Below are 57,215 nucleotides of genomic sequence, written 5' to 3'. Positions count from 1 at the left end.
TCAACGACTCCACCGGCGACGTGGTGGCCAGCCAGCTGATCCTCGCCGCCAGCGGGCGCGGGCAGGCCGGCCTGGCCAAGGCGCTGGACGCCCTCGCCGAGACCGTCGCCGCCGACGTGCGCGCCCGCCGCCAGATCGCCGCCGACCAGGCCAAGCCGCGCACCACCGCCCGCACGGTCACCGTGATCACCCTCGGCGTCCTGGGCATGCTCGCCCTCACCGGCGACTACATCGAGCCGTACGGCAGCCCGCTCGGTCAGGTCATCCTCGCCGTCTTACTGACTGCCTACGTGGCCACGCTGCTGTGGATGCGCCGGATGGCGGTCGCCAAGCCGCTCCCGCGCTTCCTCGACAATTCCGATCGGTTCACGAAAACTGACGGCGTTGTCGCCTCGAACCCAGGGGTGGGGTCGTCGTGATGCGCTCAGTATGGGGCGTCGGTTCGCGAACCGGTTGGCTGGCTGGTGAAGTCGTCGAGCTCGGGGTGGTTGATCGTGCTGGCGTAGTGCTCGGCGGTGGCGATGGTGACGCCGAAGAAGTCGCAGATCTGGCGCAGGTCTCCGCCGGCGTGGACCTCGGCCAGGATCCGGTCTCGGCGCAGCGCGTGGGTGGGCATGCCGAGCTTGTCGGTGAGCCAGGGCACCTGGACCTGCTCCAGGGTGGCGGCAGAGCGGCTGTGGATGAGGAAGTGCGCGTTGATGCTGCCGGGCCACTGCATGCTGCGGTGGGCGAGGTAGGCCTCGAGCCTGGCCTTGGTGGCCGGGGCGAGCAGGATCGTCCGATCGGGCAGCAGGACCCGGCCGTCACGGACGTCGGTCAACATCAGGGCACACGCCTCGCGGGGTCGCAGCCCGTGGATGGCGATGAGCGTGGTGATGGCGGCAGTGGTCGGGTCCGGCGACTCGAAGGCCTCACGGATGCGGGCGGTGTCGATGGGCATGGGGACACGTCGCTCGAGGTTCCCGATCCGCATCCGCGCTATGGGGTTGGTGAACAGCACGCGATGGCGTTTGAGCGTGGTGAAGATCGACCGCAAGGCGTTGCCGAGTTTGACGCGCGGCGTCCCCTGGGCGGGCAGCACGGCGAGGATGTCGTCACGGGTGATCTCTCGCAGGGACTGATGCCCGGCGTCGGCCCAGCCGCGCAGTGTTGGCATGGCCCACATGGTTCGGGTCTTGATGGTGACGTCGTGGCGGGGTCTGCTCCTGGGCGGGGTGGTGCTGCCGTGGTGGAGGACGTCGAACCAGCTCCGCAGCTCACTGGCCATCGGGGCGGGCAGCACCTCGATCTGACGGGCGAACCAGCTCTGCAGTTGTGGAATCCGGTCGTCGACCAACAGGTCGTTGTCGGCCAGGACCGCGAGTGCCAACCGGACGGTGAGACCCAGGTCCTTGAGGCCGAGCACGTCGCTGGCCCTGAGCGGCCCGACTGTGATGCGGTGTCGGGCTTGCAGGACCCGCAGTGTGATTCGGGTCGTGCGGGTCTGCGTGTTGCTCCAGCCGTGCCGTCCTGCGTGGTCGAGGACGTGCTGGTCGAGCATGTCGGCGAAGCGTGCGCTGGGCGGCTCGCCGAACCCGAACCGTCGGGCGGTGGCCTCGACCCGGTCGTAGGCGAACAGGTCGAGCTGGTCGGGATCGCGAACCGGCTGCCTGGCGGGCACCGGGTCGAGCTGCGCGCTCCCGGGCTCGCGGTTGGGGTCGTGGCCGGCTGGATGGATCTGGTCCCGGGGGCTGCGGTAGTCCCGGCGGGGGTGCGGCCGGTAGCCGTTGCGCGAGTTCGCCATGTTCGCCAGCCACAGCTGCTGGCCTCCTCGGTTGGCTGCCAACACGTCACGGGACAGACCGACCTGGGTCTGGTAGAAGAAGGTCTGGAACCAGCACAGCCGGCAGGCCTGATACTCGTTGACGGCCAGGTGGCGCCGGCAGGAGATGCACTCACCGGTTCCGGGATGCAGGTAACGCCAGCTGGTGCAGGCCGCGCACAGCCACTTCAGGGTGCGGGTGGCGCCCCAGGCCAGGCAGTCGCGGCAGGAGTCGGGCAGCTGCGGGGCGAAGAGGTGGCATCGCCGGCACAGGCGTCCGGCCCAGTAGTCGCCGACCGCGCCGCAGCGACGACACGGCAGCGGCCTGCCGTTGGTGCCCGGCTTGCAGTCGTAGCAGAAGCGGCGGGCGTGGTAGGCCTCGGGCTTGAGTCCGCAGGCGTGGCACATCCGGGGTGCGCTCACGCGGGCGGTTTGCTCCGGCTCCGTCCCGGCGCCGCGCGCCGTGCGGTCTTGGCCGCCTGTGACCCAGCCTGTGTCGCCGTCTTCTTCGCAGGCCTGCGGGCCGCGACCGCCTCCGGCTCGCAGATCAGCAGATCGGCGGGCGTGCAGTTGAGCACGAAGCAGATCACGTCGAGGTCCTCGAGCCGGATCGTGGTGGGAGTGCCGGCCCACCAGCCCGACATCTTGCCGGCGCTGATCTCCAGCCCGGCCTCGGCAAACATCCGTCGCAGCTGGGTTGATTTCCAGATCCCTGCCTCGGCGGCCTTCATCCTCATGTTCCAGCGCATCGGCTCAAACCTCCTCCTTCTCGCTCCTGGCTCGGTCGCTCGGCACGTTCGCGGTGGTGCCCAGGCGTGCCAGTGTTCGCTCGGTCGCGGCCGCCCAGGACGTCTCGATGTGGGTGGAGCGGACGTGGATGTACTGCGTGGTCGTGGACAGCCAGCTGTGGCCCAACAGCTCCTGGATCGCCTTGAGCGTCATCCCCTGCTCGTAGAGATGGGAGGCGCAGTAGTGCCGCAGCACGTGCGGCGAGAGCCGACCACTCCACCCGGGCAGCCATCGGCCGACGGCCTCGCCCATGCCGGTTCGCAGCGCTTCGGCGCCGATCCGGGTGCAATGCCCGGTCATCGGATCGCGTCGTTCGCTGGGCAGCAGCGGTGCGTGGGGGTCGTCGTAGTCGTCGCCGTACTGCGGTCGCACGTCGTTGAGCCACCACTCCAGCAGCGCGTCGACCTCGTCGATGGCCGGCACGGTGCGGACCTTCGCGCCGCGGCCGCGGCTGCCCTTGCCGTGGCGCACGTGGAGCTTGCCGTGGGTGCCGAGCTCGGGGTGCCAGTCGCCGATGTCGAGCATCACGGTCTCGTTGATCCGCAGCCCGATCCGTCGCCACAGCGACGCCGCGAGGTAGTCCCGCGCGGCCGGCAGGTACTTGCGGGCCCCGGGCAGCGACTCCGCCCACCCTCCGAACAGGTCACCGACCTCGTCGGCCCGCGGCGGGATCCTCTCCGCCGTTGCCGCAGCGACCGCCCGGGGCCGGTTGAACTCGTCGATGGGCTGGACCACGACCTGGTCGAACAGCGCGTGGATGTCGCCCTGGTAGCGCACGAGGACGAACTCGAAGAACTTCGCCAACGCGCCGGCTTTGCCCGCCACCGTCGACCTCGCCAGGCCCCGCTCGCGGCGTGCCGTCCGCAGATACCGGTCGGCGTCCTCGACCTGCGCAGTCCACAACGGCCGCCCGAGAAAGCGCGCGAACTCGAAGACCACCGAACGATCCGCCGCAGCGGTCTCATCGGTGCTCCCCACCGCGCCAAGCGCCAACGAGTACTGGTCGATCAGCTCCTGCTCGAACTCCTCGACATCGACGCTGCCACGCAGGCTGCGCGCAGAGTCCAACGACCGGACCACGGTGAGAGTCACCGAACCACCGCTTCAGGAGTCGGGATGGACTGTCGTGAAGATAGCAGGGTTGTCACGAATCGCGAAGAACTGTCGCACTTGCTAGATGCCACGAGCGCGCTTCATCACCGCAGGTCACAGCCCCGCCAGGACAAACAGCCCAGAAACGAACTGGATGCAACTGAAGTACTCCAAGCCCGCAACGCGCACCGAGCGGCGCACGGGGAGAAGGAAGGAGCACTCGCATGACCGGCCTCCAGCTCGCGCTCGCCAGCGGCACCCTCCTCGGGCTCGCCGTTGCCCTGCTCGTGTGGCGCCTGGCCCCGTCCGACCCCGACCTCACCGACGCCCTGGACCGGCTCTCGCCCGACCACGTCGTGCCCCGCCGCAGCGGCGGCCCGCTCGACGTCGAGCAGAGCACCGAATCCGGATCGCTCGTCGACCGGATCGGCGTGTGGGCGATCAAGAACCTGCCCGGGGGAGCGTGGGCACACACGCCCCGCAAGGACCTGGCCATCCTCCAGATCAGCGAGACCAGGTTCTACGGCGAGAAGGTCGTCTGGGCGCTACTCGGCCTGGCGATGCCGCCGCTGTTCGCGACGTTCTTCGCGCTGATCGGGCTCCCGCTCCCGTTCGCGATCCCCACCTTCGGGTCGCTCGGGCTCGCCGCACTGTTCTGGTTCATGCCCAACTACAACGCCACTGACGACGCCAAGAAGGCCCGCATCGAGTTCAGCCGGGCACTGGGCGCCTACATCGACATGGTCGCCACCGGAGTCCGCGACGGCTCCAGCGGCCAGCAGGCGCTGCGCTCCGCGGCCGAGGTCGGCGACACCTGGGTGTTCAAGCGGATCGAGAGCGAGCTGCGCCGCGCCCGCTACATGACCCGCGCCCCCTGGGACTCCCTGCACGGGCTCGCCGATGACCTCGGCGTCCCCGAGCTCGACGACCTCGCCGACATCATGCAGCAGTCCGGCCAGGACGGCGCCCAGATCTACAACAACCTCCGCGCCCGAGCCGCCGCACTCCGCTCGGCGATGCTCAGCGCCGAACTCGGAAAGGCCAACGCCGTCTCCGAGCGCATGTACATCCCCGCCAGCCTGCTCGGCATCGTCTTCATGGCGATCCTCGTCACCCCCTCGATGCTCCGATTCGCGACCTAACACCGACGTCAATCCCGGGACACCCCCTACTCCACCACCCAGAAAGGAACAACCCGATGTTGAAGCTCTTCATCACCCTCCAGGTGACGGCCCTCGCCGTGATCGCCAGCATGGAGGACCGCACCGTCAAGCACCGACGCGACGAGCGCGGCTCGGTCACGATCGAGCAGGTCATCTGGGCCGGCGCGGTCATCCTCATCGTCGGCATCGTCGTCGCCGCGATCAGGGCGTTCGTGACCAGCGAGGCCGGAAAGATCAAGTAGGACCCGTCCATGTTCTCCAGCTCTCGCCGCCGACGCCGGGACGAGCGCGGCTCAGTGGCCATCCAGATGGTCTTCCTGATGCCAGCGCTCTTCGCGGTGATGTTCCTCGGTGTCCAGGGCGCGCTGTACTACCACGCCCGCGAAGTAGCGCTCGCGGCCGCGCAGGAGGGCGCACGCGAGGCGGGCAGCGAGAACGGCACCCGCGAGTCCGGAGTGGCGACCGCGAACGGCTTCCTCCAGGACGCCGGCGGCTCCGACGTGATGACGTCGACCAGCGTCTCCGGGTCACGGACCACGACAACGGCCACGATCACCGTCACCGGCAAGTCCATGAGCGTGATCCCCGGCTGGCACGTGACCGTCCGCCAGAGCGCCAGCGTCCCGGTCGAGAGGCTCACCGAATGAGGGGGCAGAGCATCTGGGCACGCGCCTTCAACCGCAGCCGGGACGAGCGCGGATCGGTGGCCATCGAGGCCGCGATCGGCGTCCCGGCCTTCGGGCTGTTCGTGGCGATGATCATCCTCGGCGGCCGCGTCGAGATCGCCAAGCAGTCCGTGGAAGCAGCCGCGTACGAGGCAGCACGGACAGCCTCGATCGAGCGAACCCAGAGCGAGGCGATCGCCGCAGGCAGGTCCTCGGCAGCAAGCAGCCTGCACGACCAGGACGTGAACTGCACCAGCACGAACATCACGGTCAACGCTGCGGCGTTCAACGCACCGATCGGGAACACCGCCCAGGTGAACGTCACGGTGACCTGCACGGTCAACCTGTCGGACCTGAGCATCCCCGGCGTACCCGGCACCCGCACGATCACCGCAACCGCGAGCAGCCCCGTCGACGCCTACCGGGAGCGCCGATGATGAGCCACCCGGTCCGACGACAGCGCGACGAGCGCGGCGCCATCAGCGTCTGGTTCGCCACCGCGTCACTGGTGATGATCATCCTGGTCGGGATGACCGTCGACGTCGGCGGCAAGGTGCACGCCCAGCAGCAGGCCCGCAGTGCCGCGGCCCAGGCCGCCCGCACCGGCGCCCAGGAGGTCCAGGGCTCGACCGCCATCCGCGGCGAGGAGCTCCGCGTCGACATCAACGCCGCCAAGTCCGCCGCACAGGGCTACCTCAACGCCGCCGGCGTGGAGGGCAGCGTCACCGTCGTCAACGGCGACACCCTGATCGTGCGCACCACCGACACCTACGACAGCAAGTTCCTCGGGATCATCGGGCTGGACTCGATGAGGGTCACCGGGGAGGCGTCTGCACGGCTCATCCGCGCCCAAGGAGGCACCGAACGATGACTACGCCCACCCTGCGCCAGCGGCTGACCGGGCTCCTCGCCACGGTCGCCGTCCTCGGCATCATCATCGGCCTTCCGGCCCTCTTCCTCGCAATCGGAGCGAACCCGATCCCCGACCAGGCGCCGAGCTGGGAGAGCGTCAAGGGCGCACTCCTCGCACCCGACGACGGCACCATGATCCTGGGCCTGTTCAAGGTGATTGGCTGGGCCGCGTGGGCCTTCATGACCCTCAGCCTGGTGGTGGAGACCATCGCCCGGCTCCGCAGGGTCGAGGCGCCCAAGCTGCCGGGACTGGGTCGCCCGCAGGCCGCGGCCCACGGACTGATCGGACTCGCTGCCCTGTTGTTCATCGCAGCGCCGATCGCCGCACAGGCCGCCAACGCCGGCCCCGCCGCCGCATCTGAGCCGGCGGCTGTGGGCCATGTCCAGGCCGGGACCGTCGACCAGACGCCCGCCCAGCACGGCGTGAAGGTCGAGGCGAAGCAGGAGCGCGCGACGGTCGATCACTCGGTCAAGCCGGGGGAGAGCCTGTGGTCGATCGCTGAGGACCACTTCGGTGACGGCGCGCGCTACAAGGAGATCGCCGAGCTCAACCGCGACCTCCTCGGCTCCCGACCCAGCTTCCTCGAGCCCGGCTGGGTGCTCAAGCTGCCCGCCGCCCCGGACAGCGGAGCGTCGGCGCACGCCTACACCGTGCAACCCAACGACACACTCAGCGACATCGCCCGCGACGAGCTCGGCGACGCCGACCGGTGGCCGGAGATCTACAAGGCCTCCACCGGCATCACCCAGCCCGGCGGCGCCCGCCTCGCCGACCCCGACGTGATCGACGTCGGCTGGAAGCTCAACATCCCCGGAGCCCAGACACCGGCCGGTCACGACGACCGGCAGCAGCAGCCGCAGCCTCGCGAGGACAAGCCCGAGACCCCCGCCGAGCCCAAGGACGAGCAGCAGCCGATCGACCCGCCGGCCGAGGAGACGCCGCGGGTCCCCGAGACCGAGGCCCCGGAGACCGCCGCGCCCGAGGTCCCGCAGGCCGAGGGGCCGACGGCGCCGGCCGCCGACGTCGACCAGGTCGACGAAGCCGACGACTCGATCCTCGAGGCGCCCTGGGTCCTTGCCGGTCTGACCGGCGGGGGCATGCTGCTGTCCGGGGCACTGCTGATGGCGCTGCGGTCTCGTCGGCGCTCGGCCTACCGGAACCGGCCGCCGGGTCGAGCGATCGCCGCCCCGCCGCCCGAGGTGGCGCCGGTGGAGATGACGCTGAACGCGACCGGTGCCGCCGCGGCCGCCACCGTGGAGTTCGCCGACGAGGCCCTGCGGCGTCTCGCGGCGGCGGTCGGAGCCCAGGGCACCACGATGCCGCCTTTGGCGGCCGTCGAGCTCGCGAAGGGCAAGCTGACGCTGCACCTGAGCGCCCCGGCCGCCGTCCCGGGTCCCTGGGTGGGTAGCCCCGACCAGACCCACTGGCACGTCAGCACGGACATCGCGGTGGAGGACCTCGGTCCCGACACCGGCAACGTCGAGCCGCCTTACCCGCTGCTGGCCACTATCGGCATGAGCGACACCGGCGAGACCTGGCTGCTGAACTGCGAGGAGCTCTCCACGCTGACCATCAGCGGCGACCCCACCTACGGCCGCGACTTCGCCCGGCACCTCGCTGCTCAGCTGGCCGTCAACCCGTGGTCGCGCCGCGTCCAGGTCGACTGCATCGGCGTGGCCGAGGAGACCGTCGCCATGGACGAGCGGATCACCTACTACCCGACCGGTGCGGCCGGGACGCCCGCGACCGCGGAGATCCTCGCCGCCGCGGTGACAACGGTCGACCGAGCGAAGCGACACGACACCGATGTGTCCACGGCCCGCACCGGCAGCGTCGACGACGACACCTGGCCCGCCAGGATGCTGCTCCTCGATGCCGCAGCCGGAGACCCCGACGACCTCGAACGACTGCTGCAGCTGGTCAACGATCACGTCGGACAGTCCGCGACCTCCATCGTCATTGCCGGCGAACGCCCGAACACGCCCGGCGCGGTGCTGCACGTGACCAACACCGGTCGCGTCGTCCTCGAGCACGTCGGCCTCAACCTCATCGCCGTCGGCCTCACCAGCGACGAAGCCCGCGGCTGCGCTCTGGTCTACGCCCAGAGCGAGACCCAGGAGTACGTCGACGCGCCCGTGGACGAGACCGCCACCGACGGCTGGGAGGCCTACACCGACTCCTCCGGAGCTCTGCGTCGCGAGTACACCCTGCCCCGCAACACCCCCGAGGGAGCCGTCGACGAGCCGCTGTCCTCCCTGCTCGAGGGCGAGGACGAGGAGTACATCCGCGAGAGCGCGATCGTGCAGGAGGACCTCGAGGCCCTGGCACCGAAGGTGCCCGCCCACGTCCGCGCCGAGGTCGAGGAGAAGGACCCCACCCTCGACCAGGACATCGCCGACTGGTTCTCGCCCAACTGCGACCGCCCGCGCCTTACCCTGCTGGGCCGGGTCACCGCACGCGCCCACGGCAAGGCACTCGCCAAGCGCAAGCCCTACTTCACCGAGCTCCTGGCGTTCCTCGCCCTGCACCGCAGGCACGGCGCCACCCGCGAGCAGATCCGCGAGGCCTTCTCCATCTCCGACGGCAAGGTGCGCGACTACACCAACATCGTCCGCGACTGGCTCGGTCCTAACCCCCGCACCGGCGAGGACCACCTGCCCTACGCGGACAAGGCGCCGGCCGCCAAGCTCATCGGGGTCAACGTCTACCAGGTCGACGACGGCCTGCTCGTCGACCTGGACCTGTTCATTCGCCTCCGCAAGCGCGGGCAGAGCCGAGGCGGCGCCGAGGGTGTCGCCGACCTCTGCACTGCGCTCGAGCTCGTCGGGGAGGCCCAGCCGTTCAGCCAGCTGCGCGAGGAAGGGTGGGCATGGCTCGCCAACGAGCCTGACCGCGTCGACCTCATGGCGGGCGGGTGGATCGCCGACGTCGCCCTCATAGTCGTCACCGAGGCGCTCGCGGCCGGCGACCTGATCAAGGCCCGCTCCGCCGCCTACGTCGCCAACCGCGCCGACCCCGACGGCGAGAGCACCCGACTGTGCCTTGCCCACGTCATGAAGGCCGAGGGCGACCAGCTCGAGGCCGACCGGATCCTGCGCGAAGAGATCTGCAACCGGTCCGACGACGGTGACGCACCCATGGAATTGTCGGAGCGCACGAAGACCATCATCCGTACACACGGCTGGCTCGCGAGCTGACTCGGGAAGGGAGCACCAGCACATGACAACGTTCGACCAGGAACTCACCGGCCGATACGTCGCGGCCGGCGGCGACCGCCCCGACCTCGACGCCCGCCGCGTTGCGCGGGCCGTGTTCGTGCGCGACACCATCCGCACGCTCTACAACGCCGATAAGAAGTTCGGGATCGACCTCGCCGACAACGGCTCGCTGGCCGAGCTGGTCGACGCAGCCGAAGAACACCTCGAGCACATCGCCAACGACGTCAGCCAGCGGTCAGTCATGGCGTCGCCCACCACAGGAGGAGACACCGCATGAGGAAGCACCACTCCGCACTCGGGGGAGTGGCCCTCGCCCTCGCCCTGACCCTGACGGGCTGCGGCGGCGACGACACCGAGCCCAAGGTCCAGGACACCCCGAGCCCGTCCCCCTCGCCGACACCCACCAGCACGCCGACTCCGAAGACACCGGAGGAGAAGGCGGCGGCCCAGCTGACGAAGTACCTCGAGGTGAGGGACCTGGCCCACCGCAAGCGGACGATCGACTTCAAGACCCTCAACCCGGTCGCGACGGGTGAAGAGTTTCTTGAGCTGCAGGAAGCGGTCGTCGACATGAAGATTGCCGACGTCACGAAGACCGGTAGTTACGTCCACACGCTCGGGGAGCCGCGAAACCGCGGCAACTCGATCGAGATCACGGACTGCGAGGACCGTTCAGGCGTAACCGTGAAGGTGAAGGGCAAGGTGCGGACTCCCGACTACACCACTCCTGACGGCAACCCTCTCCGCAACCCAGCGCCCGTCAAGTACACCCTCGTCAAGGACAAGGGCGCGTGGAAGGTGACCGACTCTGACCTCCTGTGGGAGGAGTCATGCTGAAGCGCATCCTCGCTCTGCTGGCGATGCTCGGCGCATCGTTCGTGGTCGTGGTCGCAGTGGCACCCTCGGCCAACGCTGATGGCTGCGACGTCGACGAGGAGACGGGCGAGGTCGTCTGTGAGGACGAGGGTGGTGGCGGCAACGGCGGTGGCGGGGGCGACACCGGCGGCGGCTCCTCCACCTGCAACTACAACGGGAGAGAGATTCCTTGCACCGGTCCCGGAGGGTCGGTGTGGAGCAGCCTTCACGAGTGCTGGATCGGACCTTCGGCTGGTGAGCTGGGCGAAGATCTCGAGCCGCCCGCGGGCCAGACGAAAGAAGACGGCGCCTGGCACGTCTGCTACTTCCCGCCGCCCGGATCGTCCTGGGAGTACACGTGGGTGCAGACAGGCGAAGAAGTCAGAATTGATCCCGTGGTGCTCGCTCAGCGCGCGATCGCCTCGATGGACCTGGATCCCATCCAGATCGGCATCGTCCCGGAGTCCGGCCCAGACAGGGTTGGGCTAGTGGGGCTGCCGGTGTGGATGTGGGTCGACAGCCCGACGGACGACACGTTCGGTCCGATCACTGCATCGGCCAGCGAGGGGTCGGTGTCGGTCAGTGCCACCGCCAGCGTCTCCAGCATCGTCTGGGACATGGGCGACGGGACCACGGTGACCTGCACAGGCAAGGGCACCCCGTACGCCGACCACTACGGCAAGAAGGACTCGCCGACATGTGGGCACCGCTACGAGAAGATGTCGACGGACCAGCCCGACGGGGCCTACCAGGTCACCGCCACGAGCCATTGGGTCGTCGAGTGGACCGGCGGCGGGCAGTCCGGAACCATCGAGTTCGACCTGACCACCGACGCGCTTCCGATCCGAATCGGTGAGGCCCAAGTGCTGACCCAGTGAGCGATGGGTAGTCACTCAGCGACCACAGGAGACAGGTCCCCGTTCCTCGCAGCAGGACGGGGACCTGTTCTCGTTCTAACGGCCTCGGGTCGAGCCCCGGCCGGCGCGAGCATCCGGCCTGCGCGGGCCACCTGTTGCGAAGGGGAAAGCCCCAGGCGTCTCGGGTCACCTGGGGCTTCAGCGCCCAGTAGAGCACGGCCGATCGAGCAGCGCAGGAGAACCAGAAGCTCAGGGCCGCCCGGTCGGGGAGGAGCTGCGCCTGCGCCGGACCGGCGCCGCGTCGACTGCCGTCCGGGGCCGCTCGCCCGCTCATAAGCATGTCGAGTTGCAGGAAAGATTGGGGACCCCGCCGCGGGCTACTTTGCCGGATTTGGACCAAAGGCCGTTGCCGTCAAAATAGGGATCCGGCCTACTGCAACTCGTCGCGTAGGTAGCCCTTCGCGAACTCATTGCTCATAGGGCATGACTGCCATGGAGGAGGTCAGCGAACTGCGCCCTGGCGGAGGTCAGGTCGAGGGTGTCGCCGTGAAGCCGGGCGAGTAGCTCCTCGGCCGGGAGCCGCCATAGGTATCCGTGACGGGAGAAGTACCAGCCGACCTCGCGGATCTGGTGGCGGTCGGTGGTGTCGGCCAGCAGATAGCCCAGGAACTGCCACAACGTGAGCTTGTTCAGCGCGGGGGTCTTCGCGGTCTTCAGCTCGAGCAGAGTGCCATCGATGATGAGGTCCGCGTCCGCGCCGCCGAGGTCGTTGCTGCGGTCGAAGATGGGGTTGGAGACCACATGCTGATGGCGGCCTGCAAGGTCGGGCTGGCTCTCCGTGAACAGCAGAGTCAAGGCCGCGACATCGTTGACGAGCCGGTCATCGACGAGCGCCAGGTGTTCGTCGAGCTGGGCGTCGGGTCCGGCGAGGAGGAGCGGATGGCTGGTCAGGTAAGCCGCCGGGACGCGGTAGAGCTGTTCGTATAGCGCTAGGAGCCCACTCAGCCTCGCGACCGTCGTGGACTCGGGGTGGCCACGGCCTCGCGGGCGTGACTGGGTTCCGTCTGGAGGCCGGCGATCGCTTCGACCAGTTCGGACCACGCGACTGTTGGTGCCGGCTGGCGCCAGCGGCGGGCGAGATTTCGGGCACCCGCCGCGGCGACAAAGCCGGCCGGATCCTGGGGCGCCAGTAGGAGCCGGACTCGGTAGTCGAAGGCTGTTCCGGCCGCACCCCAGTCGTAGCGGCCTTCCCCTGCCTGCTCGGCGCCTGGCAGCACCTTGGGCGGGCCAGGGTTGAACCAGTCGACCGTGACGAGCGAGTGGGATCGGCCGTCGATCGTGATCGACGCCGCCGGGGCCGAGGTGTCCGCGAATCGGACTTCTTTGATGTGGGGGTACGCGGCCTCGAAGTGACGGCGGACCGCGCTCTCAGGATCGTCGAGGCGCCCGGTCAGCGACATGTCTTAGACGCTACGCGCCGGAGCCGGGCGCCGCGGATAAGTCCGGCGGGCCAGTGTTCTTTGAACAAGGCTCGCGTTGCTCAAGGTTCTCTGCAGCTCGACAAAGAATGTCGAGATGCACGAAAGATTGACGACGGCCCCACGGGCAACCTTGACGGGTCTGTGCGGTCGGGCCGTTCCCGGCAAGGTGGTAGCGATTTGCCGGGCAGAGATCCGTGCGACGATCCCGCTGATCGCCCCTGCCGACCACGCCATTGCCGATGGGAAAGTGGAGCGCACGGGACATCGTGCCGGTCTACTCAAAGACGAGACGGCGCAAGAAGCCGACCCGGGAATCCGCGCCGCCAAGCGGATGTTGGCGACAAGTCGAGTCGGCGATGCTAGGTTCCGGTCGAGTACGGCGGGGAGGCAACGTTGAGCTCGGACCCTTTCAGTGCGGCGGCATCGGCCCTGGGCTATCTGTACCAGTGCAAGTACTCGCTGTTGGCTGCGCTGGAGCGTATGGACGGTTCACCGCTCCTGGTCGAGATCGAGACACTCGACGACGTCACATTCCCACTAGGCGCGGAGCCGATGGAGCTCCTGCAACTCAAGCACCACCAGGGCGAGCGACCGCCGGATCTGACGACCGCCAACACGGACCTGTGGACGACACTCCGGGTGTGGTGCGCACGGCTGGTCGCAGGCGAGCTGTCCGACGACGCATGCCTGTTCCTCATCACGACGGCGGGATGCGCCGATGACTCCGCGCCCGCGCTGCTGGGCATCTCAGACCGAAACGTCGAGAAGGCCGAAGAGCTGCTCCTCGATTACGCCAAAGCCAGCAACGCCGTGTCGACCCAAGCAGCCCGCAAGGCGTTCCGTGACCTCAACCGCACCCAGCGCCTGAGCCTGCTCGATCGCGTCCGCATCATCTTCGAAGCCCCCGAGATCGACGGGCTCGACGATCGACTGAACCAGCGCTTGCGTTTCGTCCGGCCGAGCCGGGTCGACTATGTCCGCGAACGGATGGTTGAGTGGTGGTACGCACGCTGCGCCGAACACTTGAGCAAGAAGCGTCCGGGAGCCATCAACTCGATCGAGATCGACCTGAAGATCGAGTCACTCAGTGACGCGTTGACGGCGGACAATCTCCCCATCGACGTGCCCGAGCCGGCTGACGCCGACCTGGGCGATGTCGGCGACAGCATGTTCGCCCGGCAACTCGCGCTGCTACCAGTCTCCGGCACCCGGGTGCTGCAAGCAGCAAAGGACTACATGCAGGCCTTCAGCCAGCGCTCACGCTGGCTCGGGGCCGAGCTGCTCACTGTCGGCGACCTTGCCGACTACGAGTCCGACCTCGTGAGCGAGTGGCGCCGCCGGTTCACCGTGATGTGCGATGAGATCGGCCCGGCCGCTGCTGAAGAAGAGATGCGGCGCGAGGCTAAGCAGTTCTACAAGTGGTTTGAGCTCGAGGCCGACTTTCCCATCCGCCCACGGTGCACCGCGGCCTTCGTCACCCGCGGCTCGTTCCACATACTCAGCGACCAGATGCGCGTCGGCTGGCACCCCAACTTCGAGAGCATCTTGTCCAGTGCAATCGGAGAGAGCACAGCATGACGACGCTGCCGGCGTGGGAAACACGGGTGCGCGAGGAGGCGAACCTCTTCAATCCGTACTTTCTCGCGGTCACGATCCGGCAGGCGGCGAGCGCCTACGAAGCCGCCCGTGGCGAGGGACTTCCCTGGCCACTCCCGTTCCTTTGCGTGCCGCTGCTCCTCCACGAGCACTCCCGTCAACAGCTCCCCTACAACTCACGCACTGACCTCGTGGTTTGGCTGACCGACCACCCCGACATCCGATTTCTCACACCCGGACGGGTGAGGCTGCTTCGCCCGCATGTCCGTGAAGCACTGCTCGTCGGGGTGCGCGAAGGAATCCTGACCGTCGACCGGCCCGCGCTGACGATCAGCCAAGGGCCGACGCGACTGACAAAGACGCGTCTTGACCGCACCGGCGCCGTCGCCGGCGAGATCCTCAAGGAAGCCACCAAGCTTGGGCGCTGGCTGGCACGTAACGGCACTTGGCAATACCAGCTGACCCTCTGGGGAGTGAGCGCATGAGCTTCCAACTGAGCAGGATCATCCTCTTCCCTCACGGTGACCGCGAACCACGCGTCGTGCCCTTCAAGACGGACGCGCTCAACATCATCACCGGCGACTCCGGCACCGGAAAGTCCGCGATCATCGACATCGTCGACTACTGCCTTGCCAGCGGCGAGTGCCGCGTCGCCGACGGCGTGATCCGCGACAACGTCGCCTGGTACGCCGTCGAGCTCGTCGTGGGTGAGTCGCGCGTCCTCGTCGCTCGCCGCGGACCCGAAGCCGGCCGCCCTGCTTCCAACGACGTATGTGTCCTGTACGACCAGACCGAGCTTCCGGCCGCCGGTTCGCTCGAGCCGGTCACCAACGTCCCAGGACTGGAAGCGCTGCTGACCGAGCTCGCCGGCATTCCCCGCACAGCCGACCCAGACGGACGCCTGGCACCGACCTACAGCGCCACCATCAGGCACGCCTCACGGCTGCTGTTCCAGAGTCAGAACGAGATCAGCAGCAACACCTTGCTCTTCCACCGCCAGAGCGACGACTTCGTCAAGGCTTCGATCCGCGACACCCTACCGTTCTTCCTCGGAGCGGTAGACGCCGACGACCTAGCCCTGGCCCGCCGCTTGGCCGACCGGCGCCGCGAACTCCGCCGCGTCCAACAGCAAGTCAGGGAGCTCGAAGACCTCGCTGACGTCGAAGGCTCCCGGGCGTCAAGGCTGCTCCTCGAAGGCATCGACCTGGGAGCCATCGAGCCGGTCGACACTCAGACGCCAGATGGCGAGTCGGTTCCTCGACATGAGGCCATTGCCCGCCTCCAGGTCGTCACCATCGAGGACGCTGACGACCGCGAGATCGACGCCAGCGCTACCACCGACCGACTCAACACACGACGTCGAGCTCTTCGAGACCAGGCGCGAACCCTCAGAGAGGACTACCAAGCCACCCAGGAGCAGCTCAGCGAAACCCGCGACTTCTACGACGCGCGCTCAGGCTTCGACAGTGCTGCGGCGGACCAGGTCGAGCGGCTAAGACTCGGGGCTGAGCTCCCAGAGGGTGCACCCGAACTCCACGAGTGCCCTCTGTGCTCCTCCGAGCTCGACCAGACTCTGCCGGCACATGCCGACGTGCTGGCCTCGCTTCGTAGCCTCGAACAGACGGTTGCCGCGTTCTCTCAGGACCCGCCGCAGTTGCGCGCCTTGGCAGAGGATCTCGCTGGACGCGCGAGTGACCTGCGGCGTCAGATGGTTGAGGTCACGGGGCAACTCGAAGCGCTTGACCTGGAGCAGCGCCGCCTGCAGGGCAACGTCGACCAGCGCGATCAGCGACTCCTCTGGTTCGGACGGGTCTCTCTGTTCCTCGAGTCCGTGGCCGAGGAGACCCGGCTGGCGGATCTGCGCCTTCGAGTCTCTCGGCTGCAGACCGAGATTCAGGAGCTCGAAGAGAGGGTTGGGCCTGGTGCAGTACGTGACCGGATGGCCTCCATCGTTTCTCGGCTTTCCCAGACCATGACTGCCTCTGCCGCGCCTTTGGATCTCGAATGGTCGAGCTATCCGATTCGGTTTGACGCGCGAGAGCTCACGGTAGTTGTCGACGGCCCCAACGGTCCCATCCCGCTGCGCCGCGTCGGCAGCGGTGAGGCGTGGGTGGCGTACCACATGGTCACCCATCTTGCGCTGCACCAGCAGTACGCGGAGGCGGCCCGACCAGTGCCGCACATGCTCTTCCTCGACCAGCCAAGCCAGGTCTACTTCCCGCGCGAATCCGACACCGTGACCGTCGCGGAAGAGCGCATCGGAGATATGGCCGCCGCGGAGCGACTGCTACGAGTCGCGTACGAGGCCACTCAAGGCGATGCCGGATTCCAGGTGATCATGACCGAGCACGCTGAAATCGACGAGGACTGGTTCCGCGACAGTCTCGTCGAGGATTGGCACGAGGGTCGTGCACTTATCCCAGCCGCGTGGCTCTAGCGACCACATGGACAGCCGCGACGTCGCCGCCAACAGGTCCCAATCACCCTGACATAACTCAAATAGATTGACTTGTCGTAGGCAAAGTCAATCTTCGCTGCATCTCGACAAAGAAGGCCGCGCAAGGGTCGGCCGGGAACTTTTTCATTTTTCGGGGGGACGGGGGCGTCCCCCCGCTCAGACCTGCGCAAACGCAACGACCGTATCCCCGTCGAGCATGCGTCCCCCCTCGAAATCAGGGGATTGGGGGGACGGATGCGGGGACGCCCGCTCGCGACCTTTCTGCCGTGCTCAGCCACGGACGAAAGGAGCGAGCGCGATGAGTGTGGGCGACCAGCTCGGCCTCGACGTCAACAGCGAACTGCTCGACCAGGCCCGCCAGAAGTGGCCGGCCTGGGTGGCAGCCGATCCGCGCCTCGGCGTCGTCGACAACTTCGACGACCTCCGCGCTTGGCTACCGACGGTGGACCACGAAACCTCCGACCAGGTCCTCCTCGCGCTGGCCATGCTGGCGGCCCCCGATGGCGGCGACGACATCGCCGCTGCGGCCGCTCTGGCCAAGTGCCTGCTGCCCGGCGCCTGCCGGCTCGCGGGCTGGCTGAGCACCCTCCCGCCACGCGAGGTCTTCCGCGACAGCCAGCCGGTCATGGCCGGCACATGGTCAGCAGTCGAGCGGGTCGACGAGCTCGTGGCTTCGCAGCTGTGGATCGAGGTCCGCACCTTCAAGTGGCGCCGGACCCGCAAGGTCGCTGCCAACATCTTGATCAACACCCGCGTCGGTGTCCTCCGCGAGGTCGGCGACTTCTTCTACGTCTCCCGCGCCGACCGCACCTGGGCCAACACCACCCTCGTCGAGTCCTTCTCGGCCGGCGAACTGACGAGCGTCGACGGCGGTGCCGGCTACTCGGCCGAGATGCCGACCGAGCGGGTCGCCGGCGCGCTGTTCCACCGCCCCGAGATCCTCGCCGACTCCGGACCCGAGCAGGAGGAGCCGTCGGCCACCGAGGAGCTCCTTGAACTGCTCGCGTGGGCCTGCGACCACCAGGTCATCAGTCCCGCGGACCGGTACCTGCTGCTGTGCCTTGTCGAGGAGGCCGACCGAGTCGAGACCCGCAGGCTGGCGCGCGGGTACGGCGGCCTGCTCAGCAACGAGGTGTCCAGCCGGGTCGCGCCCCGCATCGGGGTCTCTGAGGCCACCGTCCGTCGCCACGGCTCTCGCTCCATGCGCGCCCTCGCCGAGGCTGCCCCGAGGAAGTTCGGCCATGACGAATAGGCCCGGAAGTGATCGCTCGCGCCACCCCGCGACACATAGGCGACTGGAGGTGGTGAAGCCCATGACAAACACCCACGACGGCGAGACCCGTACGCCGGAGCAGATCGCCGAGCTGTTCGCGATCGCCGGCCGCGAGATCGAGGCGATCAAGCAGCTGAGCGGCTGCGTCGCCCAGCTTCACGAAGTCCAGGCCGCGAAGGCGCAGCTGGCGACCCTGACCCCGACCGAGGTCCGCGCCGCGCTCGAGTTCCGCCGCGGCACCCTCGGGAAGGCCCAGTGAGCACCCAGACCCCGAGCCGCCCGGTCGGGGTCGACGAGCTCAAGCGCGCCTGGCACGCACTGAACGCCGGCGAGTTCCGCACCGGTCCCGGCGCCGGCCAGGGCCCCCGCGGTCGCGGCACCGCCGCCGAGGACAACTGGTCACCGGCCGACGGCGAGCACACCATCGCCGTTATCGGGTCCGCAGGCTCGGTCGGCGCGAGCACCTTCGCCCTGGCCACCGGTCTCGCCGCAGCCGCCCCGGTCCGAGTCATCGAGTGCTGCTCGGTCACCGCCTCCGGACTCGCCGCGGCGAGCACCGCCGAGCTCGGTCTTCACCCGACCGACTGGCGTCAGGGCAAGCGCGACCACGTCCTGCTCGAGCGCGCCAGCGAGGTCCTCGCTGGCGTCGACGAGGTCCCGCTGCCCACCGAGGCACAGAACGAGACCCAGCTGACCATTCTCGACATCGGCTGGGAGGCGGGCCAGCTGCTGGCCACCGACTGCTGGCTAGCTGAAGCCGTCCGCGCCGCCGACCAGATCGTCCTGGTCACCACCGCCACCGTCCCCGGGATGCGTCGCGCCGGAGTCGCCATGGACCTGCTGGCCGGCTACTGGCAGCCCGAGCAGATTGCGCTCGCCGTCCGCGGGCCCCGCCGCAAGAAGTGGCCGCGCGGCCTTGAGCACGCCGGCGGCCCCGCCGTCCGCCGCGTCCTGGACGGGGACCGGTGCGTGGAGATCCCCGAGGACCGCGAGCTCGCGGTCAACGGCCTGGGCTCCCGACCCGTCCCGGCCCCCCTGATCTCGGCAGCACGTCAGCTGCTCGAGCCCGCACATCTGCCCACCGACACCGGCGGCGAAAGCGCCTGACCCGCCCGGAGTCAGCAACCCAGAAAGGAAGTCCACCCATGGACGTCATGACCGCAACCGCAACCACCGTGATGGCTGTCTGCCCGAAGGCGCCCCCGGGTGCTGTCGGCCCCACCAACGAGATCACCAGCTACGTGCTGTGGGGCGTCATCGTCCTGTTCGGGCTCGGCATCATCATCGCGATCGGTGCGATCATCGCCGGCCGAGTGTTCTCCTTGCCGCACGCCTCCAAGGTCGGCGTGATCTCGGTGGTGGTCGTGTTCGCCTGCGCGATCGCCTACCTGGTGCTGCCCGGCATGCTCAACGGAATCCTCGGCAAGGGCTGCATCTGATGCGGCGCGCAGCCACGAAGAAGGCAGAAGGCACCAGCGAGTGGAGCCGGCGCCGGCTGCTCGGCATCCTGGCCGCCGCCGTCGCCGTGGCTGCGCTCCTGCTCGGCGGCCTCGCGTACGCGGTCTACCTGGCGATCGCCGGCATCGGTGACGAGGCCAGCGCGAGCACCGGCGTCGCCACCGGCGAGACCGAGCGCTCAACGGTGGCCCGCGGTGCCGCGCACCGCGATGAGATCGCGGCCGAGCCGATGCTGACCGTCCCCGAGAGCGCCGCCTTCCCGGCCGAGACCACCAGCGCCAAGGCACCCGAGATCAAGATCCCGACCGGGACCGGAGTCAACGGACCCGCGTTCGTGATGACCGGGTTCCCGCAGACCCCGGAGGGCGCGATCGGCCAGCTCGCCCAGATCGACCTCGCGGTGCTGCAGTCGATGAGCCTGAGCACCGCCGAGGAGGTCTACAACGCCTGGGCGCTGCCCGGCGGGGTCCGCGCTGAGGACTGGTGGATCACCGCCAGCGTCCGTGCGTTCCTCTCCAGCACCGGGATGGGCGAGGTCGAAGACCCCAGCGCCTCGGTGTCCCTGGAGCCGGCCGCCGCGCTGGTCAAGGGCACCGACGGCCCCGACTGGACGACGGTCTGCGTGCTGATGAAGGTCAGCGCCACCTACAAGTCCGAAGGACAGATCGCCTTCGCGCACTGCGAGCGCATGCAGTGGGTCGGCGGCCGCTGGATGGTCGCCCCCGGCGCCCCGCCGGCACCCGCACCCGCGACCTGGCCCGGCACCCAGCTGGCACGCGAGGCCGGCTGGCGCACCTGGTCCACCGACCACACCACCGAACCCGCCCACCCCGGCGACACGGAAGGGGAGCACTGACATGCGAAACGGGATGAGCAACCGGGTCAACGACTCGATGGGGGAGTCGCGCACCACCCTGCTCCGCGTGGGAGTCCTGGTGGCGATCGCCGCCCTCGTGGCCACCGCCGTCTGGCTCGGAGCGCGCGGCCGGACCGATGACAACACCGGCACCGACAAAACCACCGGGGACTCCTCGAGCCAGACGGGGCAGCAGGGGCAGAACGTCTCGGTCGACCAGGTTGCCCCGGAGAGCGCACCCGCAGACGGCGTCGTGATCCCGACCGGCGCCGACCATGTCGACGGCTACCCGACCCGGTTCCCCCAGACCGACCTGGGCGCGGTCGCGCTGCAAGTCGAGGTCGCCAAGGCGCAGGTCGGGTTCGACTACGACCAGGCCGGCGCCGTCGCCGGCCTGTACGCCAACCCCGAGGACAAGGCCGCCTTCGAGCAGCGCGCCCGCGACGCTGTCGCGCTGCGCCGCCAGCAGGCCGGCGTCCCGAAGGAGGGGGACGTCCCCCCGCCCGCGTCGTACGCCGTGACGCCGATCGCCTACACCCTCGAGGAGCTCGACACCGGCTACTACGCGGTGAGCCTGCTCAGCTACGTCACCCTCACCACCGCCAACGGCAAGGTCAGCGACGGCCTCTACGCCGGCACCCAGCTGATGCGGTGGCTCGAGGTCGACGGCGTGGGCGACTGGCGCCTGGTCCAGGGCAGCACCGCAGACATCGAGCACCTGGTCTCCACCGGACAGCCCAAGGCGGTCGCGCCGGGCACGCCGGAGTACAAGCAGGCCGGCTGGATCCCGATCAACGGAGCACCCCAGTGAGCACCGCCGACCTCTTCCACCGGGTGACCAGGCTGGGCATCGGCGCCCTGGCGGTCCTGGTCCTCACCACGCTTCTCGGAGCCGCCACGACCATCCAGCCGCCAGCCGTCGCCGCGGCCGAGCCGGCGACCAGCACGGCAGCCAGCACAGCGCAGGTCGCCACGGTCGAGACCACCAGCCAGCTGCCGGCCCGCACCCTCAAGATGGGCTGCCTTGGTCCCGACGAACTGTGCGACCTCGGCGGCGACGCCCTCGAGTGCGCGGAGGACCCGGTCGAGTGCGGCAAAGACGCGGCCGGTGGCGTCAAGGACGAGATCGAGAACCAGGTCGAGGGCGTCCAGGAGTGCCTCGACAACCCCAGCCTCACCGACTGCGCCAAGGGAGTCGGGGGAGTGGTGCCGGGAGTCGGCGGGTGTGGGCTGCTCGACGCGATCTGCGACGCCGGGCTCCCGGGGATCGGACTCCCTGGCGTCCCGGGGGTGCCCGGCATCCCCGGCCTCCCGAACGTGGGGGACCTCTTCGGCGCCGGCATCCCCGGCCTCGGTGACATCCCCAACCCGTTCGAGAACATCGGCGACGTCATCGCCAAGGCGGCGGCCGATGCCTGGACCGCAGCCATGCTCGCGGTCTGGAGCTCCGGCCTGTTCGTGCTGCGCATCGTGCTCACGTTCAGCGAGCTGTTCTTGACCCCCGACCTGAGCGACGACGGACCCGGCAAGGACGTCTACGTCTTCACCCTGTGGCTCGCGCTCGCCCTGGTGATCATCTTGGCGATGATCCAGCTCGGCGCCGCGGCCTTCAAACGAGAGGGCAAGGGCCTCGCGCGGGCGTTCATCGGCGCCGGCCAGTTCGTCTTGGTCTGCGCCTCCTGGTTCGGCTACTGCGTCATGATCGTCGCGGCCTGCGGCGCCATCACCAAAGCGCTGATGAAGTCGCTGCTCAAGGTGCAGACCTGGCCCGACTGGGATCCCCTGGGCGGCCTCGGCGTCGACAACATCACCGAGGCCGGCGTGGCCACCGCGCTGGCCTTCCTCGGCATCTTCTTGTGGATCGCCGCGATCGGACACGTCCTGGTCTACCTCGCAAGGGCGGCCTCGCTGCTGGTCCTGGTCGCCACCGGCCCGCTCTCCGCGGCCGGGCTGGTCTCCGACTTCACCCGCTCCTGGTTCTGGAAGTCGCTGCGCTGGTTCCACGCCGCGGCGTTCACCCCGGTGCTCATGGTGATGGTGCTGGGCATCGGCGTGCAGTTCGCCAACGGCGTCGCCGCCCACCTCGCCGACGGCACCGCCAAGGCGTTCGGCACGGCCCTGCCGGCGGTCATGACGATCCTGATCAGCGTCGTCGCGCCGCTGGCGCTGTTCAAGCTTCTGGCCTTCGTCGACCCCGGCACCCCCAGCGGCGCGTCGTTCCGTCAGGGCATGGCCATCCAGGGCGGCCTCCAGGGGCTGCTGAGCGGCGGCGGTGCCGGCGGCGGCTCATCGGCCGCCTCGACCACCGACGGCAACGGTCGCTCGTCGGGTGAGCAGAGCGCCGAGGCCTCGACCGGCGATCGGTTCAACAAGTCCACCCAGGGCGCCCTTGGCAGCTTCGGCCCGGTCGGACAGGCGTTCGCTGCCGGGCTCGGGATAGTCAGCAGCGCCGGAGCGAAGGCCACGTCCCTGATGTCGGACGAGACCAACCAGGCCGGCGTCGGGCAGAGCACCTACGGACCCGACTTCAGCAACATGGGCGGCCGCCAGTCCGGCCAGTCCGGTGGCCAGTCGGGCGACCAGAGCAGCGGCACGCACCCCGGCTCGCAGAAAAGCGGGGACGACGACTCGCCGTTGCCGACCCCGCCTGCCCCGCCCACCCCGCCGACGCTGCCCACCGGCGGCGGACCCGCCGGTGGCTCGGGAGGCGGCTCTAGCGGCCAGGGCGGCGGCTCTGGCGGACAGGGCGGCGGTGGTGCCGGAGCAGCGCCCAAGACCCCGGCCGCAGGCGGCGGCGGGGGAGCGGCCGGAGGTGGCGGCGGAGCCGGTGCAGCTGGCGGCGCGATCCCCCCGGTGGCGGTGTAGCCGATGCGCCGCACGACCTGCCCCCAGCCCCGATCGACACGCAGTGACCCGGAAGGAAACCGACGATGACCATCTACGCCGACTACCAGCGCGACCGCATCGGCTGGTTCTTCGGCCTCTCCGGAGGCCAGCTGATGTTCCTGGCACTGGCCAGCCTGCCGGCGTTCTGGGCGATCAGCCGCGGAGCGTGGTTCTCCGCGTTCCTGTTCGCCCTAGTCTGGCTGTTCCTGCTGGCCATCACCGTCATCCCGGTCCGGGGCCGCTCGGCCACCGGCTGGGTGTTCGCCTCGACGATGTACGCCGTCGGCGGGCTGCTCGGCTGGACCTCGTTCCGTGCCAAGGCCACCGAGGGCCGCGCCGAGGACCTCGACACCCCCGACCTTCCCGGGGTGCTGCAGGGCATCAAGATCCACGACGGCCCGCCGCACGGCTCCCAGCTCCAGCGGGTCGGAGTGATCCACGATGACGCCACGAAGACCTGGGCAGTCACCGCCTCGATCGTCCACCCCGGCATCGGCATGAAGGACACCGAGGAGCGCAGCCGCTACGGCGAGGCGCTGGCCGGGCTGCTCGACGTCGCCGGCCGCACCGAGAAGATCGACGAGATCCTGTTCATGGTCCGCACCGTCCCCGAGGACGGCGCCGAGCGCGACCTGTGGGTCAACAAGCACCGCCGCGACAACGCCCCCCAGCTGTCCGAGATCGTCAACAGCGACCTCGCCGTGGGCCTCACCCAGGCGTCGGTGCGCACCGAGCAGTTCGTGACAATCGTCGTCCCGGAGACCCGGATCGCCCGCTCGGCCAAGGAGTCCGGCGGTGGCTTCGAGGGCCGCTGCCGCGAGCTCTACCTGCTCATGGCCGAGATCGAGGCCCAGCTGCGGGGCCCGATGGGGATGACGTCGGTCCGCTGGCTCACCTCGCCGGAACTCGCCCTGGCGTCCCGGACCGGGTTCGCCCCAGGCGATCGCGCCGGCATCGTCGAGGCCCTCGCCATGCGAGAGAAGGACCCGAGCGTGAACGCCGACGTCCCGTGGGCGCTGGCCGGGCCCTCGGGCGCCGACGCGACGGTGCGGCACTACAGCCACGACGCGTGGAACTCGATCAGCGCCACCATCAAACTCCCGACCCGCGGCGTGGCGATGGGCGCCCTAGCGCCGATCCTCACCCCGAGCGAGTCCGGTGAGCGACGCTCGTTCGTCGTCGCCTTCCCGATCGTGTCCCAGTCCAAGGCCGACCGGCAGTCCGGCAACGCCGAGTGGGCCGCAGACCTGGCTGAGGGAATGAACGAGAAGCTCGGCCGCAAGACCCGTGCCAAGCAGCGCGACGAGGCCCACAAGGCCCGCGGCCTGGACGCCAAACTGGCCCACGGCAACGCGCTGGTCCGGCCTTACGCCGTGTGCACCGTCACGGTCCCCAAGACGCTGCGGATCACCGAGTTCGGCCGTCGCCTGGACGCCTCGATCCGACGCGCCGGGTTTGCGCCCCTGCGGCTCGACCTGGCCCAGGACGTCGGTTTCGCCGCCTCGACCATCCCCGTCGGGATGAGCCTGACCCGGAGCGGAGACGCCTGATGCCCACCACGACCCGCCGGAACCGCGGCGGCGGCCGCGACATGGCCGCCCTGCTCTCCGACTTCGGCCACGACCTGCCCACGATCCCCCAGCCCGCCCCGGAGGCCAAGGAGCCCCGGATCTTCAAGTACGCCCCGCGCCGCGGTGCAGCCCGCCGCGGCCGCGGCTGGGCCCCCGCCACCGCCCCGGCGCAGGCCTGGCGGATGACGAGTGACCAGGCACCGGTGTTCTGGCCGTTCGTGTCCGCGCCGGCCCTGCCGCCGACCGGGGCGCAGATGGGCGTCGACCAGCTCTCCGGCGGCTCGTTCTACTGCGACCCCTTCGGCTGGGTGCTGCGCGACGACGTGTCGGCGACCAACCCGAACATCTTCCAGTTCGCCAAGCCCGGCACCGGCAAGTCCGGCACCACCAAGGCGTTCTGCACCCGGATGATGCCCTTCGGCTACCGCACCCTGGTCCTGGGTGACCCCAAGGACGAGTACGAGTCACTGTGCCGCGCGCTCGGCGTCGAGCCGTTCGTCATCGCCCCCGGCTTCTGGGCACGAATCAACCCGCTGGCCATGGGCCCGCTCGGCCACGACTGGGAGAAGCTCTCGGCCGAGGAAGCCCAACGGCGCACCACGATCATCTTCAAGCGCTGGCTGGTCCTGATCCGCGGCCTCGTCGGCAGCATGAAGCTCGACGACCAGCGCCGAGTGCCGTTCGGACCCGACGAGAGCGACGTCGTCCGCAACGCCTTGGCCATCCTCACCGGCTACGCCGCCGGCAACTCGATCCTCACCGAGACCACCATCCCGCGGCTATGGGACCTGCTGCGCAACCCCACCGAGGAACTCGTCCGGGCGTGCGAGTACGGGAACACCCGCCAGTTCCTCGACCAGACCCGGCTGCTGCGCAACGCGCTCGGCGAGCTGGTCACCGGCACCCTCGCCGGCCTCTTCGACGACTTCACCAACATCGAGGTCGACTGGCGCGCCCCGATCCAGTCGTTCAGCCTCTCCCGACTCGACGGCCTCGGCGACGAGGCCGTGGGCATCGCGCTGCTGTGCATGAACTCCTGGGGCCGCGGCCTGCGCGAGATCGCCGAGCCCGGCGACCTGCGCATCGTCGTACGCGACGAGGTCTGGAAGCAGATGCGCCTCGGCGTCTCCGCGGTGATGAGCTTCGACGCCGACCTGCGGCTCTCGCGCGGCATGGCCGGCAAGGGCGGCGACATCCAGTTCGCCAACCTCCACAAGCCCTCCGACCTGCTCTCGGTCGGCGACGCCGACTCCCAAGCCGCGATGATCGCCAAGGACCTCCTCGAGCTGGCCGACATCAAGATCCTCGGCGGTCAGAAGCCGCGCGTCGCGCGCGAGCTCGACTCGATGCTCGGCTTCGGCCCGATCGCCCAGGACCTCGTCTCCGGGTGGGCGATGCAGGACAAGGGCCGCGCGCTGTGGTGCGTCGGAGACGCCACCTACAAGGTCCAGACGGTGCTCCACCCGCTGGAGAAGAAGCTCTACTACACCAACGAGGCCATCGAGGCCGCCGGCTGAGGCGCTCGGGACTGACCTGTCGTGAAGAAGCTACTCCTCGCCGGTCTGCCGGTCCTGATCGTCTTCATGGCCCTGCCGTTCGTCGTCACCCTGATGGTGGTCATGACCACGACCGCGGCCGCCGAGTGCCGCACCCAGACCAGCGAGACCGCACCCACCGAGCTCGGCGACCTCGGGGTCATCGACGGCCCCGTGGGCGGCCCGGTCAAGGGCAACATCACCATGGCGCAGGCCAACATCCCGCGCCGCTCCGGCCTCGACGGCTTCCGCGCCTCCATGCCCCGGGCGCTGTCGACGAACCCCGACTTCGTCACCCTCAACGAGGCCAGCGGCTGGAGCCTGGCGCAGATAGAGGCCGCCGCCCCCGGCTACGACGCGTTCCGGGTCGAGGACCACACCGGCGACAACAACTCGATGGGCAACGTCGTGCTCTGGAAGCGCGACACCTGGTCCAAGGCCAACGGCGGCCGGGTCACGATCGTGGAGAACGACCAGGGTTTCTATAAGGGCGAGCCGGTGACTTGGGACCGGTTCGCCACGTGGGTGATCCTCGAGCGCGCCGACGGCGCCGTGGTGTCGGTGATCTCCACCCACCACATGACCAACCCGCACAAGTACCCCCGCCAGCACGGCAACCCGCCGCTGACCAGGCACCAGCAGTACGGCGCCGGCATGGACATCCTGCTGCAGCTGCGCAACTCCCTGGCCACCCACGGCCCGGTGCTCATCGGCGGCGACATGAACACCCACGCCTCCTACACCAACCTCCCGTGGACCGCGGCCGCCAAGATGAAGGCCGCCGGCTACGGCTGGCACAACCAATCGGTCGACTTCGTCTTCTTCCCCCAGTACCAGGGCGTGCGGCTCGAGCAGGGCTGGGACGGGACCATGGTCTCCGACCACCACTGGATCGCCGCCCGCATCGCCATGAACGGCGCCGGCCCCGAGAGCGCCCCCACGACCGCGGCCACCAGCGAAGGTGTGGTGAACGCCGCCCACACCACAAGGACGTCGGTCGAGCCCCCGTCCGGCGACGTGCTCGCCCAGCTGATGCAGCTGCGGTTCGCCTCCAGCTACCCGACCCTGACCACCGAGGAGGCCCGCAACGCGATCACCATCGCCCAGGTCGCCCGCGACCTCCAGGTTCCCCGCTACGGGCTGCAGATCGCGATCGCCACCGCGATCCAGGAGTCCAACCTGGTCAACCTCACCGGCGGCGACCGCGACTCCGGCGGCCTGTTCCAGCAGCGTCCCTCGACCGGCTGGGGGAGCCGGGCTGAGGTCACCAACCCGGTTCTCGCCGCTCGCGCCTTCTTCGGCAAGGCCCAGCACACCGGCAACCCCGGCCTGCTCGACATCGCCGGCTGGTCGCAGATGCCGCTCACGCAGGCGGCCCAGGCCGTGCAGCGCTCCGGCTTCCCCGACGCCTACGCCCAGTGGGAGGACGTCGCCGGCGACATCACCGACCTCCTCGGCGGCGACCTACCCGACCTGCCCGACGCCGACGGCGCGGTCTCGAACGCGAGCAACTGCGAGGACACCGTCAACCCGATCACCATCGGGACCTTGAACATCCTGGGCGCCGGCCACACCGACTACCAGGCGGGCGGCGGCAACGAGAAAGCCGGGTACGCCACCTGGGACAAGCGGCTGCCCGGGGCACTCAGCGCGATCGAGAACGCCGGAGTCACCATCGCCGGCCTCCAGGAGGTCCACGGCCCCCAGGCCAAGGCCCTGGCTGACCGCTACTCGGCCAAGTGGGGCATGTACCCGGCCACCGGCAACACCCAGAACAAGGTGATCTGGGACCGCGGCAGCTGGCAGATGACCGACTCACGCCTCGTCCAGATCCCATACTTCAACGGCAAAGACGTCGGGATGCCGGTCGTCCAGCTGACGGGTGCGGCCGACAGCGTCAACGCCGGGCAGGCCATCTGGGTCTGGAGCATCCACAACCCCGCCAACACGCAAGGAAACGCCGCCGAGCACCGCAAGGAGGCGCTGCGCCGCCAGCTGGCCACCATGACCGAGCTCGCCGGCACCGGAACCCCGGCGGTGATCCTGGGCGACTTCAACGACGGCAAGGACGGCCAGAACTCCTCACACTGCGCGCTGACCCCCGACCTGAGCAACGCCTTCGGCGGATCAGCGGAGCCCTGCAAGAAGCCCAAGCAGGACGCGCCGATCGACCACATCTACGGCGCCAACCTCACCTGGGCCAGCGCCCAGGTCGACAACAGCACCCAAGCCAACAAGATCGCCGACCACCCACTGGTGACCGCCACCACCGCCGGCAGCAGCGCGGGCTGCGCGGTCGCGACCGAGACCAACTACAACCTCGGCCCGGTCAAGCCGCAGCTGACGCAGCTCGTCAACATCCTCGGCCCGATGTTCGACATCAAGACCGTCGGCGGCTACCGCGAGAGCGCCACCGACCCCCACGGCCACCCGGCCGGCCTGGCGGCCGACTTCATGGTCCCGCTGACTCCCGCCGGCAAAGCCCAGGGGGACGCACTCGTGGCGTACGCCCAGGCCCACGCCCGCGAGCTCGGGATCGACTACATCATCTGGTACCAGCGCATCTGGTCGGTCGCGCGCGCCGACGAGGGTTGGCGACGGATGGAGGACAGAGGCTCGGCCACCGCGAACCACCTCGACCACCCGCACATCAACGTGCTCCCCAACGCCCAGGTCTCCCCGGTCGGCCTCGCGGGCGCGTCCTGCGACGAGGTGGTCTACCCGGTTCCAGCACAGTACATCGGAACGGACCGGAAGAACTGGCACGAGACCGGCCCCTACTGGACCAACTGGCACACCGGAACCGACTTCTCCGCCCCGTGCGGCACGACCGTCTACGCCGCCCACGCCGGCACCATCGAGATCGACACCAGCCAGAGCTGGGCCGGCCCGCAGCTGGTCAAGGTCACCACCGGCGCCGGCTCTCTGACCACCTGGTACGCGCACATGCAGACCGTCACCGTCAGCCGCGGCCAGACCGTCGCCGCCGGCGAGCCGATCGGCCAGGTCGGCAAGGACGGCAACGGAAGTGGCTGCCACCTCCACTTCGAGGTCCACCTCGAGAACGGCTCCATCTACGGACCCGACAACGTCGACCCCTCGACCTGGCTAGCGGAAAACGCCTCGAAGCCCAGCCGGTCCGTGTGATCGCTGCCGGGCCCTCCCGACACATAGGTGACCAGCCAGAACTTCGACCACCCACGAATCCAGGAGGCGGAATCCAATGCAGCGAGAGCGACGACGCGACCCCTACCCCTGGACCTGGGAGATCCCTGTAGCCGTGGCCCTGGCGGCCCTGTTCGTCATCGTCATCGGCATCCAGCTGGGCCGCTCCGTCGCGAACCTGCTCGCCGGCGCCGGCTGGACCTGGCCCGACGCCAACGCCGGCGCGTTCCCCTCACCCATCGGCACCGCCTTCTGGACCAGCCTCCCCGGCGTGCTCGGCGGGCACGCCGACGCCGGCCTGCCCACACCGACACCGGACGGCCGTGCTGGACGCGGCCTGGTGTGGGTCAGCCTCGCGATGACCGAGGTCGCGCTGCTGAGCGCCACCATCTGGGCCGGCGTCTGGGCCTACCAGCGGTGGGGCCCGGGACGCATGCGCGGCATGGCCACCGCCGCAGAGGCCGAGAAGATCCTGGGCGTCACCCGGCTGCGCAAGGTCGCCGGCATCGTCCGGCCCGACCTCTACGGCAAGCCCGCCACCGCCACGGCGGCACCCGTTCAGCGCACCGCCGGCGACCTCACCGAACAGACCGGGCCGCAGCTCGGCCACGGGCTCAGCTCGTGGCTGCTCAACGGCCGCCGGACGAAGGAGGAGGAGCGATGAAGCTGAGGTTCAACCCGTGGGACGTGGGCTGGCGCATCGGGGACGCGCACGAGCCGCGTGGCGGCGAGCTGTGGGTGCCGTGGGACCGCACCGCCGGGGTGATCGGCCCGCAGGGCTCCGGCAAGACCCTCGACCTGCTCACCCCGGCGCTGCTCAGTGCCCCGGGCGCTGCCCTGGTCACCCTGACGAAGGTCGAGGACCTGCTGCTCAGCCTCACCGAACGCTCCCGCGACGACCGGCCGTGCGTGGTCCTCGACCCGTTCGGGCTGGCCGAGGGCGTCGTCGACGAGCTGATCTGGGACCCGATCGCAGGGTGTGTGGACCCCAAGGTCGCCGAGCGGCGAGCCAAGGCCTTCACCGCCGGCACCGTCAAGGGTGCGATCACCGGCGGCACCGGGGACGATGCCGCCCGGTTCTACGCCGCGGAGTCGGCGAAGGTGCTGCAGGGCTACTTCCACGCCGCGGCCCTGACCGGAAAGACCCTCGAGGACGTCCTGCAATGGGTCGCGAACCCGACCGCGGCCAGCCAGCCGATGGAGATCCTGCGACGCCACCCGCACGCCGAGCCGTTCTGGCACGGCCTGCTGCACGGGGCGCTCAACGGCGACGACCGCACCGCCGGCAACACGATCACCACGGTGCAGCAGGCGGTGTCGTTGTTCTTCCAGGCCGACATCCGCCGCCGCTGCGTGCCCAGCCACGGGCACCCGGCCACCGACCTGGCCGACGTGATCCGTCGACGCGGCACCATCTACCTGCTGGGCCGCGAAGACCCCTACGCCTCGGCCAGCCCGCTGATGACCGCGGTGGCCGAGCACGTCTTGGACACCGGGCTGCTGCTGGCCAACAGCTCACCGTGGGGAGGCCGGCTGTGCCCGCCCCTGGTCTCGGTTCTCGACGAGCTGCCCTCGACCGCACCGCTGCCGACCCTGCGCACCCGGATGGCCAACGAGCGCGCCCTGGGCCTGTCGTTCATCTGGGCCGCCCAGACCCGTCCCCAGCTGACCAGCATCTTCGGCGAGCACGAGGCCCGGGCACTGCTCGGCCTCACCAACACCCTGGTGATGTTCGGCGGGTCGAAGGACGTCGCGTTCAACCAGGAGATCTCCGACCTGCTCGGAACCGTCCGCATCGGCCGCGTCACCCACTCCACCGGCGGGTTCAACGGCGGTAGCCGCAACTTCTCCGGCGACGACATCCCCATCATGCGGCCCGAGGAGGTCCGCCAGCTGCCCGAGCGGCGGGCCCTGGTGATCGCCGAGAACGGCAAGCCGATCATCGCCAAGCTGCACCGCTGCGTGGAGGGCAAGGCCGGCGAGCGGCTCCTGGCCGACCAGAGGGCGCTGCGCGCGCGGCTCACCAACGACCGCCGCATGGTGATCACCCCCGAGGCCCGGGCGACCGCCGCCCTCGTCGAGGCGCGCCGCCTCGGCTTCGTCGACGACGAGACCGAACCGACAAGGAGTGAGCTGTGACGACCGAACAGGCCCGACGGGCTGCACCCGGCCCGATGGTGTTCCCGTTCCCCGTACCCGGGGAGCAGGTCCGGCTGGCCTACCGCGAGCTTCACATCGCCATGAACGGCACCGAGGAGCAGAAGAAGGCTCTGGGCAACCACGCCCTGCTGCCGCGGCCCTGGGAGCCGGCCACGTGCCTAGACCCCGAGCTCCGGCACCAACTGTGGGAGTGGCTCGAGGACGTCGTGATCTGGCTCAACCGCGAGTACACCTGGGACGTTTCCGGACTCATCCCCAGTTGCTGGCCCCTGCACTCGCACCTGGTCCACGAGATCGCAGTCCTGGCCGATCAACGCCGTCGCGCCGGACTGGCCATGACCAGCGACGCGCTTGAGGAGTGGCACCGCTACTGCCTGCCCGCCTTCACCGACCGCATGCGCAACAGGCTGCGAGCCCACTGCGAGGACGAGCACAAGAGCTGGCCAGGCAAGCCGCGACACAACGAGCACCTGGGCGACGCCAGCGCGCAGCGGCGTGAGAACGCCTTCGCCCACGACGTCGACGCGCTGCCCGCCAACCGACGGGCCTACGACCAGTCCCAGCCCGTCGGGCGACCGCGCCTGATCGAGGTCGACCTGGACACCGGCGAGATCAAGGACGACCAGCTAGGTGCGCAGCCGCGCACCCGAACCGAGAAGGGGCCGCGCATCTAGGAGCAGCAGGCCAGAGCGTCCTTCTGATTGTCCCCGGACTCGTACAGACTCGCGGTCATGGCCACGTCTGACGCCAGCCCCGTGCCCTCGCCCGACCAGCCTGAACCGCGCAGTCTGCGGACCCGGGTCCCCGGCAGAGCGCGACCGCGAGCCGAGGCGATGACGGAGTTCGAGGAGGGCGTCGCCGATCTGCGCCGGCGGCTGGACCCCGCGCTCTGGCCGTTGTTCATCCCCAAGGCAGAGGACCTGTTCCGCTGGAGAATCCAGCTGGAGTGTGGCTGCGTCCGGGAGATCTTCACGACCGGCAAGGACCGTTTCCCCGACGAGCGCAGCGACCGAGACCCGGTGACCGGGTGTCGGCTGCCCGACGGAGAGTTCTGGTGCCGTGATCACCACGTCGCGAAGCCCTACCGCGAGATCGCGGAGTGGGACGAGCGCCGGGTGCACGAGTTCCCTGCCGACCCCGAGGAGCCGCAACACGGCCTCGACGCGGAGACGTGGGCGAAGATCCAGCGCCCGGAGCCGCACTCGTCGGCGTTCTGGCGAGTCAAGCTCAGCTGCGGGCACTACGCCGACGTGTGCGTTGGCGACCTCGACTGGAAGCCCGAAGACGGGCCCAGGCTGGTCACGAAGAAGCGGCTCGCCGAGATCCGCCGCGACTTCGAGGAGATGTGGGCATCGGGGGAGCCCGGTTGGCCGAACGAGGGGCCGGAGAGGGACCACATCCGTCGGATGCTCGACCTCGGGTGGCCCCGACCTGAGCCGGAACACGAATGCTTCGCCTGCACTGCTGCCAAGCGCGTCACCGGTTACCAGCGCATCGGCCCGCTCGTTCCGCCGCCGAAGCCGGCGGCGCCGCCTCCGATCGAGCGGGAGAGGGTCGAGGCCCAGCTTGCGAGGGCTGAGGCTGAGGTCCAGCGTCTGCGGAAGAGGCTAGAGCAGGCTCAGGGCTGAACCGGGCGCTCGCCTACGACTGCGAGCCCTCGTCGAGCTCGCTCTCCCACACCGGCCACACAGACCCAGGGCAATCCGGGATAAAGCACGGCCCCAGCTCGGCGTCGACCGCTGCGTGGAGTTCCTCGGGAGTCATAGGCCCATGCTGCCGTGGCTGCGCGTGCGCCGCTGGCGTCATCCACAGGCTTTCCCTTGTCGGACCCTTGCGACAGCGTCACCCGCATGGCTGGCGGCATGAACCGACGCAACAACCCCTTCGCGGTCCGCCTGTCTGACCGAGTCCGGAGCGACCAACCTGCCGTGCCTACCGTGGACGTCATGAGCGCCCCGCCACCGCCCGACGTGAGGCACGTGTTCGTCACCGACGAGCTCGGCCGTCGTGCGGGCCTGCTGCTGCGCTGGGAGAAGCGCGGCGACGGATGGTGGGGCCGGGTGTGCTACCCCGCGCCATACGACGCCGAGGGCTGGGCGTTGGTCGAAGACTGGCTACCCGCCAACGTCATCGAGAGGGCCTGAGGCCTTCACTGATCCGCCTCACCGCGTCCACTGCCACCTGGAGCGGGATCCGCTCCTGTTCGATACGGCGATGGTCGGCGTGGTCGGGGTCCAGAACGCGTTCGTACATCGTGCGCTCATCGTCGCGGAGCCTGTCGAGCGTCTTCGGCGTCCCGGGAGTCAACAGCTTGCCGTGCTGGTCGTAGCTCGTGCCAAACGTCGAGTACTGGTCGTACGTGGCTGGGCCCATCAGGATCGAGTCGATGTCGCGGTCGAAGTCCGCGCGGTAACCGTTGAGGATCTCGTAGCCGTCGCTGTCGATGTCCCCCCAGTACACGACCACGGGCGCATCGCGGAGCCACGGGAACGCTGCGGGCGTCTTGCCGCCCTTGCCCACACCCTCGACCGAGATCCCGCCCTCAAGCACAGGGAGGTGGATCGCGGTGTCCTTGTTCTCGGAGATCACGACGACCTCAGGCAGGTAGGCGGGCGTGAACTGGTCGCCAACCGTGGCCGAGTCGTGCAGTCGGCCTCCGGTCGACCGATAGGCCGGGTCCAGGTACGTGAAGTGGATGCGCGGCGGGTGCGCGGGCAGGATCCCCAGCTCCGTCAGTCCGGTCAGGGCCTGGACGCCGGCTCGGTGGGCCTGCAACCACTTGGCGTGCACCCCTGGGATCGGGACCTGGCGAGGCGTCACGCCGAGACCAGCACGCAGTGGATCCTCGAGGTACCAGTCGGCCACCACGAGCAGCAGCTCGAAGTCGACCGCCGAGTACTTGTCGACGAGGCGCAGCACCTTGCCGAGGTCCGTCAGTTGACGTGCACGCAGTACTTGAAGGCGCTGCTGACCTCGTTGCAGGCGCGCTGGCCAGTCGTGACCGACGATCGCTGCCGCGTGGTCGATGTCCACAACGTGCGCGTGCGTCGGCAGCACCTGCCGGGTGCCGCCCTTCGCCACCCGGGTCTCGTACCGCAGGTCCACGCCGTGCGCCTTCGCCCAGTCCTGCCACTCCACTGTGCGGGCGTGCACGACCGCGTAGTCGGAGCGCAGATCGGCTGCTGCTGCGCGCCCCAGGGGGAACGCGTGAGGGAACGCATCGCCTTCGCCGGCCAGGTGGCTGTGCCACTGGTTGCCCAGTCGGCGCTGGATGTCAGCGACGAGCGCTGCTGGGGTCTTCACGCGGCGTCGCCTTCATCGTCGGGCAGATCGGTGACGTAGGAGTAGCCCCGCTCGCTCTTGACGATGTTGAGGAGCAGGTCCATGTGGGGCTCCAGCGATGTCACCTGCGTGACCGGCGCACCCACGATGAGCTGGAACCCCAGGTCCTGCCATGCCCTGATGGCCCGGCCGGCGAACTCACTGTCGGCCTTGATGAACGCCTCGTCGAGGAACACCGGCGCGAACCTGGGTCGCGACCGACTCTCGTCACCCAGCTGGTAGCGCAGGGCGGACCCGACGATGAAGGCGACGAGCTCCTGCATCTCACCCCCGGACTTGTCGGCGATGTGGTCGTACCTCGCGACCTCACGCCCGTGCTCGTCGAGGCACAGCGCAGTGATCACCACGTGCTGGCGCACGTCGAGGTACCTGTCCCGCTCGGCGGTAGAGGACTTCGTGTGGCCCTCCGGGATGCTGATCTGGGCCATGAAGTCGCTGAGCCGCTTGAAGCGGGTCTCGATCTGCTGCTCGGTGAGCTCGAGGGCGAGGCCCGAGGACAGCTCCCGCAAGTTGCGGCGGAACTGCTTCAGGTCGTCCTTGAGCACCCGACGCATGTCGATCTTGAGCACGCCCTTGCCACCGAACGGGAGCGTCGCGAGGATCCGGTTCACCGGCCGCAGGCGCTCTTCGATGTCCTCGAGCGCCGTGTCGAAGGCGTCGTTGAGCTGCAGGAGGTCGTCGCTGGACCAGGCGGCGACCTCACGGCGCCACTTCTCGCGCCGCTCGTGAAGTCCCTCGGACTGGATCCGGTCGAGGATCTCGCGGTAACCGTCGGCCGACTCGAACGATGTGCCGAGGTTGTGCTCGGTCCAGCGTCCCTTGTAGCTCTCGAACATCGTCTCCATCGTCTGCTTCGCGCTCCGGATGGTCCGTTGGGCAGCCGCTGCTTCCTCGCGCAGCTTCTTCTCCATGCCGCGCATGTTCGACGCGAAGTACTCCAGGCGGGTGGGGTTGAAGTTGTCGGCCAGGACCTTGTCCAGGTAGACCTGCTGGTGCTCGGTGACCGCCGCGGTCTGCTTGTTGACGATCTCGTCGATCGCGTTCTGCGCGGTGTCCTGCTCGTCGCACGGCTTCCCGTGCTCCTTGGCCAGCTTGTCGAGATGATCCCCCTTGAGCACCCGCGTGCGGCGCGCGTCCTCGAGCAGCGGCTTGATCCGGTCCTCATCCGCCTGGAGGGCGTCCAGCACCTTGTTGGCATCGCGCAGGCGCTGGATCTCGGCCTGAAGCTCGACAACGCGTCGCCCGAGGCCCAGGTAGTCGATGGTGGCCCACTCGGTCTCCTGGACGTGGCGGTGGGCGACGCGCTGATCACGCAGGTCCTGCATCCGCGCCTGGACTTCGGAGACCTCCTTCTGCGCCCGCTTCATCTGCGGCTCCAGCTGATCGAGCAGCCGCTCGATGTCGGCCAGGCGGCGCTCGTTGGAGAAGCCGATGATGTACCCGTCGCCGGACTCGCCGTGTGCGCCCTTGTCGCCGTGCCTCGTCTGTCCGGCTGGGGTCACGCGAGGCTCGGTCCCGGACAGCGCGGCTGCGTTGGGGACGCACAGGTGGTCGACGCCCGGCTGGCTGACGCGGTCCTGCACCCACCGCGAGAAGGGGGAGTCCTTGAAGGCGAGCTTCCCGGACACGTAGTCGGGGTCGCCCTGCCAGTCCTCGTGCACGGCGAGGGTCACTGCCTGGAACTGGATGCGAGGACGGATGGTGATCCCGTCGATCGCTGCCGAGAGGCGGTCTCGGACCTGGCGGTCCACCAGTATGATGCGCGCGATGCCACCCAGGGTCGTCTCGATCGCCTTGCGCCAGTGGTCCTCCTCCGGGAGGACGTCCAGCAGCTCAGCCACGAACGGCAGGTCGTTCATCGGGTCGAGCCCGGCGGCCTCAGCCATGCGCACCCGGGCCTCGTGGAGCCGGCGCGGGACCATGCCGGCACGGCCCGTCAGCGACTCCTTCTCAGCGAGCAGATCACGTAGCTGGCTGCGAAGTGGTGAGAGTGCCTCCTGGGCGGTCTCTTCCTCGGCCTGGAGGGCCTCGATTCGCTTTTCGTAGCCAGCGAGGAAGTCCGCCGCGGCGACCTGGGCTTCGGCGAACTGCTCTGCGGTCTCCGGCTCGACCAGGTTGATCGGCTCGGTGCGTGCCTGGAACGTCAGGTTGGCCCGGTGGACGCTGTCCGTGCTGTCCTCGAGGCGCCTGATCTCGCGCAGGCGCTCGTCGATGGCGCCACCGCCGTTTGCGTACTTCTCCTCGGCGGTCTGTCCGAGCTGCTGCTCGTAGCCACGCTCGTCGGTCCTGGCCTGGGTGAAGGCAGCCTTCGTCTCGACCTCGTCCCGCCGGTTCTCCGCGACGGCTGCGTCGAGCAGGGCTCGCTCGGTCTGGAGCCGCCACAGCTGGAACGGCGTCGGGCCGTCCCGGTCCACGCCGAACTGGCTGATCAGGTCGGCCTCCGCCTGGGCGGTCGCCAGGTCGTGCTGAAGCCCGGGCAGCCGCTGCAGCACCCGCACCTTGTCGGCCTCGTCGACCATCTTCAGGTAGGAGGCCTTCAGGTCGGCGAACTGCGCCAGTGCGCTGTCGGCGACCTCGTAGGTGATCGGCCTCTCCAGCACCATCGTCTTGTAGAGGTCGTCGACCCGGTTGACCTGCATGCCGGCCTGCACCCGGGCGAGCAGCCGCATCGCCTTGCGCCCGCCATCGCCGCCGCCGATGCCCAGCCGGGTGTGCAGGTTCTCCTCGAACTCCCGGAACGTGTTGAAGGTGACCAGGCCCGGGATGATGCCCTTCATCGCGCGCTTGTCGAACCTGCTCCTGGCCAGCGGCTCGAGGCGTGAGAGGTCCAGGTAGCCCTCGAAGGTGGCGAACGTGGTCGTGACGTCGCCGTCGGTGGCGGCGCCGGGCCGGAGGAAGTAGATGCGGGTCACCGTGTACTTGCGGCCGCTGTCGTTGACAAAGGTGCATGCCAGTGCGCCCCACACCGGGCCGCCGTCCAGCCCTCGCAGCACGAGCTCTCGCGTCTGTCCGGAGCTGTCGGTCTTCTTGTCCTGCTTGCCCCGCAGGTAGGTGAGCAGATTCCGCTTCCCGGCCGATCGAGCACGTCCTGTGCCCGCGTCGTTGGACGCGCCGTTGAACGGCACCTCGGAGGGCATCATCAGCGCGATCCAGGAGTCCAGGAGGGTGGACTTGCCGACGCCCGAGGCACCGGCGATCAGCGTGGAGCCTGGCTCCACCGCGATCACGTGGTGGCCGTGGAAGCCGCCCCAGTTGACCAGCTGGAGGGTCTCCAGCTTCCACTGTGAGTGGTCCGGGGGAGTGGTCGTGACCGGGAGGGTCAGTTCGTCGATGGTCATGCTTCCTCCTCGTAGAGGTCGAGGGGCTGGATCGGGAGCTCGTCTGCCTCTAGGTCTTCGTCGACCGGCGTCGTGCCGTTCTGGGTCATCAGCCAGGTCATGAGCTCGCGCAGCTTCTCGATCGGCAGGAGGACCTCGATGATCGGCGAGATGCGGAAGCGGTCGGGGTCGGCAGTCTTGAGCAGTACGCCGGCTGTGGCCAGGCCGTCGATGGCCGTGCCTGCCTTCTTCTGCGCCGCGGACCTGTTGGTGAGGTCCTCCGGCCAGCGCTCAGCGATTTCCTCCATCAGCGTCTCGCGCTCTACGTAGACGTGGTCCTCGCCCTCCTGTCGCTGCGCGAAGAACCGCTGCCGCAGCGCCAGCATCACGATCGTTTCTTCTTTGGTGTGCGCTCGTTCGCGCAGCAACGAAGGCAGGGGGTCGCCCGTGTAGGTGACCGCCTGTCGCTTGAACGCGATCTGCTGGTCCCGCTCGACCTGCAGCTCCAGAAACATGTCGTTGAGGCGGCTCTTGATCAGCCCCTCGTCCTTGAGCAGGACCTCCCACTGCTCGGGGTGGCGCTCGGCGGAGATGTAGCGGTGCTTGAGCAGCGCGACCAGACACCTGCGCTGCTCGGGGTAGAGCGTCCCGCTGTCACCCTCGAACATGTCCGCGCCGACGGCATCCTCGGTCATCTCGTCCTCGGATACGTCGGCCTGATACTCGAGGTCGTCGTCGACCAGCTCGATCTCGGTCATGCGGTTGCTTCCTCCTCCGCCTCGCCGACGGTCACCTCCGGCATCAGGAACCGACGGCTGCTTCCGTCGGGTCGCACCGTCAGCACCGACTCGCGCACGTCCATGTCCGCGTCCGCGTCGAGTCGCGCGAGCAGATGCAGCAAGCCGAGTACCTCCACCGGTCGGCGCAGGTCCTCGGGCAGCTGATTGAAAAGCTCAGCCGCGGTGCGGAACTCGCCGGCGAGTAGCCGGGCCTCGATCTGCGCCTGCAGCTGGGGCAGCGACGGCCCGCCCTGCTTGCGCAGCGCCTCGCGGGACTGCGGGGGAGGAGCCTCGGCCGACACGTCGGCCAGGGGCTCGGGCGCCCGCTCGCTGTCCGGGTCGAAGGTCCGGCTCTTCAGCACGGCGATGTCCAGTGTCGGCGGCAGGAGCTCGACGTCGATGTGGTCGCGAGGGCGCGCGGTCTGCATCCACGTCCGCATCTCGTGGTCGATTCCACGCAGGACCAGGTCCAGCTCGCGGTTCCGGATGTGGTCGTAGCCCTCGATGTGCTCACGCAGCGTCGACGAGAGCCGCCGACGCTGCTCAAGCACCTCGTCGCGGCCCCGACGGACCACGTTCACGGCGGTTGCAAGCTGGCGCTGCTCCTCTGGTAGCAGACCCTCCGCCCACTGGTTGGCCAGGATCGACTCGAGGTCAGTCTTCAGGCGAAGCAGCAGGTCCGGATTGCGGAGCAGCTCCTGGGCGCCGGCGAACGCGCGACCCTCAGGGGTTGCCGTGAGCAGGTTCCTCGCCTGCTCGAGGTAGTCGTCGATCACCTCGCCGACGGGGCGCTGCTCCTCGCGGAACCTCTTCGCGATCACCTTGTGCATCTCGCGCACTGCTTCGGCGACGCGCCGGAAGTCCGAGGGCAAGCCGTCGAGCTCTCGCACCACGTTCGCGAACTGCTCGACGAGTTCCGCTTCGGACGCCTCGGGAAGGTCACCGCCTGCATCGAGGCGGTCCAGCTCAGCCTGCAGGACCGCGATCTCCTCCGAGAGCCGCCGCTTGCGCTCGTCACGGTCGGGGTTCGCTGCCAGGGCAGCCTCGGCGATGACCCGGCGCATCGTCTCGATGCGCGAGGCCGAGATGTTGAGCTGCGTCCGGGTCGTCCGGGTCACGTACTCCAGGGCCTGCCGGGCGTCACCCGTGAGCTGGTAGGTCTCCTGGTCGCGGCGGCCCTGATCACGGTAGAGCCAGCGCTCGCGCACCCACTGGGCCGCCAGCGCCTTGCCGTCCAGGGTCGGCACCGAGTAGCCGCCGGTCTGCAGCTCCGCCAGCAGCGCCTCTACGCGCGTGTGGAACCGTTCCACGGGGATCGGCTGGGCATCGTCCGGGAAGACCACGGCGAAGATCGGCATGGCCACCGCGGCGGACTTGCGGTCGAGCAGCTTCAGGGTCGGGGTGGTGAGGGCCGTCTCGATGCGAGCGCGCTCGCCCTCGATGCCACTGGCCATCTCAACCTCCCTTCCTCGCTGCGGACCCGGTTCGCGACGGAGTTGCGCGATCCCGGCCGGTCAGACCTCCCACCAGCACGCTAGAGAGGAGGTCCGACACTGTCTGGCAGTTGCGTCAAGTAACACGGAGTAACGTCGTAACGTGTTATCGTTTCTAGCGTAACTCGTTACGGTGGCAACGAATAGGGGTTCGAGATGGCTGAGCTGACGCCCGAAGAGCGCGCCATGCACGCGGCGGAGGCGCTCGCCACGGATGGGCACCAGGTCAGCGCCCGAGCTGTCCGTGAGCGGGCCGGTGTCTCCATGGCCGTGGCGGCTGCCGCTGCCAAGGCCTGGAACGCGGGTGCTGCAGCCGCGCCGGAGGCTCCAGAACTCCCTTCGGCGCTGCTGACCCGGTTCGAGGCGACGTGGCGCGAGGCCTTCCTGGCCGCTCGCGCCGAGTTCGACGCGGAGCGATCGGCGCTTCACGAGGAGGCACAGACTGAGGTCGCGAGGCTGACGGAGATCGTCATCAACCTCGAGCACGAGCTCGACGAGCAGCGCTCGACCGCCAAAGACGCGGCTGCTCAGGCTGCCAAGGAGCTGAAGGAACTCCGCGATCGGCTCGAGGCCGAGATCCGGGAGCAGGCGGCGCTCGTGGCCACGGAGCGTTCCCGCGCCGACAAGGCTGAGGGGGCCCTGGAAGCGGTTACTGCCGAGCGTGACCGATTGCTGTCCGAGATCGACGCGCTGCGAGCCGGCGAGACGAAGAAGGCCTGACCCTCAGTCGCGTGCGACCAGCGGCTCACTCGAAGAGGCCTAGCAGCTGCTCAGTGAAGGGGATCGGCGGCAGCACGGTGACGTCGCGACCGTCCCAGTACCAGCGTGGAACCTGGCTCGCCAGGTGATTGGTGATCTCGATGATCTCGTAGCCACCGGTTGCGTGCTGTCCTGTGACTGTAGGCCGGTACGGCTCCCAGTCGGGTTCGGAGACGATCAGCGCCACCACGCCCTCGATGGAGAGATCGACGTATTCGTCATCGCTCGGGATCCGCCACTCCCGCTCGTGCAGCCAGTCGGCGTCCTGCGGGGAGGTCCGGACCATCCACCGCAGCAGGTCCTGCTCGTTGACGCGGCGCCAGACGTCGTCGCGGGTGTACCAGACCGGACCACCGCCTTGCTCCCAGGCCCAGTCGCGGCTGAGCACGATGCCCCAACCCTCGAAGTGGCCTCTCGACAGCAGTGCCTTGACACCAGCCGGGTCGCTCTCGCTGAGGCACACGGTGCGGCTCGTGGACCCGTAGGGCGGCTTCGCGAGAAGGCGCTCCTCGGTGCAGATCAGGTCGAGGATCCCCTTCGGGGTCTCGAAGTAGACCTCGGGCGCGTACTCCTTGCGGGCACGACCCGTGAAGTGGACCAGCGTCTCGGCCTGGCCCGGGTGGGAGATGGCTCGCAGTCTCGACGGCATCTGACCTCGCTGGTCCGGGCGCTAGCGAAGACCAGGCAGCAGCGTCGTCAGGTCGACGACCTCGATGCCCGCCTGCCTCGTGAACTCCGCGACGGTCATCTCGTCCGCCATCCCCGCCGGCGTCCGAAGCCGCAGGGCAGCCTTGGACAGCGTCTTGGCCGCGTTGCGCTTGCTCTGGGTCAGGAACCGCACGGGAAGCTGCCCGACGACGAAGACCTGTCGTCGTCGTCCCGACTCGTCCATGGACAGACCCACGACGTCCGCGAACAGCCCCCGCTGGCGCATCCCGTCCGAGCCCTTCCAGCTCGAGAGCTTGAACTCCGCTACGCGCAGGTTGGTCTCGAGGTCGAAGACCCGGTCCGGGTCGTTGCCCGCCCCGAGTGATGGCCGCTTGAGCACCTGCTCGCCCTCCTCGAGCACCAGCGGCAGCGTCTGCGTGATGACCGCAGCGTGGATGAGCGTGTCGAGCATCCCGACGCGCTCACGGACAACCAGTGCCGCGTCGACCAGGTCCTCGTCGAAGCCGGACTCGACTGTCACACGTGAGCACTCCGACTGGTCAGCGCCCACGAGACTCGACTCGAGGCGGGTCAGGGTCGAGGTCAGGGCGTTGGTCGACATGAAGCTGTCAAGTTGTCGGAAGGCCTCGACGGCGCTCTCGTCACTCCGGCCAACGGCCGAGACGTCGTCAACTCGGCCCATCAGCGCCGAAGCCCCATCGCCAGCGCCCGGGATCTCGCTGGTCTGGAACCCGAGTCGCTGGAAGAGCCGGATCGCGAAGTGGCTGATGAACGGCTCCTTGTGCAGGCCCGTGGCCACGCGGAACGCCTGCTTCGGCGGGAAGCGGCGTCCGTCGATCTCGACCCAGTGGGTCCTGATCGGCTCCGGCTCGACGCGCGAGGCTCGAGCCCTCACCGTCGCAGCGCCGAGTGAGTGAGACCGGCCGTTCAGCACGAACTCCATGGCCTCAGGCTAGGGCGCCTGAGCGGTGGTTCTGCGAGAACTGCAGACCACCCTTCAACCACTACGAGAAGAGCACGTCCCGACGGCCTTCTGCACGTCGGATCCAGACGGCAGACTCGCGGCCATGACCGACCAGACCCTCGACGACGCCCTCTTCGCCGACGTCCTCTCGCCCGAGACCAGGACCCCAGCCGTGACGTGGCCGTGATGCAAGCCCTTGGAGGTCCCTGGTGTGTCGGACGCTCTCGACTTCCAGCAGCGCGTGGCCACCGCCCGAGCCGAAATGCCCTGCTCCACGACGAGGTCGTGGATGCGGTTCTACACTTCGGGCGGGATCAGGCGGGCCGTCCTGTGTGCTGCCTCCGCGGCGAAAGGACGCAGCAAGGCTCGTCGCCGCAGGAGCGCCTACTAGTCCGACTGATCGCGGCGACGGAGGTTGAGGAAGCGCCGCGCAAGCAGGTCATCCACGGCTTCAGTCACGTCCTCGGGCATCGGCGGTCCCCAGTCCTCCATGTCGACGTGTGGGACCGCCCAAAGCCGGTACCGCCTCCGGTCCTCCGGCCACGACAGCGCGTCGTCACCCTCTACCGCCGAGGCTAGGTCGTCGGGTACCTCGATGTCCGCCCCCGCCAGCGCATCCCTAAGTGCAGTACGCACCCGGGCCAACCAGGCACGAATCCGAGACAGCGGGATCCCGCCGACCCAGATCTCCTTGTCGGTGTACTGGATCTCTCCGACCCGCACGTCTGGGTGCACCACATTGAGTTTCTCGCCCGACCGCCCGCCTTCCTCGTCCCAGTGCTCGGCCACGTTGCGCAGCAACTCAAGGACGTGCTCGCCTGTCATCCAGGTGCGGATCTCCGCTGGCAGCCGATCCTGTGCCCGCATCACGTTTCGTACCGCCCCGATCATCAGGTCGAGCTCGGTAGCCGACTGCATCGCCAGAGCCCACGTCGGCACCCGGATCGGGCGCCGCGGATCATATGGCTCGCAGTCGCGGTCATACGCGACCCGCCACGTGTCCTCTGGGTTGGCCAGTCGCGCTCGCATGTCAGCGTCCGCCAGCGCGTGCTGCTGCTCGTAGAACGCCTCCTCGAACCGCTCCGACTGCATCCAGGCGCCCTCAACCCAGCGGAGCCCGTTCCACCACACGTCCTCGGCCCGAGCGGGCGTCCCCTTCGCCATTCCGCCATGCTCGCAGGCGCTTAAGCCGTCGGCGGGAATCGGCTTCGTAACACTCTGGCAAGCATCGCCGAGCAAGCTCACCGTCAGCGAGCGTCCGTCTTGCACCGAGAGCTCGGTTGGAGCCGGGCTCGATAGCCTTCAACCGTGGAGAACGGGGTGAAAGTGCAGTGAACGCAGCACAGGAGGACGGCAGGCAGCCCAGCGAGGTGAGAAAGAAAGGGGTCCCGGCTCGGACCCGCGACCTCCCGGTCGAGGCGCTGCACCCAGGCTTCCCGGCCCCGGCCCGCTACGGCGACGGATGCTTCATCTGCCATCGGGTCTTCGATGGAGACGTCCACGAGACGGAGGAGGATGTCATCCCGAAGTGGGTCCTTAAGCGTCTTGGCCTAGGAAACGCTGGTGCAGACCTGCCGAACGGTCAGGTGTTCGGTTACGGCAAGCGGAAGGTGCCGTGCTGCTTCGACTGCAATCAGCGGATGTCAGCTTCCTTGGAGAAGCCTGTCAGCGAAGCCTTCGCTAAGGGTTGCGATGCGGTTCGCGAACTCGACTTCACCGTCCTTTTCCTGTGGCTTGCCAAGGTCTATTACGGCACCCGATACCGCGAGACGGGACTTCGCGAAGCAGTCAGAGACCCTGAATCGCAAGTCATGCTCGAGCCCAGCGATCTCAGCGCCACTGCGGAACATCTACGCCGCTGCCTGCAGCACCGGCCCGACCAGCTCACCCTCGCTGCCCAACCAGCCTCCATCTTCGTTTTTCGTGCGGGGATGCCCGATGCGAAGGAGAACCGGTTCGACTACTTCGTCCCCACGATGCCGCCCGCCGACCTGGTCGCCGTCCGCTGCAACGACGTCTTCGTGATCGGCATCTTCGGCGACAACGGCTACTGGGGCGAGCAGCTCGGCGGGATCCGCATCGTGCACGAGGCTCTCTCCTCCCTGACCCTGCACCCGGTCCAGTGCGAGGAGCTTGCGGTGTGGTTCGCATCCGAGGTCGGCGGCGCGCACGCCAGTTCCGGCTGCTACGACTTCGTCACTACTGTCCGCGACGAGACCCCGCACACGGTTTTCCTCCCGCAGTTCGAGGTGTCGCCAACTGGTGTACCGATCGGGCTGCTCAACCAGATGCGGGTCAAGTCTTTTCTTCGGCGGCTCAACGTCGACCTCTCCGAGGATGACGGCAAGGCGATCGGGTCCGCTCCGCATCCGCCAACCACCTTGTTCAACAACTCCACACAGGCGCTCGTGCAGGCGACCTGCTTCGAGCGCAGTTGCCGAGATGTGTTTCGTCAGGCTGGCTGGGTCGCGCCTGGCCCGGAGTGCGTGGCATGCGGAGCGTGACGCGCGGCGGCGATTGCGCCGGAATTGGGCAGGGACTTTCCGGTTCAAACTTCGGTCCCACCCCCCACTGAACGGGTCGAGCGATTCGGCGACGACTTCGACTGCGTTCGAAACGCTCCGTTGCAGGGAGACCGAGTGGAAGACTGCCTAAGAGGACCACCGACAATTCTCCTACGAGGTGCGCGGCTTGATGAACGCCCGTTTTCGTGCTGCCGCGAGTGCCGCCGCTCCTCGAAACGTCACGTCCCAGGCTGTGAGTCTTAAGTGAAGATCGAAGTTCAAGTCGGAGGCGTCCCGATCCCGATCCTCCGGTCCGTGTTCACCACGCTGCTCGACAACTCGGTCGCCGGAACCTACGCGGATTACGACAAGGCGTTGGCGTCTGGGGCGATCAAGTTCCCGGCGCTGCTGAGGCTGGCGAGGATCGGCGAGATCCCGTATCCGCTGTTCTTCGCCGACCTCCCCTTCGTGGAGACGCAGGTCGCAGCGAAGACCGAGAAACTTCTTGCAGGTGTTAGCAAGGAGACGTTCTCAATTGGTTCCCGGTCACCAGTCGAGTTGCGGGACGTCGAGTTAGTCCTCAAAGACTTGATACGCAAACAAGAACTACTGAAGCGACATGACGGCACACTGGAGAAGAACCGAATCATTGGCCTGCTGCGAGAGGTGGGTTCCTCGGTAGAAGACGACGCTTCCAGGTTGATGTCCGCGATCGGACTGACCCACGAAGCGATGCGCGCCTGCCGAACGAAGGAGCGGGCGCTCGACCTGATGATTGAGCGCCTTGAGTTAAACCAAATCCTGGTCTCCCGCAGCGTCCAGCACTACATGCCGCAGCGCCTCACCCATGTGGACTTCAGCGGCATGACTATCCGCGACGCCAAGGTGCCGTACATCTTTCTCGCCGGAGGTGACCACGGCGACTACCAGGAGCCAGTGGGCCGGACGATCTTCACCCTGGCGCTCATGGCAGTCCTCGTCGCGCGCAGGATCTTCTCCCCGGTCACATGGAACGCGGAGAGCACAGCCACCGATCTCGGAGGCGAGTACGACATCGCCGGCGCGATACTGATGCCAGCGAGCTCACTCCGGCACTTGAGCCTGTCCTCGCTGGACGACGTCGTGTCAGCAGCCGGCGAGTTCAAAGTGACACCGAGCGCCGCGGTCGTGCGAGCGCTGCGGTTGGGCTTGATCAGCAACGAGACCGCAAGCTCCCATCTGGCTGAGTTCCGGCAGGAGTTCCTCAAGCGCCCAGAGCGACGTGGCATGAGCCCCATCAGGGCTGAGAACGCTGTCCGCAAGTACGCCGGAAGAGAGCTGTCCCGACGGATGATCGAAGCTCTCGACTCAGGTGCCATCCCCAGCAAGGAGTTCTACCGGACGGTGTGCCTGAACAAGCTCCGAGACAGCCAACTCGATGATCTGCGGAGGGCCGTCCGGTGAGCGCCTTCGGGACGAGGTACCTGGTCGACACCAACGCGCTCAGCCAGCTTCGGCGCCAGCGGCGGGCCAGCAAGTTCTTTCGGGCCAACGCGATGATCCCGAGCGAAGTGCTGCACGAGGCCGACGGCTTTCCCGACGTCGAAGAACTAGCGCAGATCGAGTACTCCACCACGCCGTCGGTTCTGCGGTGGCTGATGACGGTCATGGCGACCGTCCCTCCGGACGACACCGACTTGATCAATCTCTACTTGAACCAGGGCAGCGCCGACCCGCTGATGGTTGCGTGTGCACTGGATGCTCGGGATCGCGAAAGGCAGCACCTCGATCCCCTTGAGTGGGCGGTTGTTACCGACGATAAGGCAGTTAGGGCTAAGGCCGAAGACTTCAAGGTGCGAGTACTGACATACGCGCAGTTCGCGGACCTCATTGATCGTTCTGAACCTACGTGAGCATCCGCGAGGCACATCGCTTCCGCCGACCGGGTCGCAACCGTGAGATCAGAACCTGCAGCGTCCTGCCGGGTTCGGCCCAGGTTTCCACGAAGATGCCTCGCCGTCGCTATGACGGTGCGAACGCAAGTTTGAACGAGATCGATCCGCGCAAGGTGACGCTCACCGACGTTGCACTCGATCTGTGCGGCGACATACCGCTGCCTCTATTCGGGGGACTGCACCCGCGGCAATCTGGGCGGTTCGTCGCGGTGCCGTGATCTGCGAGTCACCCCCGGCCTCGGGGCGGCTTGGGGCGATCAGTCTTGGGCCGGGCCTGTGGCTCCTCCGAACGTCGGCGTTGCCGGGCACCGGCAACGTGACCAGGCAATGTCGAGTCGATCGGAACGGAGAGTCGGGAGACGATCCGGTAGCGCAGGTCGCGGGCGGGGCTGTCGCCCAGGGGCTTCTCGGCGACGATCGCGCGGGTGGCGGCGCCGACGTCGTGACCGTGCTCGTGGGCCTGCTGCAGCATCGCTGCGGTGGCCGGCCAGTCGTCCTGCTCGAGCAGGCGCGGGTCGAGCTCGCGGGCCAGCGGCGCCCACCGCTCGACGGGCGTCTTCTCGGCCGCGGCCGAGAGTCGGGCGCGGACCTCGCTGCTCTTGTGCAGCTCGGCCAGTGCAGCCCTCCGCGGGTCGGCGTCCCACGTCTTGACTGCGTCCCGAAGGTCCCGGCCGGCCTGCAGCTGGGAGAGCTGCAGCCGTGCCCGCACCTGGTTGACTCCCGGCTCCCAGGCCCGGCTGGGACGGGACGAGATGACTCGCATTGCGGCCACCCGTGCCTGCTCGGCGCCGAGGTTGTCGAGCCGCTCGGTGAGGAGCTGGTCGCCCAGGGACCGGAAGGCGGGCTGGCCGCTGGCCACCGCGGCGGTGAGCGCGGCCGGTCCGCGCTGAGCGAGCAGGTCGGCGGGGTCGAGTCCGTCGGGGAACCGGGCGAAGCCTGGGTCTAGGCCGTGCGGGGTGAGCATCCAGAAGTCGCGCTCGGCCGCGATCTGGCCCGCCAGGTCGGCATCGGTGGCCACGATCGGGTCGCGGCCGACGGCGGCCAACTGCGCGGCCTGCTCATCGGTCAGGGACGTGCCGAGCGGGGCCACGCCGAGGTACAGGCCGGCGCTGGCGATCGTGACGGCGACCGCGTCCATCGGGCCCTCGACGATCACCGGGACGGCGCCCTCGGCAAGCAGTTCGTCGACGACACCGAACAGCTGCGCACCCTTGTGGAACAGCGGGGTGTCGGCGGTGTTGAGGTACTTCGGTCCGGCCTTGTCGTCGTCGGTGAGGTCGGGGCGTCGGCGGCCGACGAAGCCGAGCACCTCGCCCTGGTGGATCACCGGGAGCATCACGCGGTCGCGGAACCGGTCGATGAGGCGGCCGGTGATGGCCTCGGTGGCGACGCCGGTGGCGAGCATCTCGGTGTCGCTGATACCGCGGCCGCGGAGGTGGTCGACCAGGTTGGTCCAGCCGGCCGGAGCCTGACCGGGGCGGAACCGCTCGTCGCCGGCGAGGTCGACGCCGAACCGGCCGGTGAGGTAGTCGCGCCCCCACGAATCGGTGAACCGGGACTCGAAGAAGGTCTGCGTGAGCTCGTTGATCTCGACCATGCGCTCACGCGTGACGGGGGAGGAGTGCCACTCGTCGGCGCGCTGGTACATGAGCCGGATATCGGCGTCGGTGGGCTCCAGCCGGGTGCCGCCGAGGTCGCGGATGTAGGCGGCCAGCGTGAGGTCGCTCTCGATGTACTGGTCCTCGTCGACGTCGACCAGGTTCTCCTCGAGCGCGTCGACCTGGTGCTCGTAGACCAGGTCGACGGGGGGCTCGAGGTCCGTGCCGGGATCCTCAGCAAGCGGCCACGGGATGGCGTCGGACTGGTCGACGAACATCGCCCGGTCGGGCTCGATGCCCTCCCACAGGTCCGCCGGCGGCTCATCGAAGTGGTACTCGTGCGCGTGCTCGTCGGGAGCGGTCTCCAGCGCGATCGACGTCCGCCAGACCAGTGCCTGGCACTCGTCGACGCCCTCCCAGCCGTCGCTCGGCAGCGCCCGGCCGGCGCCCAGAAGGGCCTCGACCTGCCAGCCACGCTGTAGGCCGTGGTCGACGTTGGAGACCAGCGCCGGCCACCAGGTGCTGGCCTGGATGCTCGCGGCCCGCTCGGGACCGAACAGGCCCGCGAGCCGCGGCGCCCAGTCGGTGGTGACGCTCTCGCCGTGGGAGCCATCGCCGATCTGGGCGGCGACCGCGGGTGTGAGGTGGCGGGCCATGCGCCACCAGAGCGCGGCCGCGGCGAGCTCGTCGGGCAGCGCACCCGCCGGGTGATCGGGTGCGGCGGCAGTGCGCAGCAGCTCGTGGGCCGTGACGCCGGCACGCGACATCGCGGCCAGCCGCTCGGCCAGGAGCGGGGTGAACTCGTCGTCGCGGACCTGCGGGGCGAGCGAGTAGAGCAGCTGACGCCATTCCTTGAGCGCCGGCGTGTGGGCACCGGTGACGGCCCGGTTGAGGCGCCGCTGCCACGTCGCCGACGCCTTCTGCAGCTGCGGTGCACCGGTCGGTCGCGGGTCGCCGACGGGGACCTGCATGGCTGCGCGCCAGACCTCGACGCCGGCCACCGTGGCGGCCTCGGGGCGGATGCCGTTCTGCGCCCACACCGGAAGCGCGGACTGCTCGGCGGCGCGGGTGTGGACCTGCTCGGCGAGCTGCTCGACCAGGTGCGCCCGCTGGGAGAGGTAGGCACCCCAGTGCGGGTCCTCGGCCAGACGCGCCGGGATCCCGGGCATCCACGGGAGTGGGCCGGCGCCCGCGTTGCGCAGCCCGGAGGCGTCCAGGCGCCAGTCCAGGACCGCGGCCCGGTCGCGTGCGCTCTCCAGCTCCCGGTCACCGGCGGCGGCCCGGAGCGCTTCGACGGGGTTCTCGCCGGCCGCGCCGAGCAGCAGCAGGTGGGCGCGCAGGGTGGGCCAGGCGGCCTCATCGGACAGCCCGGGAGCCAGTGTCTCGACGGCGGTGTCCAGCGCGTCGACCATGTTGACCGTGGTGCCGTCGACGCCGGTCGTGGTCTCGTGGCGAAGCAGGTCCTCGGCTGCGACGTAGAGGCTGTCGAGGTAGCGCTGGGAGGCCTCGCCAAGCCGGGTGGCCGGGTCGGCCTGCTCGCGGACCAGGCTGGTCGCGGACCGCTGGGCGTCGTCGCGGGCCAGCATTGACTCGAGGATGTCGGTGGGGGTGAGCGGCCGGACCAGGGTCGGGTGGATTACCGAGTGCGGGTCGCCGTCGCCGACGACCTCGAGGTAGACGTGGTTGGCGTGCGCGCCGCGGGTGATCATCGTGTAGAGCTGCTGGCGCGACTCGGTGCCGGTGGCCAGGCCGTGCATTGTGTCGGCGGTGACGCCCTGGGCGGTGTGCACGGTGCACGCGTAGCCGAGCTCGGTGGCCTTGGCGACATAGTCGCTCGGCAGTCGCACGGTGCGGCCGTGCTGGGTGTGCTGGACGGTCAGGTCGCCGCCGTCGTGGATCTCCAGGACGGTCCAGCGGTCGCCGTTCTTCACCCAGTCGGTGGCCGAAGTACGCAGCCGGCGGTCGTTCTCGCGGGTGATGATCAGCTCGCCGATCGACGCCTCGTTGCCGTCGGCGAGCCGGCGCACCGGGCCACTGCTGGCGACGTCGGCCGGGTCGATCCCGTCCAGACGGTGAGCGCGGGCCTGCTGGTTCAGCTCGCTGACGAGGTCGCGGGTCGGGGCGAGCATGATCGAGTCCAGGCCGGCGGCCCGGTCGGCCTGCCAGGCGGCGAAGACCTCCTCGGTCATGGTCGCCAGGTCGCCGACGTGGACCCGGTCGCGGTCGAGGTAGAAGCCGAGCGCCTCGCTCTTCCCCTCGCGCAGGGCCAGCGACGCTGCGCCCTCGGCGGGGTCCTTGAACCGGACGAGCTCGGTCAGCTGGAGCGCGCCGTGGGTGGCTCGGATGTCGCGCAGCACGCCGCCGGCGCCGATCGCGGAGAGCTGCTGGTCGTCACCGATCAGGCGGACGCTGCCGCCGCGCTCGAGGATGTAGGAGACCGCGGCGTCCAGGGAGAGGGTGTCGGCCATGCCCGCCTCGTCGATCACGACGAGCGTTGAGGAGTCGATGCCGGCCACCCAGTTCGGCATCGCGGCACCGGTCTGCCGGGCCTGCTCGAGGGAGTGCGTGAGCTTGGCCAGGGTGTCGGTCTGGGTGTCGATCTGGGAGCGCAGGGCGTCCGCGGCCGCCGCCGAGGGAGCGAGGCCGAGGATGGTGCCTCCGCCGTCGCTCCACGCGCTGGCCAGGGCTCGCATCGCGGTGGTCTTGCCCGATCCGGCGGGGGCGATCGCCAGCTGGAGCCGGGCGCCGGAAGTGGCCATCTCCCGCACCAGCATGGCCTGTCCGGCGTTGAGGGTGATGCCGTTGGCGGTCGACTCCAGAAGCGCCAGGTCGACCGAGGACGCCTCGACGGCGTACCCGTCATGGCGGCCGGCGGCGTCGACCAGGCGCTGTTCGGCGGCCAGCACCTTGCTCGAGGTGAACAGGTCGGCCCCGGCCTGGGTGTAGACCGAGGACCCGTCTGCGCGGCGCAGCTGGACCGGCTCGCTGATGGTGTCCCAGGGGCGGGCCATGCTCACCGAGTAGCCGTCGAGGACCTCGCTGACCAGCAGGTCGACCACCTGGGAGACCTGGTTGGTGGGCACGTTGGCGGCCCGGACCTGCCGCTGAGCCTCGGCGTAGACGTGCCAGTACTGCCACGCGCTCCGGCTGCCTTCCATCGTGGCCACGATGCGGTCGGTGGTCTTGGCGAACCAGGCCGAGTCGGCCAGGGAGCGGGCCGCGCCCTTCGGGTTGAGGGCGCCGTGCACCATCTGCTTGACCCGCTGCGGGGTGCCGAGCAGCTCGACCGCCTCGCGGTTCCAGGCCTCGCGTTGCTCGGCCAGCGAGCGGGGCTCGTGCTTGGCCTCGCGGGTCTCCAGCGTCGCCTGCTGGGACAGCTGGATGGTCTCTACGGGCGTCGGGGGCCGCCCGTGGGTGGCCTGGAACGCCGCCGCGAGGACCTTGCGGCGGTCCTCGACGTTGATCCGGCGCTTGGAGAACCGGTGGTTCAGCTCGGGGTCGACGCCGACGATCTCACGCACCGGCCGCTTGCGGGCGTCCTCGTTTGGGCGCTCCTCGAACCGCACGCCAAGGGCGTCGACCAGGTGCCGCTCGAGCGCGGTGTTGTAGGTCTCCGAGGCCGAGACGACCGCCTTGTGCAGCGGCCGGCCGTCGATGGCCAGCCACTTGCCGTCGAGGGTCTGAACTTTGTTGGCGACGGCGACGTGCGTATGCAAGTCAGGGTCTCCGGCGCGGGAGTCGCGGTGGGTGAACGCCGTGGCGACCAGGCCACGGACGTCGACCTGGCGGACGCCGTTGGTGCCTCGGCGAGTGAACAGTGCCTTGGACTCGATGAAGCCCAGCGCGTCCTTGATCGCCGCCTGGTGGGCCCGCTCGATCACCGCGGCGGTCTTCGGGTCGGAGATCGCCCACAGCACCGAGACGCTCTTGACAGGGGAGAAGGTCAGGTCGTAGCCGGCGACGGCGTTGGTCTTGGGGCGGGAGTGCTTGGCGATCGTCGCGGCGAGCTCGCGGGCGTCGGCCGGGTCGCGGCCGTGCTCGGCACGGAAGAACTCCGCGGCCACCTCGGTGCGGATCTTGGCCCGGTCGGCCGCGGGGACCGGCCAGTCCCCAGGGAGGCCGGCGGCCTCGTTGAGGGCCGCGATGCGCTTGGCGACCTCGATCCGAAACGGGCTGATGTCGTTGTCGTAGACCTTGTGGGGGGTGCCGAGCCGGACCGCGGTCTTGTAGTCCGCATCGGTCGCCCGCCCGGCCACGTCGCGGCCGATGCGCAGGTCCAGCTCCTTGGTCCGCTGGGTGGCCAGCGGGTGGTGCCCGGAGCCGAACAGGCTCTGCATTTGGTCGGCGGTGACGACGTCGCCGGCATCGAGTCCCTCGATGCCCTCCAGGCCCGAGCCGACCCACACGCCGGGGGTCTCGCCCTTCTCGGTGTAGTAGCTCGCCAGGCCGGTGTGGCCCTTGTCGGTGGCGTCCATCGCTGCGACCTGGCGGGTCAGGTAGTCGTACCCCGACCCCGCCGTCAGCTTGTGGAGGCTCATCGTCACGGTCACCTACGTGCGCACGCGCGCGGCAGGCGATCACTTTCGGCCGGATTCCTGCTCTGTTCTTTCTATTCGGCTAACCGAGAATGCAAGAGGTGTGTGGCACTTGGTCGGTCGCGAAAAGCTGGGGGGACGCTGAGGGGCGAGGGTGACGGCTGGGGCGTCGGGTTCGGATCGGGTGGCTGAACGGGTCGAGGGAGCGGGTTTGAAGGCTTCTGCGGTTCGGTGATCGCTCGGGGTCCGGGAAATGTCGTAGGTGACTGTCAGAGTCCATGTCGACACGAGTGAGGACCGGATGAGTCAGCAGACGATTAAGCAGCAGGCACGGCGTACGGCGCGGGAGATGGCGGAGAAGCGGCGGCGCGAGCGCGAGGAGCGGGAGCGCCGGGTGATCGACCTGGCCGAGCGGGTCATGGTCGCGATCGGTGAGCGCGACGCGGCGGTGGCCGAGACCGAGAAGCGAGCCGGTGAGGCGCTGCGGGAGTTGACCGAGCGCGAGGGCCTGTCCCTGGGCGAGGCCGTCGAGTGGTGCGGCGAGACGATCACCGTGCGCGAGGCGACGCGACTGCGGCGGCTCGCCAGTGAGCCGCAGGCAGGCGACGACGGCGACCAGGACAGCGACCGTGACGGCGCGCAGGGCGGCGACGATGCGGCGCTGGCGACCGCTGGGAGTGGGGGAGCGGGTGCCGGTTCGTCGGCTGGATGACGCCGGCCTCGCGGCGGTCGCGGCAGCGATCACCGATCCGGCCGTGCTCGCGCGGTACCGGACGAAGGTCGCCACGGTGCCGGGGAGCGAGTGCCTGTGGTGGACCGGCGCGGTTGCCGGTCGGTCCGATCGTGAGCGCACGGACGGCGGCGGACATGGCCGGTTCTGGTACGCGCCAGGGCGGGTGATCATCGCGCATCGGTTCGCGTTCGCGGTGATGAACGGGGTGGACGCGCTCGCGGAGGCGCGGCTGCTCGGGCATCGGTGTCACAACCCGGCCCCAGGGGGGACCTGTGGAAAGGTGGGCACCCGGCGAGGGTGGGGAAACCCGGCCTCACCGGGCGGGGACTCCGCTGCGGCGGCGCGGCGCAGCTGCACCTCGTAGCTGGCTGGAACGGAAGGAATCGAGCGAGGGTGTGAAAGGCTGCGCAGGGCCCCGACCGGGAATGCAGCGGCGTTGGTGTTAGCCGCTGCAGCTCGACGCCGGCGGAGGAGACCAGGGGAGTGATCAGGTGACGAGCCAGACCACAATCCCGGTCGGGATCTACTGGAAACCCGGCGTGTGGGACCTCGCACGATCGGCCTACCTCGCAGACCTGGACACCGACGCCGACTCACCCGGCTCGTTCGTCGGCTGGCTCGCCCAGGCGCTCGAGCTCCACGCCCGGCGCTCACCGCAGCAGCGGGCCGAGCTCGCGGCCGCGGGCGAGAAGCATCCCGCCCTGGTCAGCGTGACCCGCAAGAGCTTCAACAAGAAGCACGACCTGCCCGCCTCGACCATCGAGGCGGTCGAAGGCGCGCTCGTGGCCGACCGTCAGGAGCTCGGCCGGATGCTCGCCGGTTCGGTGTTCGCCCAGGAGGCAGTGATCGTCGCGGCCGAGGCGGCCCGCCGGCGGCTGGGACGCGACCTGCCGCCGCCACCGCAGAAGCTCAGCAACCGACCGCCGCGGCGTCGGCCTGCCCGGTAGCCGGCGAGGACGACGCCGGCAGTTGGGTCGGCACCTGGTCCTAGCGTGCTTCCCAGCGCCCCGATCCGGTACCCGAGAGCCGGTCGGGGCGCTTCTGCGTGCCCTGGGCCCGCCTGCGCCGCCAGCCGGGCTCGTCGGGCGGTGGAAACGACTTCGGCCGATGTGATCGCTGCCGGGCCTGAATGACACGTAGGTGACTGCGGGACCCATCGACGTCTCGCAGTCACCTAGGAGGAAGCCATGTCCACCACCGTCACCTTCGCCGGCAACCTGGCCGAGGCACCGGAGCTGCACCACACCCGGGAGAACAACAAGCCGTTCGTCACCTGCCGCGTCCTGGTCAACCGCCGGGTCCAGAACGACCAGGGGGAGTGGGTCAGCGACGAGCCCACCGCCCACAACGTCAAGATCTTCGGCTCGGCCGCCACGCACGTACACGACAGCTGCGGATCCGGGGACCCGATCTTCGTCCACGGCCTCGAGCGCACCGAGAGCTGGCCGGACAAGGAGACCGGCGAGAAGCGCACTAAGGACGTCGTGGTCGTCGACAACCGCTTCGGCGAGGTTGGCATCTCGCTCAAGTACGTGTCCGCGCGCATCGAATGCGCCCCGCACGCGGCCCAGGCCAGCTGAGGAGGTTCGCTCCGATGGATCTCGTCGTTCAGTCCCCGGACGAGCTGCTCGCCGCGGTGCCGCACGTCCTCGGCTTCAAGCCCGAGGAGTCGATCGTCCTGGTGCCCTTCCGGCCCGGGCTGCCTATCACCCGCGTTGACCTGCCCCGGACCGCCGCCGATCGCGAGGAGGTCTGGGACGCACTCAGCGGCCCGTACGGTCGCCACGCCCGGCCCGGTGCCCGCCTGGCCATCATCTGCATCACCGAGGACCGCCGCAGCGCCGAGCTGGCCAGCCAGCACCTGTCCAACCGTCTCCAGGACGTCGGCATCACCACCCACATCAGGCTGTGGTCCGACGGCGAGCGCTGGCGCGAGTTCAACACTGACCAGACCGGGCTGCAGACCCCGTCGACCGCTGAGCGGATCGCGGCCGCGACCGTGCTCACCGGCGCCGCCCAGCCGGCCGCCAGCCGCGAGTCCCTGGCCGCCTCGATGGTCGGCGACCGCGAGCCCATCGCTCAGCTGCTTCCCGCGGCTCGAGCGGCGGCCGCGGCCAGCACACCCGCTGTAGAGCGGGACTGGGCCCTGGACCGGCTCGAGCAGTTCCACGCCGACGGCAACCGGCTCTCCGATGTCGACGGCGCGCGGATGCTCGTGGCCCTGGAGACGATCGGCACCCGGGACGCGCTGTGGGAGGACATGAGTCGGGAGAACTCCACCTCCCACATGGCCATCTGGACCGACCTCACCCGCCGCGGCCCGGACGAGGTCCGCGCGGCGCCGGCCTCCATGCTCGGCTTCGCCAGCTGGCTGCACGGCGACGGCGCCAAGGCCTGGTGCGCGCTCGACCAGGTGCCCGTCGACCGGCCCTACTCCATGGCCGCCATCGTCGCCTCGGCCTTGCAGAACGGCATCCACCCCCGCGAGTGGGAGCGATACCAGACCCAGATGCGCGACATCGCCGCCGAGCTGGACGAGTCCTTCGTCCCCAAGCCACCCGGCCAGCAGCGCGATCTGCCCGGCACGCAGCCCGTCACCGACCGCCCGGCCCCGGGCCGCTGAGGAGGACCGCGATGAACCACAACGACGACACCCGGCTGCAGCACAGCGTCACCGAGCGGCAGCTGCGACGCCTGGTGGTGCCCGAGCCCACGGCCTATGCCTTCGACAAGCGCCTGGACGTCCTCCACGAACCCGACCTCGACCTGCTGTGTGTGTGTGGGGGGGGGGGGGGG

At 69.2% G+C, this 57,215-nt stretch carries 51 protein-coding genes (1 of these 51 cut by a window edge); 38 read left to right on the top strand and 13 right to left on the bottom strand.

What is annotated here, in order from left to right:
* On the top strand, nt 1–419 hold the end of the coding sequence (locus ACFPGP_RS16540) for a type II secretion system F family protein (RefSeq protein ID WP_378591858.1). It extends 505 nt beyond the left edge of the window; only the last 419 of its 924 coding nucleotides appear in the window; its start codon lies beyond the left edge, outside the window; it ends in the stop codon at nt 417–419.
* Between the two features lie 5 nt (nt 420–424).
* Here ACFPGP_RS16540 and ACFPGP_RS16535 read toward each other — a convergent pair whose 3' ends face one another.
* From ACFPGP_RS16535 to ACFPGP_RS16525, 3 genes are read right to left on the bottom strand one after another with little or no spacing between them, the layout of a single operon-like run.
* Nucleotides 425–2,224, bottom strand: coding sequence for a hypothetical protein (locus tag ACFPGP_RS16535; RefSeq protein ID WP_378591856.1), 1,800 nt, complete (start codon nt 2,222–2,224; stop codon nt 425–427).
* Entirely contained in the window at nt 2,221–2,550 is a 330-nt protein-coding gene (locus ACFPGP_RS16530; protein WP_378591855.1) for a helix-turn-helix domain-containing protein, read from the bottom strand. The genes ACFPGP_RS16535 and ACFPGP_RS16530 overlap by 4 nt, the downstream gene beginning before the upstream one ends.
* A 4-nt stretch (nt 2,551–2,554) precedes the next feature.
* A complete protein-coding gene (locus ACFPGP_RS16525; protein ID WP_378591854.1) occupies nt 2,555–3,682 on the bottom strand; it encodes a tyrosine-type recombinase/integrase in 1,128 nt (375 codons plus the stop codon).
* Nucleotides 3,683–3,906: 224 nt separating this feature from the next.
* On the opposite strand from ACFPGP_RS16525, the gene ACFPGP_RS16520 reads away from it, so the two are divergent.
* Genes ACFPGP_RS16520 through ACFPGP_RS16480 form a run of 9 tightly spaced genes read left to right on the top strand, consistent with a single transcriptional unit; the run spans nt 3,907 to nt 11,374 of the window.
* Entirely contained in the window at nt 3,907–4,824 is a 918-nt protein-coding gene (locus ACFPGP_RS16520; protein ID WP_302709506.1) for a type II secretion system F family protein, read from the top strand.
* A gap of 56 nt (nt 4,825–4,880) precedes the next feature.
* A complete protein-coding gene (locus tag ACFPGP_RS16515) occupies nt 4,881–5,087 on the top strand; it encodes a hypothetical protein (protein ID WP_145724661.1) in 207 nt (68 codons plus the stop codon).
* A gap of 9 nt (nt 5,088–5,096) precedes the next feature.
* Nucleotides 5,097–5,492, top strand: a complete 396-nt coding sequence (locus ACFPGP_RS16510) for a TadE family protein (RefSeq protein ID WP_302709505.1) — start codon at nt 5,097–5,099, stop codon at nt 5,490–5,492.
* Nucleotides 5,489–5,947, top strand: a complete 459-nt coding sequence (locus ACFPGP_RS16505; protein ID WP_302709504.1) for a TadE/TadG family type IV pilus assembly protein — start codon at nt 5,489–5,491, stop codon at nt 5,945–5,947. The genes ACFPGP_RS16510 and ACFPGP_RS16505 overlap by 4 nt, the downstream gene beginning before the upstream one ends.
* On the top strand, nt 5,947–6,381 hold the full coding sequence (locus tag ACFPGP_RS16500) for a TadE/TadG family type IV pilus assembly protein (RefSeq protein WP_302709503.1): 435 nt from the start codon (nt 5,947–5,949) through the stop codon (nt 6,379–6,381). Before ACFPGP_RS16505 ends, ACFPGP_RS16500 begins: the two co-directional genes overlap by 1 nt.
* The gene (locus tag ACFPGP_RS16495; RefSeq protein WP_378591852.1) at nt 6,378–9,620 is read left to right on the top strand and encodes a LysM peptidoglycan-binding domain-containing protein; all 3,243 of its coding nucleotides are present in this window, start codon (nt 6,378–6,380) and stop codon (nt 9,618–9,620) included. The genes ACFPGP_RS16500 and ACFPGP_RS16495 overlap by 4 nt, the downstream gene beginning before the upstream one ends.
* A 22-nt stretch (nt 9,621–9,642) precedes the next feature.
* Nucleotides 9,643–9,918 carry a hypothetical protein gene (locus ACFPGP_RS16490; RefSeq protein WP_302709500.1) on the top strand — a complete coding sequence of 92 codons (276 nt, stop codon included), beginning with the start codon at nt 9,643–9,645 and terminating at the stop codon, nt 9,916–9,918.
* Nucleotides 9,915–10,478, top strand: a complete 564-nt coding sequence (locus ACFPGP_RS16485; RefSeq protein WP_302709499.1) for a hypothetical protein — start codon at nt 9,915–9,917, stop codon at nt 10,476–10,478. The genes ACFPGP_RS16490 and ACFPGP_RS16485 overlap by 4 nt, the downstream gene beginning before the upstream one ends.
* Nucleotides 10,472–11,374, top strand: coding sequence for a hypothetical protein (locus tag ACFPGP_RS16480; protein WP_302709497.1), 903 nt, complete (start codon nt 10,472–10,474; stop codon nt 11,372–11,374). The genes ACFPGP_RS16485 and ACFPGP_RS16480 overlap by 7 nt, the downstream gene beginning before the upstream one ends.
* Nucleotides 11,375–11,827: 453 nt before the next feature.
* On the opposite strand, the gene ACFPGP_RS16475 is transcribed toward ACFPGP_RS16480, so the two are convergent.
* Nucleotides 11,828–12,154 (bottom strand): hypothetical protein, encoded by a 327-nt coding sequence (locus tag ACFPGP_RS16475; RefSeq protein ID WP_302709496.1) that lies wholly within the window; start codon nt 12,152–12,154, stop codon nt 11,828–11,830.
* On the opposite strand from ACFPGP_RS16475, the gene ACFPGP_RS16470 reads away from it, so the two are divergent.
* A complete protein-coding gene (locus ACFPGP_RS16470; RefSeq protein WP_378591851.1) occupies nt 12,155–12,340 on the top strand; it encodes a hypothetical protein in 186 nt (61 codons plus the stop codon). It abuts the gene before it with no gap.
* 14 nt (nt 12,341–12,354) lie between these two features.
* Here the strand turns inward: ACFPGP_RS16470 and ACFPGP_RS16465 are convergent, their stop codons facing one another.
* The gene (locus tag ACFPGP_RS16465) at nt 12,355–12,813 is read right to left on the bottom strand and encodes a hypothetical protein (protein WP_302709492.1); all 459 of its coding nucleotides are present in this window, start codon (nt 12,811–12,813) and stop codon (nt 12,355–12,357) included.
* A 414-nt stretch (nt 12,814–13,227) separates the two neighbouring features.
* Here ACFPGP_RS16465 and ACFPGP_RS16460 point away from each other — a divergent pair, with 414 nt between their 5' ends.
* The 18 genes from ACFPGP_RS16460 (at nt 13,228) to ACFPGP_RS16375 (ending at nt 33,936) form a co-directional block, all read left to right on the top strand.
* Nucleotides 13,228–14,412 carry an ABC-three component system protein gene (locus tag ACFPGP_RS16460; protein ID WP_302709491.1) on the top strand — a complete coding sequence of 395 codons (1,185 nt, stop codon included), beginning with the start codon at nt 13,228–13,230 and terminating at the stop codon, nt 14,410–14,412.
* A complete protein-coding gene (locus tag ACFPGP_RS16455; protein ID WP_302709490.1) occupies nt 14,409–14,915 on the top strand; it encodes a three component ABC system middle component in 507 nt (168 codons plus the stop codon). Before ACFPGP_RS16460 ends, ACFPGP_RS16455 begins: the two co-directional genes overlap by 4 nt.
* On the top strand, nt 14,912–16,867 hold the full coding sequence (locus tag ACFPGP_RS16450; protein WP_302709489.1) for a DUF3732 domain-containing protein: 1,956 nt from the start codon (nt 14,912–14,914) through the stop codon (nt 16,865–16,867). The genes ACFPGP_RS16455 and ACFPGP_RS16450 overlap by 4 nt, the downstream gene beginning before the upstream one ends.
* Nucleotides 16,868–17,186: 319 nt before the next feature.
* A complete protein-coding gene (locus ACFPGP_RS16445; RefSeq protein ID WP_302709488.1) occupies nt 17,187–18,140 on the top strand; it encodes a hypothetical protein in 954 nt (317 codons plus the stop codon).
* A gap of 61 nt (nt 18,141–18,201) precedes the next feature.
* Nucleotides 18,202–18,420 (top strand): hypothetical protein, encoded by a 219-nt coding sequence (locus ACFPGP_RS16440; protein WP_302709487.1) that lies wholly within the window; start codon nt 18,202–18,204, stop codon nt 18,418–18,420.
* On the top strand, nt 18,417–19,268 hold the full coding sequence (locus ACFPGP_RS16435) for a hypothetical protein (RefSeq protein WP_302709486.1): 852 nt from the start codon (nt 18,417–18,419) through the stop codon (nt 19,266–19,268). Before ACFPGP_RS16440 ends, ACFPGP_RS16435 begins: the two co-directional genes overlap by 4 nt.
* Nucleotides 19,269–19,306: 38 nt before the next feature.
* A complete protein-coding gene (locus ACFPGP_RS16430) occupies nt 19,307–19,600 on the top strand; it encodes a hypothetical protein (RefSeq protein ID WP_109691870.1) in 294 nt (97 codons plus the stop codon).
* Nucleotides 19,600–20,475, top strand: a complete 876-nt coding sequence (locus tag ACFPGP_RS16425; RefSeq protein WP_302709485.1) for a hypothetical protein — start codon at nt 19,600–19,602, stop codon at nt 20,473–20,475. The genes ACFPGP_RS16430 and ACFPGP_RS16425 overlap by 1 nt, the downstream gene beginning before the upstream one ends.
* A 13-nt stretch (nt 20,476–20,488) precedes the next feature.
* The gene (locus tag ACFPGP_RS16420) at nt 20,489–21,286 is read left to right on the top strand and encodes a hypothetical protein (RefSeq protein ID WP_378591848.1); all 798 of its coding nucleotides are present in this window, start codon (nt 20,489–20,491) and stop codon (nt 21,284–21,286) included.
* Nucleotides 21,283–23,340 (top strand): type IV secretion system protein, encoded by a 2,058-nt coding sequence (locus ACFPGP_RS16415; RefSeq protein ID WP_302709483.1) that lies wholly within the window; start codon nt 21,283–21,285, stop codon nt 23,338–23,340. Before ACFPGP_RS16420 ends, ACFPGP_RS16415 begins: the two co-directional genes overlap by 4 nt.
* Before the next feature lie 65 nt (nt 23,341–23,405).
* On the top strand, nt 23,406–24,911 hold the full coding sequence (locus tag ACFPGP_RS16410; RefSeq protein WP_302709481.1) for an SCO6880 family protein: 1,506 nt from the start codon (nt 23,406–23,408) through the stop codon (nt 24,909–24,911).
* Entirely contained in the window at nt 24,911–26,449 is a 1,539-nt protein-coding gene (locus ACFPGP_RS16405) for an ATP-binding protein (RefSeq protein WP_378591846.1), read from the top strand. Before ACFPGP_RS16410 ends, ACFPGP_RS16405 begins: the two co-directional genes overlap by 1 nt.
* 21 nt (nt 26,450–26,470) lie before the next feature.
* Entirely contained in the window at nt 26,471–29,614 is a 3,144-nt protein-coding gene (locus ACFPGP_RS16400) for a VldE C-terminal domain-containing protein (protein WP_378591845.1), read from the top strand.
* A 76-nt stretch (nt 29,615–29,690) separates the two neighbouring features.
* On the top strand, nt 29,691–30,296 hold the full coding sequence (locus tag ACFPGP_RS16395; protein ID WP_302709468.1) for a hypothetical protein: 606 nt from the start codon (nt 29,691–29,693) through the stop codon (nt 30,294–30,296).
* Nucleotides 30,293–31,771, top strand: coding sequence for a type IV secretory system conjugative DNA transfer family protein (locus tag ACFPGP_RS16390; protein WP_302709467.1), 1,479 nt, complete (start codon nt 30,293–30,295; stop codon nt 31,769–31,771). Before ACFPGP_RS16395 ends, ACFPGP_RS16390 begins: the two co-directional genes overlap by 4 nt.
* A complete protein-coding gene (locus ACFPGP_RS16385) occupies nt 31,768–32,466 on the top strand; it encodes a hypothetical protein (RefSeq protein ID WP_302709466.1) in 699 nt (232 codons plus the stop codon). Before ACFPGP_RS16390 ends, ACFPGP_RS16385 begins: the two co-directional genes overlap by 4 nt.
* Before the next feature lie 159 nt (nt 32,467–32,625).
* Entirely contained in the window at nt 32,626–33,420 is a 795-nt protein-coding gene (locus ACFPGP_RS16380) for a hypothetical protein (RefSeq protein WP_378591843.1), read from the top strand.
* 318 nt (nt 33,421–33,738) lie between these two features.
* Complete coding sequence (locus ACFPGP_RS16375; RefSeq protein WP_302709464.1) at nt 33,739–33,936, top strand: hypothetical protein; 198 nt, start codon at nt 33,739–33,741, stop codon at nt 33,934–33,936.
* On the opposite strand, the gene ACFPGP_RS16370 is transcribed toward ACFPGP_RS16375, so the two are convergent.
* From ACFPGP_RS16370 to ACFPGP_RS16355, 4 genes are read right to left on the bottom strand one after another with little or no spacing between them, the layout of a single operon-like run.
* On the bottom strand, nt 33,920–35,095 hold the full coding sequence (locus ACFPGP_RS16370) for a Wadjet anti-phage system protein JetD domain-containing protein (protein WP_302709463.1): 1,176 nt from the start codon (nt 35,093–35,095) through the stop codon (nt 33,920–33,922). The two genes, ACFPGP_RS16375 and ACFPGP_RS16370, sit on opposite strands and share 17 nt — an antisense overlap.
* Nucleotides 35,092–38,472 (bottom strand): ATP-binding protein, encoded by a 3,381-nt coding sequence (locus ACFPGP_RS16365; RefSeq protein WP_378591841.1) that lies wholly within the window; start codon nt 38,470–38,472, stop codon nt 35,092–35,094. The genes ACFPGP_RS16370 and ACFPGP_RS16365 overlap by 4 nt, the downstream gene beginning before the upstream one ends.
* Nucleotides 38,469–39,209, bottom strand: coding sequence for a DUF4194 domain-containing protein (locus ACFPGP_RS16360; protein WP_302709461.1), 741 nt, complete (start codon nt 39,207–39,209; stop codon nt 38,469–38,471). The genes ACFPGP_RS16365 and ACFPGP_RS16360 overlap by 4 nt, the downstream gene beginning before the upstream one ends.
* A complete protein-coding gene (locus tag ACFPGP_RS16355) occupies nt 39,206–40,684 on the bottom strand; it encodes a DUF3375 family protein (RefSeq protein WP_302709460.1) in 1,479 nt (492 codons plus the stop codon). Before ACFPGP_RS16355 ends, ACFPGP_RS16360 begins: the two co-directional genes overlap by 4 nt.
* A 195-nt stretch (nt 40,685–40,879) precedes the next feature.
* Here ACFPGP_RS16355 and ACFPGP_RS16350 point away from each other — a divergent pair, with 195 nt between their 5' ends.
* Nucleotides 40,880–41,443: a DNA-binding protein gene (locus ACFPGP_RS16350; protein WP_302709459.1), complete on the top strand. Its 564-nt coding sequence runs from the start codon at nt 40,880–40,882 to the stop codon at nt 41,441–41,443.
* A gap of 25 nt (nt 41,444–41,468) precedes the next feature.
* On the opposite strand, the gene ACFPGP_RS16345 is transcribed toward ACFPGP_RS16350, so the two are convergent.
* The 3 genes from ACFPGP_RS16345 to ACFPGP_RS16335 all read right to left on the bottom strand — a co-directional run bounded on the left by ACFPGP_RS16345 (nt 41,469) and on the right by ACFPGP_RS16335 (nt 44,279).
* Nucleotides 41,469–42,131 carry a hypothetical protein gene (locus ACFPGP_RS16345; RefSeq protein WP_302709458.1) on the bottom strand — a complete coding sequence of 221 codons (663 nt, stop codon included), beginning with the start codon at nt 42,129–42,131 and terminating at the stop codon, nt 41,469–41,471.
* 21 nt (nt 42,132–42,152) lie between these two features.
* A complete protein-coding gene (locus tag ACFPGP_RS16340; protein WP_302709457.1) occupies nt 42,153–43,094 on the bottom strand; it encodes a hypothetical protein in 942 nt (313 codons plus the stop codon).
* A 408-nt stretch (nt 43,095–43,502) separates the two neighbouring features.
* A complete protein-coding gene (locus ACFPGP_RS16335; RefSeq protein ID WP_302709456.1) occupies nt 43,503–44,279 on the bottom strand; it encodes a hypothetical protein in 777 nt (258 codons plus the stop codon).
* A 167-nt stretch (nt 44,280–44,446) separates the two neighbouring features.
* Between ACFPGP_RS16335 and ACFPGP_RS16330 the strand changes: the two genes are divergently transcribed.
* The 4 genes from ACFPGP_RS16330 to ACFPGP_RS16315 all read left to right on the top strand — a co-directional run bounded on the left by ACFPGP_RS16330 (nt 44,447) and on the right by ACFPGP_RS16315 (nt 47,771).
* Nucleotides 44,447–45,619, top strand: coding sequence for a hypothetical protein (locus ACFPGP_RS16330; protein ID WP_302709455.1), 1,173 nt, complete (start codon nt 44,447–44,449; stop codon nt 45,617–45,619).
* Between the two features lie 315 nt (nt 45,620–45,934).
* Entirely contained in the window at nt 45,935–47,062 is a 1,128-nt protein-coding gene (locus tag ACFPGP_RS16325; RefSeq protein WP_302709454.1) for a hypothetical protein, read from the top strand.
* Nucleotides 47,059–47,511 (top strand): hypothetical protein, encoded by a 453-nt coding sequence (locus ACFPGP_RS16320; protein ID WP_378591840.1) that lies wholly within the window; start codon nt 47,059–47,061, stop codon nt 47,509–47,511. The genes ACFPGP_RS16325 and ACFPGP_RS16320 overlap by 4 nt, the downstream gene beginning before the upstream one ends.
* Complete coding sequence (locus ACFPGP_RS16315) at nt 47,508–47,771, top strand: hypothetical protein (RefSeq protein WP_302709452.1); 264 nt, start codon at nt 47,508–47,510, stop codon at nt 47,769–47,771. Before ACFPGP_RS16320 ends, ACFPGP_RS16315 begins: the two co-directional genes overlap by 4 nt.
* Before the next feature lie 8 nt (nt 47,772–47,779).
* Here ACFPGP_RS16315 and mobF read toward each other — a convergent pair whose 3' ends face one another.
* Nucleotides 47,780–53,689: a MobF family relaxase gene (mobF, locus tag ACFPGP_RS16310; RefSeq protein ID WP_378591839.1), complete on the bottom strand. Its 5,910-nt coding sequence runs from the start codon at nt 53,687–53,689 to the stop codon at nt 47,780–47,782.
* 298 nt (nt 53,690–53,987) lie between these two features.
* Between mobF and ACFPGP_RS16305 the strand changes: the two genes are divergently transcribed.
* From ACFPGP_RS16305 to ACFPGP_RS16290, 4 genes are all read left to right on the top strand, one after another.
* On the top strand, nt 53,988–54,398 hold the full coding sequence (locus ACFPGP_RS16305) for a hypothetical protein (protein WP_218842286.1): 411 nt from the start codon (nt 53,988–53,990) through the stop codon (nt 54,396–54,398).
* 512 nt (nt 54,399–54,910) lie between these two features.
* A complete protein-coding gene (locus ACFPGP_RS16300) occupies nt 54,911–55,366 on the top strand; it encodes a hypothetical protein (RefSeq protein ID WP_378591838.1) in 456 nt (151 codons plus the stop codon).
* Nucleotides 55,367–55,606: 240 nt separating this feature from the next.
* Complete coding sequence (locus ACFPGP_RS16295; protein WP_378591836.1) at nt 55,607–55,999, top strand: single-stranded DNA-binding protein; 393 nt, start codon at nt 55,607–55,609, stop codon at nt 55,997–55,999.
* A 14-nt stretch (nt 56,000–56,013) separates the two neighbouring features.
* The gene (locus tag ACFPGP_RS16290) at nt 56,014–57,042 is read left to right on the top strand and encodes a DUF4192 domain-containing protein (RefSeq protein ID WP_378591835.1); all 1,029 of its coding nucleotides are present in this window, start codon (nt 56,014–56,016) and stop codon (nt 57,040–57,042) included.
* Nucleotides 57,043–57,215 lie beyond the last annotated feature (173 nt).

Origin of the sequence: Nocardioides taihuensis, assembly GCF_042657275.1 — a bacterium.
Taxonomy (GTDB): Bacteria; Actinomycetota; Actinomycetes; order Propionibacteriales; family Nocardioidaceae; genus Nocardioides; species Nocardioides taihuensis.
The sequence above is the reverse complement of the archived record's forward strand: the minus strand, read 5'-3'. Positions and strand labels throughout refer to the sequence as shown.

Excerpts from the sequence above, each read along its gene's own strand:
- ACFPGP_RS16430 (WP_109691870.1), top strand. The coding sequence starts at position 19,307 with ATGGACGTCATGACCGCAACCGCAACCACCGTGATGGCTGTCTGCCCG.
- ACFPGP_RS16510 (WP_302709505.1), top strand. The coding sequence starts at position 5,097 with ATGTTCTCCAGCTCTCGCCGCCGACGCCGGGACGAGCGCGGCTCAGTG.
- ACFPGP_RS16455 (WP_302709490.1), top strand. The coding sequence starts at position 14,409 with ATGACGACGCTGCCGGCGTGGGAAACACGGGTGCGCGAGGAGGCGAAC.
- ACFPGP_RS16375 (WP_302709464.1), top strand. The coding sequence starts at position 33,739 with ATGAGCGCCCCGCCACCGCCCGACGTGAGGCACGTGTTCGTCACCGAC.
- ACFPGP_RS16290 (WP_378591835.1), top strand. The coding sequence starts at position 56,014 with ATGGATCTCGTCGTTCAGTCCCCGGACGAGCTGCTCGCCGCGGTGCCG.
- ACFPGP_RS16465 (WP_302709492.1), bottom strand. The coding sequence starts at position 12,813 with ATGTCGCTGACCGGGCGCCTCGACGATCCTGAGAGCGCGGTCCGCCGT.
- ACFPGP_RS16500 (WP_302709503.1), top strand. The coding sequence starts at position 5,947 with ATGAGCCACCCGGTCCGACGACAGCGCGACGAGCGCGGCGCCATCAGC.
- ACFPGP_RS16295 (WP_378591836.1), top strand. The coding sequence starts at position 55,607 with ATGTCCACCACCGTCACCTTCGCCGGCAACCTGGCCGAGGCACCGGAG.
- ACFPGP_RS16480 (WP_302709497.1), top strand. The coding sequence starts at position 10,472 with ATGCTGAAGCGCATCCTCGCTCTGCTGGCGATGCTCGGCGCATCGTTC.
- ACFPGP_RS16485 (WP_302709499.1), top strand. The coding sequence starts at position 9,915 with ATGAGGAAGCACCACTCCGCACTCGGGGGAGTGGCCCTCGCCCTCGCC.
- ACFPGP_RS16530 (WP_378591855.1), bottom strand. The coding sequence starts at position 2,550 with ATGCGCTGGAACATGAGGATGAAGGCCGCCGAGGCAGGGATCTGGAAA.
- ACFPGP_RS16425 (WP_302709485.1), top strand. The coding sequence starts at position 19,600 with ATGCGGCGCGCAGCCACGAAGAAGGCAGAAGGCACCAGCGAGTGGAGC.
- ACFPGP_RS16445 (WP_302709488.1), top strand. The coding sequence starts at position 17,187 with ATGAGTGTGGGCGACCAGCTCGGCCTCGACGTCAACAGCGAACTGCTC.
- ACFPGP_RS16365 (WP_378591841.1), bottom strand. The coding sequence starts at position 38,472 with ATGACCATCGACGAACTGACCCTCCCGGTCACGACCACTCCCCCGGAC.
- ACFPGP_RS16505 (WP_302709504.1), top strand. The coding sequence starts at position 5,489 with ATGAGGGGGCAGAGCATCTGGGCACGCGCCTTCAACCGCAGCCGGGAC.
- ACFPGP_RS16490 (WP_302709500.1), top strand. The coding sequence starts at position 9,643 with ATGACAACGTTCGACCAGGAACTCACCGGCCGATACGTCGCGGCCGGC.
- ACFPGP_RS16305 (WP_218842286.1), top strand. The coding sequence starts at position 53,988 with ATGAGTCAGCAGACGATTAAGCAGCAGGCACGGCGTACGGCGCGGGAG.
- ACFPGP_RS16390 (WP_302709467.1), top strand. The coding sequence starts at position 30,293 with ATGAAGCTGAGGTTCAACCCGTGGGACGTGGGCTGGCGCATCGGGGAC.
- ACFPGP_RS16410 (WP_302709481.1), top strand. The coding sequence starts at position 23,406 with ATGACCATCTACGCCGACTACCAGCGCGACCGCATCGGCTGGTTCTTC.
- ACFPGP_RS16405 (WP_378591846.1), top strand. The coding sequence starts at position 24,911 with ATGCCCACCACGACCCGCCGGAACCGCGGCGGCGGCCGCGACATGGCC.
- ACFPGP_RS16350 (WP_302709459.1), top strand. The coding sequence starts at position 40,880 with ATGGCTGAGCTGACGCCCGAAGAGCGCGCCATGCACGCGGCGGAGGCG.
- ACFPGP_RS16380 (WP_378591843.1), top strand. The coding sequence starts at position 32,626 with ATGACGGAGTTCGAGGAGGGCGTCGCCGATCTGCGCCGGCGGCTGGAC.
- ACFPGP_RS16450 (WP_302709489.1), top strand. The coding sequence starts at position 14,912 with ATGAGCTTCCAACTGAGCAGGATCATCCTCTTCCCTCACGGTGACCGC.
- ACFPGP_RS16395 (WP_302709468.1), top strand. The coding sequence starts at position 29,691 with ATGCAGCGAGAGCGACGACGCGACCCCTACCCCTGGACCTGGGAGATC.
- ACFPGP_RS16495 (WP_378591852.1), top strand. The coding sequence starts at position 6,378 with ATGACTACGCCCACCCTGCGCCAGCGGCTGACCGGGCTCCTCGCCACG.
- ACFPGP_RS16420 (WP_378591848.1), top strand. The coding sequence starts at position 20,489 with ATGAGCAACCGGGTCAACGACTCGATGGGGGAGTCGCGCACCACCCTG.
- ACFPGP_RS16440 (WP_302709487.1), top strand. The coding sequence starts at position 18,202 with ATGACAAACACCCACGACGGCGAGACCCGTACGCCGGAGCAGATCGCC.
- ACFPGP_RS16335 (WP_302709456.1), bottom strand. The coding sequence starts at position 44,279 with ATGGCGAAGGGGACGCCCGCTCGGGCCGAGGACGTGTGGTGGAACGGG.
- ACFPGP_RS16470 (WP_378591851.1), top strand. The coding sequence starts at position 12,155 with ATGCTGATGGCGGCCTGCAAGGTCGGGCTGGCTCTCCGTGAACAGCAG.
- ACFPGP_RS16515 (WP_145724661.1), top strand. The coding sequence starts at position 4,881 with ATGTTGAAGCTCTTCATCACCCTCCAGGTGACGGCCCTCGCCGTGATC.
- ACFPGP_RS16520 (WP_302709506.1), top strand. The coding sequence starts at position 3,907 with ATGACCGGCCTCCAGCTCGCGCTCGCCAGCGGCACCCTCCTCGGGCTC.
- ACFPGP_RS16360 (WP_302709461.1), bottom strand. The coding sequence starts at position 39,209 with ATGACCGAGATCGAGCTGGTCGACGACGACCTCGAGTATCAGGCCGAC.
- mobF (WP_378591839.1), bottom strand. The coding sequence starts at position 53,689 with ATGAGCCTCCACAAGCTGACGGCGGGGTCGGGGTACGACTACCTGACC.
- ACFPGP_RS16340 (WP_302709457.1), bottom strand. The coding sequence starts at position 43,094 with ATGGAGTTCGTGCTGAACGGCCGGTCTCACTCACTCGGCGCTGCGACG.
- ACFPGP_RS16355 (WP_302709460.1), bottom strand. The coding sequence starts at position 40,684 with ATGGCCAGTGGCATCGAGGGCGAGCGCGCTCGCATCGAGACGGCCCTC.
- ACFPGP_RS16345 (WP_302709458.1), bottom strand. The coding sequence starts at position 42,131 with ATGCCGTCGAGACTGCGAGCCATCTCCCACCCGGGCCAGGCCGAGACG.